This window comes from Ochrobactrum sp. A-1 (genome assembly GCF_022488005.1).
Lineage (GTDB): Bacteria > Pseudomonadota > Alphaproteobacteria > Rhizobiales > Rhizobiaceae > Brucella.
The window spans coordinates 1,216,794-1,273,309 of the sequence record NZ_JAKVQC010000004.1; the positions used below are offsets into that span (position 1 = coordinate 1,216,794).

A 56,516-nucleotide genomic window follows, 5' to 3' on the forward strand; every position below is an offset into this window, starting at 1 on the left:
TGCCTGGCTTCATCCATGTCTTCAAGCATGGCATCAGCGCGATCTCCAATCATCCCGGTCCGCTCCTATCAATGAAGGAGCTTATCTCGCGGCATCATTCACAAAAGAAAAGGTGGGATGTTCGTCGCGCTCACAAATAAAGCACTATCGAAAAGGCCCGAAATATCGGGCCTTCTTCGCTGTCAGCCAGTCTGGTGACCTGTTGCACTGTCGATATCGATACGGAAGAAGACCGGATCAAGTTTGCGTTCTTTCCCGTCTTTCGCAATCGTCTTTATGTATGCTGGCTCCCACCACGTCGGTTCCGACGCCATAAGTGCGACGATCGAGTTCTTCTCGTCCTCACGTTCGATCTCCCGATAGCGACCGTTCAATACAACGGTACGCCAATTGGTCCGGGATTCGATATGATCGAAAAGAATGCAAACCGCATCGTTCTTACGCAGAGCTTCGGTCTTCTGCCCATCGGTAGTAAAGGAATAGAGTGAACCACCGCTGAACCGGAAACTGAGTGGTATAATAAACGGACGATTATCGAGAACATAAGCCAGCCGCCCTAGATGGGTATGCTGTATCATGTCCCGTATATCGTATTCCGACATTTCCCTGATCATCATAGCTCGCCTCGCAGTTTGCTTATCTATCAATAAACTAACATAGGGCAGCGTTGCGGCTTTGACCGTAATCAAAACACAAGCAGGGCTAATTTATCAAACGAACAAACGCCCTTCTGCGATCTTGACCGCCGTGCCTCCAATCCGAGCTCCTGTGAGCTGTTGCTTGGCAACGTCCAGTTCGAGACGAATCCGCGAGGACCGCCCCATCTCCATTCCCTGCTCGATCCACCATTGTGAACTACCGTCAACAGGCTTGTCGTTCTTCTGGATCATGCCTGCAAAGGCTGCAGCAGCCGAACCCGTAGCTGGATCTTCATAGACATTGGCACCGGTCACAAACATACGCGCATGGAAATTGCTGTCGAACAAAATCGTTTCGCGGCAATAAACGTAAATTGGTAGAGGTCGGCCATCGACGTGCGGCAAGCTTTCGTTGACATATACCGGGTCGATAGACACTTTCGCTGCGGCAATCAGGTTATGAACCGGCACGAGCAGATAGGGCGTACCGGCGCTCCAAACGGCAGGTACATGGTTCTCAAATCCGATCTCATGTGTGCCGAGACCGATCGCGGCAGCGGCCTCCTCTTTCTCGACCTTGACGTCAACTCTCTCAGGCAGGCGGGGCAGATCGAATTCGGCAAAGGCGCTATTCTCGCCAAGTATCACGCCACAGCGAACGATACCGACCTTCTCTTCCAGAGCCACCAGCCTATCGGTCTCATCACCCGTTTTGCGACTGCGAGCGAGCGACACAGCAGCGCCAACTGTCGGATGCCCGGCAAAGGGAAGTTCGTAGTCGGGCGTGAAGATGCGAACAGCCGCTTCATGCGCAGGATTGCTCGGCGGAAAAATGAACACCGTTTCGGAAAGATTAAACTCGCGCGCTATGGCCTGCATACGCGTATCGTTCAAACCTTCGCTATCATGGACGACAGCCAGCGGATTTCCAGCCAGAGCCTTGTCGGCGAAAACGTCGAAAACCTCATAGAATCTGCCGGAAACGGCGGCGTCACTCATCCTTCATTCTCCCCTCGACCTGCTTGCAAAACCGACTGTAAGGCCGATTTCACTCCAATGTCTCATGCTTCGCATTAATTGCGAGCATAGCCAATTTCGCGTCGCTGTCATCTGCAAGTCCGACCAAGTTTTAGAGATTGTTGAAATGCCAGTCGGCAAATGCTCGCACATAAGATGGTGTGGCCTCTCCCATGACGCCCGCTGCCTTCACCGTTATGATCTCTGATAGTTCCGGCTCCTCCTCTGCAGACAGGTGTTGCTCAATCCGCAATACTAGTTCCTTTGACGGCACATCGAAATAATAACGACGGAAAAGCGCAATACTGCGGTTTCCGGTCACAAGATTGACCTGTTGCTCTGCACGCGCATCAAGAAGATCAAGACCCGTTTCCTCGCGAACCTCCCGTAGCCGATTGGCGTCATAATCGACATATCCGTCGACAATGTCATTATCATCCACTGAGCCTGCCGGAAAATAGACCCTTCCCGCACCCGCATTTTGTGCGCTCATACGCCCGGCAATTAGATGTCCGTCGCTCGAGACAATCACGCCGACGCCGAAAATATGCCACGGACGTTCCTGCGACTCGTCATGCCGCCAATGCATCAGCGTCGCAAAGCTCGTGCGCTTGAAACCGGCCTGAAAAGCACTACCCGTTAATTCGGCTTGTGGTGCCAGATAAAACTCGCCGTCGAACAAAGTTGGATTCGCGACCTGCTCACGTGTCCAGTTTGACGCGATCGCGTCGCTGTTTTCCACGGCATATAGCAAAGGACCGGACAGCACCCGAACATCGGCACTACCGATAATGTGGACAGTGTTTTCCCGTACCTGCTTCATCACTCAAACCATATTCAGGGTTACGGCTACCGGACAATGATCGCTCGCCTTTGGGCGATCCCATCCGGTTCGGGGATAACGATCGACCTGTTGGTCAGGCGGAAAGATTGTGCGCCAGGGCTGACCGCGCCGGATTATATTCGGAACCGCCTTCTCATTCTTCTCGGCGAATGATGGAGAAGCCATGATGTAATCGAGCTGGCAAAGATGACGCTCTTGTGGACCACGCGTGTGATAAAGCGTCCAGCGGTCCATAACAGGGCGACGCTCGACCAGATTGATCGCGAAGCCATCCCCTAAAAGCACGTCGAGCGCGCTTTCTTCTTCAACTATCGGCGTGAATTGATAGCCATTCCATTCGTCACCACCAATAATGATCCGCTCACGGTAATCATTGAAATCACCGCAGATCAGCCAGCGGCGATTTGCAACATTAGACGGTCCGAATTTATCCTCGACGATACGGCGAATGGCCCGCGCTTCTGCGCGTCGTACCGGCAGAGACGCTGTCCGTCCGTCAAATCCGTTGCGCGCACCCGTCATCGACTTCAGATGAGTCACAAAAAGCGATATGGGCTTACCTGCAATGCGAATATCCACATTCAGGCAATCCCGCTTGAAAATACGGTCATGGGGTTCAAGCCCGAGTTCGCCAAGGACAGGTTCATAAAGACCGAAATCATTATAAGTTACGTAGGCATAGCTCGAGACTTCATCGACCTCGATAGGCTGTCCATCCCGTGTCGTGTCGCGCATCATAACGGCAACATCAATGCCACGACTGTCATTGCCATCTATGAGATATTTATGCCGGAAGCCATGGCCTATCATCTTGAAAAGATAGCCATATTCAAAGGCATTGAGCGCAGCGAGATTATCCACTTCCTGCAGGCAAAGAATATCAGCCCTTGTTTCGGCAATAGCGAGCGCCGTCATCTGGCGCGTATCATCCGCGTGCGCCACAGCACGCGCTTGCTCGAGAAGGCGATACTGCGCCTCATCGTTGATTTCGAACAATTGCAAGGTGCGATCCTGATGCAATTCATTGCGAAAACCGGAAAAATCGAACCGGCGCATCAGATTTTCGACATTGAAAGTAGCTATGGTAAACATGTCTTCGCAATCTCTCTGCTTGCCGTGCGATTGGCAAGAGGATGATTTCCGAAACCAATAAATTTCTGCCGAAGCAGTGACTTGGATATAGAATATACCCATATATCGGGAGAACGTTGATAGAAGCGAGCCGAAACGATGCGAAAAACTCTGTGCCTGACGATACTGACAGGACTGTTCGTTGCGGGCATTGCAAGTGCGGGTTCAGCCGTCGAACTGCGTAACAGCCAGTATCTTCCCTCGTTGAAACCGAGCGGTCCATTGATTATCGGCGGTCAGGCAGGCGCCAATCGGACAGATCCGAGCGCTCGCAACTGCTACGGTTCAACACTTTGCCGGGAAAGTGGGACTTATATTACTGAACACGGCGTATTGAACTACAAGAACGGCGATGCTCTGCAATATCGACGCACGATGCAACCGCCAACCGCCGGTGCGCGGCCAAGCAGCAATCATATTCAGTGGTGTTCAAACCGCTATCGCAGCTATCGGACATCCGACAATACGTTCCAGCCATTGGCCGGTCCGAGAACAGGCTGCAATTCGCCATTCCAGTAAGAAAAGAGCCGGGTCAAAACCCGGCTTTTTTATTTCCACCAACTCAGGCAGCAGCGGATTTCGTATGAGTCCGTATCAAACGGCCAAGACGCTTGATGCCTTCATCAATCATCTCATCATTGGCGCATGAATAGCTGAGGCGCAGCGTATTGGCACCAGTCCCATCGGCAAAGAATGCCCTACCGGGGACGAACGCCACTTTTTCACTATCGATAGATGCAGCCAGTAGCGCGGCACCATCCATACCTTCAGGCAGCGTAACCCAGATGAACATGCCACCTTCGGGCTTCGTCCAACTTGTGGTCTCCGGCATATATTTCGCCAGCGCTTCGAGCATCTTGTCGCGGCGGTGCTTATAAACCTTGTGAAGCTTCGCCACCTGAACGCCAAAGCCGTTGCTCGCAACGCGCTGAATGGCGATCTGGTTGATCGTGGACGAATGAAGGTCCGCAGCCTGCTTCATCAGAACAAGCTTGCGAATAACCGGCTTCGACGCACCCACATAGCCAACGCGTAAACCCGGAGCCAGCGTCTTTGAGAACGAACCACAATAGATGGTGCGGGTTTTCTCGATGTCACCACCGTTTCGAGCAATGTCGAGCGCCAGGATCGGCGAGATCGCATCACCATTGTAGCGAAGATACTGATAGGCCGCATCTTCGATCACCGGAATGTCGAGTTCATCCGCCTGAGCGAGCAGTTTCTCGCGACCGGCAAGATCGACCGTTTCACCGGTCGGGTTACTGAAATCGGCAGACAGATAAGCAAACTTCACCTGACCGCCAGCTTTCTTGGCAGCTTCAACGTAGGATGCTGGGGTACGATTGCCGTTGATTGCCAGCGTATCGTAGTTCGGCTCATAAGCGTTGAAAGCCTGCAGCGCGCCGAGATAGGTCGGCGCGGTCACAAGTGCTGTGTCGGCAGGCGACAAAAACAGCTTGCCCAGATAATCGAGAGCCTGCTGCGAACCCGACGTGATAAACACATTGTCTTCCGTGCAGGGAATGCCGATCTTGGCAAGCTCACCCACCAGCCAGGTGCGCAGAGGCTTGTAGCCTTCCGAAACAGAATATTGCAGCGCGGCATTGGCTTCAGGGCCAGTAAGAATATCCTTATAGGCTGCCTGGAATTCTTCGTGCGGGAAAAGAGCCGGATCAGGAATTCCACCCGCAAACGAAATAATATCTGGACGTTCCAGAAGCTTCAGCAGTTCGCGGATTTCCGATGCGCGCATACGTTTCGAGCGCGTTGCAAATACATTTTCCCAGTCCAACACGGGAAATCTCCTCAATTAGACTATCCGTACATTTTACGGAACTTGTAATAGCTAAGTCTCCTCAAAACTTGGCTATTGGATGTGAAGCTCTAGCGCACTTTTCAGCAGACGAGAACAGCTTTTCCCATGCTTCTATGGAATAAAGATATTCGGAATTGTTTTGGCCTTCAAAGTGCACGAAACGAAAAAACTGGCGCAGAATTTGGGTTATTTTCGTTCGCCATATACTCACGATCACCCCTGTTACAACGAACCATGTATGAAGGGGCGCCAAGAAACGCCCCCTCTTTTCATGTTTCATCAAATTCCGAAATCAGATGATATTCCGGCTCTGGCGTTTGCATCATTTGCAGACAACCAGAGCCTGAATCACGCTGTTTTTAGTTGCGCGCCTTGTCGACGAGCTTGTTTGCTGCGATCCACGGCATCATGCCGCGGAGCTTTTCGCCGACTTCTTCGATCTGGTGGCTGTCGTTGTTGCGACGGATGCCCTTGAAGCGCGCGGCACCTGCACGATATTCCTGCATCCAATCGGAAGTGAACTTGCCGGTCTGAATGTCCTTCAGAACGCGCTTCATTTCTTCCTTGGTTTCAGCAGTGATGATGCGCGGACCGGTGACATATTCGCCCCACTCTGCAGTGTTCGAGATCGAGTAGTTCATGTTGGCGATGCCGCCTTCGTAAATCAGGTCCACGATCAGCTTCATTTCGTGCAGGCACTCGAAGTAAGCCATTTCCGGCGCATAGCCAGCTTCAACCAGAACTTCAAAACCGGTGCGGATCAGTTCGACCACGCCGCCGCAAAGAACAGCCTGCTCACCGAACAGGTCGGTTTCGCACTCTTCCTTGAAGGTGGTTTCGATGACGCCCGAACGACCGCCGCCAACGCCCGAAGCGTAGGAGAGAGCCAGATCGTGAGCATTGCCCGAGGCGTCGTGATGAATGGCGATGAGGCAAGGAACGCCGCCGCCCTTCTGGTATTCGCCGCGAACCGTATGGCCTGGGCCCTTCGGTGCGATCATGACGACGTCAATCGACTTCTTCGGTTCGATGAGGCCGAAATGCACATTGAGACCGTGGGCGAAAGCGATTGCCGCGCCATCACGAAGATTGTCGTGAATGTGTTCCTTGTAGATGTCAGCCTGCAACTCGTCAGGGGTTGCCATCATCATGAGATCGGCCCACTTGGCGGCATCGGCGACGTTCATCACTTCAAAGCCATCAGCCTGTGCCTTCTTCGCGGTTGCAGAACCTTCACGAAGGGCAACACGCACGTTGGCGGCACCGGAATCCTTGAGGTTCAGCGCATGGGCGCGGCCCTGGCTGCCATAACCGACGATAACCACCTTCTTCGACTTGATCAGGTTAACGTCTGCATCCCGATCGTAGTAAACGCGCATTTCCTTATTCCCTTCGTTCAGATTGTTCTTCGGCTTTCTTGCGGCCACCGATGTGATTAGGCCCCATAAAGGGCAAAAAACTGCTTGGTGGCGCGCCGGGCGTCCCGGATGACCACGTCGTCAGTCAGTTCCAGATGGTCGCCAAGCAGCAACCGTATTTGCATGTCCCGGACGACAAGCCCGAAAAACGTGCGAAATGCCTCATCGATATCGTCGAAGGCCAGCAAACGTGCCTCCTGCCCCATATGGAGAATGGGTTTGAGGCGCTTGGCCATAGCCACTGGGCCGTTAGCCAGGACGATATCACCCAATGTCGATTTGCCAGACGCTGCATGGCTGACCGCCAGCCGATTCAGTGCAATCGATGTTTTTCCCGATAGCACCAGCAGCCAGTCGCGTGCAAAATGCTCCAGGCTCGAGAAAAGAGATTCCGCATCCAGCTTCTCGCGGGTCAGCGGCACCACGCGGACCTTCGATGCTTGCCAGCGAACCATCGCCGTCAGCAGGCCATCGCGATCGCCAAACCATTTGTAGAGGCTTTCTTTCGAGCAGTTGGCGGCACGTGCAATGCTTGCCGTCGTCAAAGCGCGATCCCCGCCTTCCACTAGAAGACGCAACGCCTGCTCCAGAACGTCGTTCTGACGCGGCGAGAGAGCCTGCTGCTTTTGAGCCTGCAATTCGTCGCTGGTATCAGTCACGGGTCTTTTCCTCCACCTTGTACCGTACGGTACGGTTCCCAATTCATAATTATTGTTTCGTCAGCGGTCAAGCATGTTTTCTAAAATTGCAGCTGCCTAATACGGGAATATTTTCCATCGACATCAAATGCAAAAAGCGCCTTCCCGAAACCGGGAAAGCGCCCTTTAAAACTATCGATTCAGATGGATTTACAGATTCACCTGCGTTCCAATTTCCACCACACGACCGGTTGGAATCTGGAAATATTCTGTCGCGTCAGACGCGGTTCGAGCGAGCAGAATAAACAGCTTGTCCTGCCAGAGCGGCAAGCCGGAATGGGCCGATGCCTTGAGCGATCGACGCGACAGGAAGAACGACGTCGTCATGATGTCGAATTTCCAGCCAAGCTTGCGGCATATGCCAAGCGCGCGCGGAATATTCGGCTGCTGCATATAGCCGAAAGTGAGCGTCACCTGCATGAAACGCTCGTTATACTGGGATACGCGCGCGCGATCAGCACTGGAAACCCATGGTCTCGACGCGGTCACGACCGTCAATATGACATTGTTTTCGTGCAGAACCTTGTAGTGTTTCAGGCTGTGCATGAGCGCGGTCGGAGCGCTTTTGGGATCGCCTGTCAGAAAAACGGCAGTACCCGGCACAATGGTCGGCGGGCGTTTGGTCATCTGCTGGACGATAAGATCAAGCGGAACTTCAGCCTTGCGAGTCTTGTGAAAGAGATGCCGCGTTCCGCGAACCCAGGTCCACATGATGAGAACGAGCACGACGGCAATACCGATCGAAGCCCAGCCGCCCTCATGAACCTTGATGATATTCGCACTGAAGAACATGATATCGATGATAAGGAAGCCGAGAATAATCGGCAGGGCGCGGCTCACGCGCCAGTTCCAGATACGGGTCATCACGATATAAAGAAGCACCGTGGTGACGAGCATGTTGCCAGTGACGGCAATGCCATAGGCTGCAGCCAGATTGCTGGACTTCTCAAATCCGAGCACCAGAATGACCACTGCCAATCCCAACAACAGATTGACCCGCGGAATATAAATCTGGCCATGCAGTTTTTCCGAAGTGTGCTGAATTTCAAGGCGCGGCAGAATGTTGAGCTGAACAGCCTGACGCGCCACCGAATAGGCACCTGTAATCACTGCCTGGCTGGCAATCACGGTTGCCGCCGTTGCCAGCAGAACCATCGGCCAAAGCGCGAAACTCGGCATCATCTGGAAGAACGGCAATGCTGCGGCTTCACCATGCGAGAGGATGAATGCGGCTTGCCCGAAATAATTAAGCAGCAGGCATGGGAACACGACCCACAACCATGCACGTACGATCGGTTTGCGTCCGAAATGCCCCAGATCGGCGTAAAGAGCTTCAGCGCCGGTCATCGCAAGGAACACGGCACCAACCGTAATGAACGCCACACCAGGACTGACCGTCAGAAAGCGCACCGCATAATAGGGATTGAGCGCCACCATAACCGTGGGATCATCGAAAATATGCCATAAACCCGACGCACCCAGCGCCAGAAACCACAATGCCATGATCGGCCCGAAGACGATGGCGACCTTTCCCGTGCCCAGTTTTTGCACTGAAAACAGCGTCACCAGAATAACGACTGTTATAGGCACCACGAATGGCGTTAAGTCTGGAGCGACGATCTCAAGACCTTCCATTGCCGAGAGAACCGAGATTGCGGGCGTAATGACTGCGTCACCAAAAAACAACGCGGCACCGCAGATACCGACACCCAGGATCAGGTCAGGTCTGCCTTTCAGTGCGCCTCTGACGAGAGCCATCAGCGAAAGAATACCGCCCTCGCCGTTATTGTCCGCACGCAAAACGAACAGCACGTATTTGATAGTTACAACAAGCGTCAGTGCCCAGAAGATCAGCGAAACAACACCCAAAATGTCGCTACGGGCGAGAATACCGTCACTCGCCGCCGCATGGAGGGCTTCACGAAAGGCATAGATAGGGCTCGTGCCGATGTCACCATAAACGACGCCCAGCGCGCCAAGCACCAGCGTCTTCATACTCTCGTTGTGCTGCTCGGCATCTTCAGCAAATGCGACGCTCTCTGGAACGCCAACAGCAGGCATAGCGGCCTCTGTCGGCGTGTCATTGCCATTTAGATCGCCGCTCATGTGCAGGCACCTCGCAACTTCCTGAAACGGTTCTGGCTGGAGTTACTGGGGATAGAATTGGAATAATGAGTGTATTCGCAAAAAGTTGCGAATTGCAGCATAGCTGCCGCACCTTTGCCCAAATCAGTTTTAATCATGGACATTGCGTCGATTGAGCGTAGCAATCTGCCCGAATGCAACAGATATTGAATTGCCTCGGCGCGGAAAGCGGACGTCGGAAAACTGCTTCAATGCGTCCCTCATACGATCCTGCGCGCCCCCAACGCGTATAATTAGTGGCGGACGCCTAAAGCTTGTCTCGCCCGAATGCAAATGCACTTTTTGCACAGCTCCAATCTGAGCCATGCATTGAGCGCATCGACTGATGCATTACGCCAGTGCGGCGATGTAACGACTAACCGTTACTGGCATCCCGTACATCAGTGCATCGGCTGTCAATCCATGTCCAATGGAAACTTCGTTCAACTGCGGAATACGTTTCACCAGCGCAGGCAGATTTGCTACTGTCAAATCATGTCCCGCATTGAGGTCCAATCCCAACGCTGTAGCCGTGCTTGCCGCCTTTTCCAGTCGATCCAGTTCACGCACTGCAGCAGCCGGATCGTCATGTGTCGCGCCATAGGGACCGGTGTAGAGCTCTACACGATCCGCGCCGATAGCTTTGGCACGTTCGTAGCCCGCCGGATCAGGGTCAGCGAACAATGAGACACGCATTCTGCCAGCTTTAAGGCGGGCCACGACCCGAGCCAGAAAATCAGCTTTCGACACGAAGTCCCAGCCATGATCCGACGTCGCCTGCGTTGGATCATCAGGCACGAGCGTCACCTGTTCCGGCTGATGCTTCTCCACGAGATCAAGGAACGCCTCGCTTGGGAAACCTTCAATATTGAACTCTGCCTGCGGAAATTCATCATCGATCAAAGCGCGTATATCGCCGAGATCGGAAAACCGGATATGACGCTGATCGGGACGCGGATGTACCGTCAATCCGGCAGCTCCGGCGGCAAGAGCAGCGCGGCCCAGATCGGTAACGCTTGGCCACGGCAAATCACGCCGGTTTCGCAGCATCGCAACAGCGTTGAGATTGACCGATAATTTCGCAGGCATTGAAGACTCCCGGATGAATATTCCGCTTTATAACGCCTGCTACGGAAAAATGTGAGTGTTTTGCCGTCGCACCGCAGCCGCAATCCCCAATCATGAAATCTGCTTGTAACAAATTGGGTTTGCAGGGTTTTCAAGCCCACATCAATTTACAGGGCAATCGCAACCTTTGTCCCTGCATCGGCGTTTAAAATAGATCAATTACGGAGGTCTACAATGCGAAATGAGGACATACCCGTCATTCGCCGAATTCCAACAAATCGGGACGACGTTTTCGCCTTTGCAATCGAAGGCCATCTCGATGATGCGTCATTGGAGAATCTCTACGGGCTTCTCGACGCAGCTTACGAAACGCATGAAGAAATCGATCTACTGATCCGCCTAACCGGCTATGAAGGGGTCGATTGGACGGCTGCGTTCTCAGAAAGCATGCTCTCCATGCGTTCAAAGTCTCTCAAAAAGCTTCGTCACTATGCAATCGTCGGCGGCCCCTTGTGGATACAGGCCAGCATAACACTCATGCAGCCTTTTCTGTCCATAGAGCTTCGCGCTTTCGAAGCAGACGAAGAAAACGAAGCCTGGGAGTGGCTCAGCGCCCGACCGACAGACGAATAATTATTTTACAATGGTCAAACGTTCGGCTGCACGCGTGATCGCCGTGTAAAGCCACCGCTCACGTGTATCGCGAAACGCGAAACTTTCGTCAAAGAGCACGACTTCATCCCACTGAGAACCCTGCGCTTTGTGTACCGTCAATGCATAACCATAATCAAAATCGTCGTAGCGCTTTTTAGTCTGCCAGGGAATTTCACTGTCGGGATCTTCAAACTGCGCCTTGAGCAGCTTGATCTTCGCCACACCACGATCATCGTCCTCAGGTGTAACCAGAAGATTGATGCCGGGCTTCACCGTTTCCTTGGATGAAGTCATCACCTTCCAAAGTGAACCGTTGAGAAGTCCCTTGGCAGGGTCGTTACGCAGGCAGACCAGCTTGTCGCCAGCCTGTGGGTAATCCGCAGTAAAGCCTTTTAGCTCCCGAAGGCGCTGGTTATAGCGGCGGCGCGTTCGATTGGTGCCGACAAGCACCTGATCGGCAGACAGCACCATTTCCTGATTGACGTCGCCTTTTCCGATAACTCTTGCAGCGCCATGGTCGCCATAGGGAAGCTCACGCCCTTCCCGCACATCGAGCGCCATACGGATGATTGGATTGTCCTGTGCCTGACGATGAATCTCGGTCAGGAGATAATCTGGGTCGTGTTCCGTGAAAAAGCCACCTCCGGAAATAGGAGGCAACTGTCCAGGATCGCCAAGAACGAGGATCGGAGTGCCGAAACTCATCAGATCGCGTCCCAGCGCCTCATCGACCATGGAACATTCGTCCACGACGATCATCGCCGCTTTGGCGACAGGGCTTTGCCGGTTAAGCGAAAAGGTCGGCGCGATGGAAGTCTTGCCGGTCGTTTCGTCCTCAATCGCTTCTTCGCCACGTGGGCGGTAGATGAGCGAATGGAGCGTGCGGGCATTGCTGGCGCCTTTCGAGCGCAGCACCTGTGCCGCCTTGCCGGTAAAGGCTGCAAACTGCACATCGCCATCCACATGCTCGGCGAAATAGCGGGCGAGCGTCGTCTTGCCCGTACCCGCATAGCCGAACAATCTGAAAATGGGACTGCGGCCGTCTTTAAGCCATTGCCCGACGGCCTTCAGCGCCTGATCCTGTTCCGGTGAAAACTGCATGATCCTTTCAGACAGGATTCGCCGCCTGAAAACAAGATCAAACCGTGATCAAACGTTTTTGCTCACCAGCGCTGCAAATCGGTCGAGATCGACATTGCCACCGCTGACGATTACGCCCACCCGCTTGCCTTGCAGCTTCGACGCTATCTGTCGTGCGCCAGCAAAGGCGAGACACCCCGTAGGCTCGACCACCATTTTCATCCGACTGGCGAAGAATTTCATACCTTCAACCAGTTCATCGTCGCTGACAGCCAGAATATCGCGAACAGTTTCGCGGATAATGGCAAAAGTCATGTCGCCAAGAGCTTGCGTCTGGGCACCGTCCGCCAACGTCTTCGGCACGTCGATGTGAACTATCTTGCCAGAGCGAAAGGATTGCTGACCGTCGTTCCCCGCCTCCGGCTCCACGCCATAGACGTCACAGCCCGGCGACAAGGCTTTCGCGGCCAATGCCGAACCTGCAAGCAGACCACCGCCGCCAAGACAAACGAACAGGGCATCAAGCGGACCCGTTTCCTCGATCAACTCCTTGGCCGCAGTTCCCTGTCCGGCGATGATATCAGGATGATTGAACGGTGGAATGAGGGTCAGTCCCCCCTCTTCTGCCAGACGCTTCGAGATCACATCGCGATCTTCTTCATAGCGGTTATAGGTGACAACCTTCGCGCCATAGCCCCGCGTTGCGTCAAGCTTCGCGCGCGGCGCATCCTCAGGCATAATGATGGTCGCGCCAATGCCGAGCAATTTTGCTGCGAGCGCAATTGCCTGCGCGTGATTGCCGGATGAAAAAGCCAACACACCTCGCGCCTTCTGCTCATCTGTAAATCGGGACAGGGCATTGAAGGCGCCACGAAACTTGAAGGCACCTATCCGCTGGAAATTTTCGCATTTGAAAAAGAACTGGGCACCAGTTTCGTGATCGATGGTGGACGATGTGAATACCGGTGTCTGGTGAGCATAGCCTTCGATCTGCTTTGCAGCCGAAACCACGTCATCATAAGTTGGAAGCTTATTCATCATTTGCCCTTCACCTTTATTTCAGCATCGGCCACAAGCTCAAAATGAGCAGTAAAGCCATGATAAAATTGAAACATTTCAACCGAAAGGGATCGGAAAGCCAACTGCGCAGCAATGTGCCAAATCCTGCCCATACTGACACGCTTGGCAAATTCACAATCGCAAAGGCGACGCTGACCAGAAACACCGCGACATAATAGTTGTCGTGGTTGGCATAGGTGGCAATTCCTGTAATCCCCATCACCCATGCTTTTGGATTGACCCATTGGAATGCTGCCGCCTGTAAGAAAGTCATTGGCTCGCTTTTATCCCGATGCTTGGCATCGCCAATGGAGCGCGACATCGCAATTTTCCAGGCGAGATAGAGCATATAGGCACCACCGGCAAACTTCAGCGCCACATAGAATGACGGCACCATCTCGATCAAAGCGCCGAGACCGAAACCAACCGCCAGCAGCAATACGAAGAAGCCCATGCCGATCCCCAACATATGCGGAATGGTGCGGCGGAAACCGAAGTTTACGCCCGAAGCTAGGAGCATCAGATTGTTTGGTCCCGGTGTAACGGACGAGACGAAGGCGAAGACAAGAAGCGCCAAAAAAACTTCAACGGACATAGGACGGCCTCGATTTATGGGGACAAATTAGCTCATTAAAAAACCGGCACAATCGAAACATTGTGCCGGTTTTCAACGATATTGTATCGGTTTTGATTGAAGGCTGTTACATACCTTCCGGCCCGCGATTCATGGCCGCGACGCCCGTACGGCAGGTCTCAACCAGACCAAGCGGCTTCATGATCGAAATAAACTGATCAATCTTCGCGGTTTTCCCGGTAATCTCCAGAATGAAGTGATCAGTCGTCGCATCAACCACCTTGGCCTTGAAAGCATCGGCAAGGCGAAGCGTTTCAGCCCTTGCCTCACCTTTGCCGGCGACCTTCACCAGCGCCAGTTCACGCTCGACAGGACGATCATGGCCGAGTTCAAAGGCGCGGTGGCTGAGATCGACAACACGATGAACCGGAACAATGCGGGCCAACTGGTGGCGGATCTGGTCCAGCACGTGCGGCGTGCCGCGCGTCACGATTGTAATGCGCGACAGGTGTTTTTCATGCTCGGTTTCCGAAACCGTCAGGCTTTCAATATTATAGCCACGACCAGAGAAAAGGCCGATCACACGAGCTAGGACGCCCGGTTCGTTGTCAACGAGTACGGCAAGCGTATGCGTTTCCGGCGTTTGCGTTTCGGCTGCAATGAAATAGGCCGATCCGGAAGCTAGGTTCTGTGCATTCATGATTTCTTTCCTCCGGATCAGACGAGCGCGCGGCCCTTGGCATCGATGGCGTTGGCAACCGCCTCATCTGTTGCTTCATCCGGCAACAGCATTTCGTTATGCGCCTTGCCCGACGGGATCATTGGGAAGCAGTTGGCGAGATTTGCCACGCGGCAATCGAAGATAACCGGCTTGTCGATGTCGATCATTTCCTGAATAGCAGCATCGAGATTACCCGGCTTGTCACAGCGAATACCATGCGCGCCGTAGGCTTCGGCCAGCTTGACGAAATCCGGCATCGCTTCGGTATAGGAGTGCGATAGGCGGTTGCCATGCAGGAGCTGCTGCCATTGGCGCACCATGCCCATATACTGGTTATTCAGGATGAAGATCTTGATCGGCGCATTATGCTGGATGGCAGCCGACATTTCCTGAATGCACATCTGGATCGAGGCATCGCCTGCAATGTCGATAACCAGCGCATCAGGGTGTGCGATCTGTACCCCGAGAGCGGCCGGCAGGCCGTAACCCATGGTGCCGAGACCGCCAGAGGTCAACCAGCGGTTCGGTTCCTCGAAGCCATAGAACTGTGCAGCCCACATCTGGTGCTGCCCAACTTCTGTGGTGATGTAGGTCTTCCGATCCTTGGTCAGTTCATAAAGCCGCTCAATTGCATATTGCGGCATGATGACGTCCTTGTTCGGCGCATAGGCGAGCGAATTACGGGCACGCCAGCGATTGATCTGCTCCCACCAGGCGCCGATTGTCTGCTTTTCGGGCTTCTTGTCAGAGGCACGGAACTGCCGAACGATATCTTCCAGAACATGCGCGACATCGCCAATGATCGGCACGTCGACACGCACGCTCTTGTTAATCGACGACGGGTCGATATCGATATGGATTTTCTTCGAGTTCGGAGAAAATGCGTTCAGACGTCCGGTGATGCGGTCATCGAAACGGGCACCGATGCACAGCATGACATCACAATCATGCATGGTCATGTTGGCTTCGTATGTGCCGTGCATACCAAGCATGCCGAGCCAGTTCTTGCCGGAGGCTGGATAAGCGCCGAGCCCCATCAGCGTGGATGTGATCGGGAAATTGCTGATCTCGACCAACTCGCGCAGCAGACGGGATGCTGCCGGGCCGGAATTGATCACGCCGCCGCCGGAATAGATGACGGGCTTCTTTGCATTAAGGAGCAGACGAACGGCATCCGAAATTGCCTGAGCATTGCCGTCGAGGACCGGACGGTAGCTGGTGCGCGGCGCAGTTTCCGGCGGCGTATATATGCCCTTGGCGAACTGGATATCCTTCGGAATGTCGACCACAACGGGACCGGGACGACCGGTGGAAGCGACATGAAAGGCTTCGTGCAGGATGCGCGCCAGATCGTTGACGTCCTTCACCAGCCAGTTGTGCTTGGTGCAGGGGCGCGTGATACCGATCGTATCGCATTCCTGAAACGCATCGGAGCCAATCAGCGTTGTCGGAACCTGACCGGAAATGCAAACGAGCGGAATGGAGTCCATCAGAGCATCCTGCAGCGGCGTAACTGCATTGGTTGCACCCGGACCGGACGTAACAAGCATCACACCGACTTTGCCGGTCGAACGTGCATAGCCCTCCGCCGCGTGTCCTGCACCCTGCTCATGCCGGACCAGAACGTGCTGAACTTTGTCCTGCTGGAACAACTCGTCATAGATCGGAAGCACGGCGCCGCCGGGATAACCGAAGATGCTCTCCACACCCTGATCGATCAAAGCCTGAATGACCATTTCAGCGCCGGTCATTTCGCGTGGATTGCTCGCTTCTTGCGTTTCTGCGGCGTTTGCGTCCGCCTCACGTTTACCTGCAGTCATTGTTCTCTTCCCGTCGTCTGCATTTTATTTCTGATTTGGATAATAAAAAAGGCCCCCGAGGGAGCCTGTCTTTCGCGCATGGGAGCTTTCGCCGGATGGTTACACCATCCTGCCCATGCGCGCCCGTACCACAAGAATAATAATCATGTTCATGGTGGCGGACACTAATAGCCGGATTTGGCGTCGTCAACGCATAAATACATTGCCTGCGATATTTTCTTAGGCTCACCCGTCCCAAACGATAACTTTATTTCAACGGAAGATTCTTATCCTGACGCGAAACCTCCTGTTGAGGGCTGGGGCGGAGTGGGCAGCATGAGCGAAATCGGGGACAGTTCCAACGCGCGAGAACAAGGCGAATATGTACAGCGCAATCGTACGGAAGGCCATGTCATCCAATGCGACGGCGAGAGCGCAATCGTCTCGGCATTGTCAGGTCCCTCTTCGGCAGCATCTGACGATTATTGGGCCGTAGGCCAGCTTATATCCATTCAGACCGGCAATAATCGCGTTGTAGGTCTCATCCGCAACGTGCTTGTTCCCGGAGATGTCTGGATACGCGGCGGTGACAATACGCTCCATATCCATGTCGAGTTTCTGGGCGAGGTTCGCGTGCAGCCGAACGGACAGACCTCATTCAATGGTGGCATTTCGCAGTTCCCCCACCCCGGCGCTATTGCCCATCGCATCCGTGCCGCCGATCTTGCTGCGATTTATGCACAAACCGCTCACAACAGCGTTTCGATCGGTACACTCACGCAGGATGCAACCGTTCCCGCCTACATATCTGTCGATGATCTTATCTCCCGGCATTTTGCTATCGTCGGCACAACGGGCGTCGGCAAATCGAGCGCCGTCATGCTGCTCCTACGCCGGATCGTCGCCGAAAAGCCCAATCTGCGCGTACTCATCCTCGATCCACACAATGAGTTCGCGAGCGCATTTCCCGATCTGGCCGTGGCGGTCGATCAGACGAATATCGAATTGCCATTCTGGATGCTGCGGCTGGATGAATTTGCAGATGTGATCTTTCGCGGGCGCGCGCCGAACCCGATGGAACTCGATATATTGCGCGATCTGGTCCTGCTTGCCCGCGAAAAAATGCAGGGCACTGAACTGTCAGCCACGAAAACATTGCGACGACAGCTTGCCGACCGCCAGAGCGTCAGCGCCGACACGCCTATCGCCTATCGTCTGCTTGACCTGATAGCCCTTATCGATGAGCGGATGGGACTTCTCGACAGCAAGGCAGAACGTCCCTATCTGCGCAGCCTCAAAGTTCGGCTGGAATCGATCTCTGCCGATCCCCGCTTCCGTTTCATGTTCGCCGTAACCGGTGGCCCGGAAACAATGCGGCAGGCCATTGGCCGGATTTTCCGCATACCGCAAAACGAAAAGCCCATCTGCACATTTCAGCTTGCAGGATTGCCGTCCGAAGTCGTCAATGCCGTTGCTTCCGTCTTGTGCCGTCTGGCATTCGATATCGCTCTTTCAAGCGAGGGCAGCCTGCAGACGCTCATGATCTGTGAAGAAGCCCACCGTTATATTCCCGCCGACCGCGACGCCGGGTTCTGGCCGACAAGACAAGCCATAGCGCGTATTGCCAAAGAAGGCCGAAAATACGGCTCCTATCTCGGAGTGATAAGCCAGCGTCCTGGCGAGCTTGATCCAACAATCCTCTCACAGTGCAATTCGATTTTTGCGATGCGGCTCGGTAATGAGCGTGATCAGGAAATCATCAGAGGGGCTATTCGTGGCGGCGCGCAAAGCATGGCTGGCTTTCTGTCATCAATCGCTAACCGCGAAGCGATAGCCTTTGGCGAAGCATTCTCGACACCGATGCGCCTGACATTCGAAACCATCCCGCCGCATCAGCTTCCCGGACGCAGCAAAAGCGAAAGCGCTCTTTCAAGCTGGCGCAGTGATGGCAAAATATCGCTCGACCGTATCGTTGAAAAATTGCGTGCTTTTGAGAACAGTTCGCAGGCTGAACCGGTGGACCCGATCGGAGACGAGGATAATCTGTGGGGCAGCCCGGTCTCCACCAGTCGCCGTGACCCAACGCCTATGGACGAAGCCTACCATCGTTCTTCTTCGTCAAAGCCGCAAACATCACTCAGCCTCGACACAAAACAGAGCATTGAGAAGATGGGCGAACTGGTGCGCAGCTTTCGCAAGGACCGCGAGCGTTAGGCGCAGACGCGGTTACGGCCCATGTTCTTCGCGGCATAGAGCATCTTGTCGGCGCGACGATAGAGGTCCTTCGAGTTCTCGCGCCGGTCCCATATGGCAAGGCCAATACTAACGGTGACGCCAAGCTTCTCATCGCCCAGATCGATTTCAAGCGTCGATATGGCTTTGCGGATACGATTGGCAAGCTTGATCATCAATTCCGCGTCCATGTTCGGCGCAAGAACTGCGAACTCCTCGCCGCCAAGCCGTGCAACGACATCATGATACCGCGTATAGTCCTTCAGACACCGCGCCACTTCTTGCAGCACGATATCACCAATGTCATGCCCATAAGTATCATTCACTGTCTTGAAATGATCGAGATCGATAATCATCAACCCGACAGGCCGCTGAATCCGGTCGAACTGGACCAGATATTCCTTCAGCGCCTCATCGAAATACCGCCTGTTCTGCATGCCGGTCAGGCTATCCGTCAGCGCGGCATGTTCGAGGGTCTGCGACCGTTCGGAAAGATCCTGCGTGATGACCTGCAGCTTGCCGCGGTCCTGCGCATCGGTACGGATTTGCGGATAGATCAGGAAAAGCCCGCAAGCGATAGTCGCAATCAGCACCCAGATTGTGACGTAACTCAACTGATCGAGCCTCGAAACCAGTTCCGACGCACTCACATCAAGTGGCAAGGTCTGCAATTGTCCGATGTCGACACGAGCCTGGTAAAGCAACAGCCCAATACCGAACATCAAAACAATCAGAATAAAAAATGCCCGCTCCGATTTATGAAATCGCATAGTCCGCGCCCGCCTCTCCTGCTTCAGAGAGTGCCAGCGAGTTATTTCGTTGTCGTTAATTGAGCGAAGGCCTCATCAGAATTTGCATTCACACACCAGCTCTCATCAAGCTGATTCCGAAACCAGGTCGACTGACGCTTTGCATATTGCCGGGTGGCGATAACCGAACGTTCAATTGCTTCTTCCCGCGACATCGAGCCTTGCAGAAATGCCGTGATCTCACGCACACCGATGGCCTTTATTGAGGGCAATGCCGGGTCGAGATCAAGCGTCAGCAACGCTTTGACTTCATCAATCGCGCCATTGTCCCACATCAGGGCAAATCGCCGGGCAATACGCTCTGAAAGCCATGCCCGATCCGGCAGCAATACGATCTTGCGCGCTCTCTCATCGTCTATCAGTGCCTGCCCTTTCGTCTGCTGCCAAGCAAGAAGCGACTTTCCGGTGCCTTCAAAAACTTCCAGCGCCCGAACGATGCGCTGGCTGTCGAAGGGTTGAAGGGTTGCGGCCATATCCGGGTCGCGTTCGCTGAGAAGCTGGTGAAGAAGTTCCGGACCATTCGCCTCCATACGTCCCCGCCAATAGGCCCGAACATCACTCGACACCTCTGGCATCTGCGACAGTCCACCGAGCAGCGCTTTGAAATAAAGCCCCGTGCCACCAACAAAGATTGGGGTCCTGTGCTTCATGGCAGGTTGAGATAGCAGGCCAGCCACATCATCCAGCCATCGTCCGGTCGAATAGGATATCGACGGCGCGATGTGTCCGTAGAGATGATGTTCTGCCGAAGCGAGATCGGCTTTGCCGGGTCTGGCAGTCAGAAGATCAAGAACATCATAAACCTGCATGGAATCGGTGTTTACAATGAAGCCGCCGGTCTCATGAGCCATGCGAATGGCAAGTGCCGACTTGCCGCTGGCCGTTGGGCCAGCTATCAGGATTGCATTCGTGACCGCGTCCTCACTCATCGCCGGAATTGTTCTCCATGTCCCAACAGGTTTCTCTCGTCGCCACTTTGATTGCCAACCCGGCCAAAGCATCGCTTGCATCAGCGCTTGGGATTAAAGCCTCAGCAGCGGTGAATGCAACCGGACTCTATTGGCTGGCCGACAACATCGCCTGCGACATTGCCCTGCCATCAGGCATCGGCATCGAAGAAGCCGAAACCCTGTTGCGCCATTCGCTTGATGGCGCGCCGATCGATGTGGTGGTGCAGGAACAGGAGCTCCGGCGCAAGAAAATTCTGATTGCCGACATGGATTCCACGATGATCCAGCAAGAGTGCATCGACGAACTGGCAGAGGAAGCCGGACTGCGCGAGCATGTGGCGGCAATCACCGCACGCGCCATGAATGGTGAAATCGCTTTCGAACCTGCCTTGCGCGAGCGGGTGGCCTTGTTGAAAGGCCTGCCGCTCAATGTCATCGACAAGGTCATTTCAACCCGCATCACACTGATGCCCGGCGGGCCGGAACTCGTGCGTACCATGCGGAAACATGGTGCTTACACGGCGCTTGTGTCCGGCGGTTTTACCTCATTTACCCAGCGTATCGCCGAAATGATCGGCTTCAATGAAGACCGTGCTAACAGGCTGATCGACGATGGCATGTATTTGACCGGCCTTGTCACAGAGCCAATTCTCGGTCGTGAAGCCAAGGTCGAGAAACTCGTGGAAATCGCCGAGCGCCTCGGTCTCACACCGGATGACGCAATTGCGGTGGGTGACGGAGCGAACGATCTCGGCATGATCCAGCTTGCAGGCACTGGTGTCGCACTTCACGCGAAGCCGACTGTGGCAGCGCAGGCTCGAATGCGGGTTGACCATGGCGACCTGACCGCCCTCCTCTATATTCAGGGCTATAGAAAGGCGGATTTCGTTCAATGATCATTCTGGAAACGCCGCGCCTCATCATCCGGAACTGGGGGGATCACGACCGCGACCTGTTCCATGTCATCAATTCCGATGAAGAGGTAATGCGTTTCTTTCCCTTTCGCAGGAACCGCTCGCAATCGGATGAACTGTTCGACTACCTCCAGAAGATGATTTCTGAAACGGGTCTCGGTTTCTATGCCCTGGAAGAAAAAGAAGGCGGTCAGTGCATCGGCTTCGCCGGTCTCGCCCGCACCAGCCTCGAACCTTATTTCCCGGACGGTACTGTTGAAATTGGCTGGCGGCTGGCCACTCCATTTTGGGGCAAGGGCTATGTAACCGAAGCGGGCAAAGCGCTGATCGAATATGCTTTCGGCACCCTTGGCCTCTCGGAAGTCGTTTCCTTCGCCGTCCATAATAACAAGCGGTCCACAGCCGTTATGCAGCGCATCGGCATGACCCGTGATCCGTCGAGCGATTTCGACCATCCCCGTGTGCCGGATGAAACTCCACATTTGAAGCTTCATTCCGTCTATCGCATTCAGGCAGACTGACCGGCCACCCATCCCGAAGACCACGCCCACTGGAAATTATAGCCGCCGAGCCACCCCGTAACATCGACCACCTCGCCGATGAAAAACAGGCCGGGAACGGATTTGGCTTCCATGGTCTTGGAGTCGAGATCGCGCGTGTCGACCCCTCCAAGCGTAACTTCAGCTGTACGGTAGCCTTCCGAACCGGCAGGTTTGATGCGCCAGTCGTTTATCGCTGCCTCGACACGGCGGAACGTCTTGTCGGACATATCTGCCAGATGGCCAGTCGCACTGATATCTTCGGCTATGGTCTGTGCAAGTTTCCTCGGAAGATAAAGCGCCAGCGCGGTCTGCAAGGCCTGCTTGCCATTCTGTTTGCGTTGCTCGCGCAGTGCTTCGAAAATATCCGTTTCCGGCAGCATCGCAATGCGGATTTCTTCACCTTCCCGCCAGTAGGAAGAAATCTGCAAGATCGAAGGGCCACTGATACCGCGATGCGTAAAAAGCATTGCCTCGGCAAATTTCGTTTTGCCGCAGGCGACAACGGCATCGACGGCAACACCGGCCAGCGGCTTCAGCCGTTCCAGTGTGTTGGGTTCAAATGTCAGCGGAACCAGCGCCGGTCGTGTTTCGACAATTCGCAATCCAAATTGTGTCGCGATATCGTAGCCGAAGCCTGTAGCTCCCATCTTCGGAATCGACTTTCCTCCACACGCCACCACCAGTGATCGACAGCGCACTGGACCATCCGACAACTGGAGAGAAAAGCCCTGTGCTGATTTCTCGACGGAACTGACACTGCAGCCAAGCTTCAGTCGCGCGCCATGGCGCTTCATTTCCCCCAGCAACATTTCGATTATCTGCAACGCAGAGCCATCACAGAAGAGTTGGCCAAGCGTCTTCTCGTGATAAGCGATGCGGTGACGCTCCACGAGCGCGATGAAGTCGCGCTGCGTGTAGCGACTCATAGCCGAGATACAGAAATGCTGGTTCTGCGAGAGGTAGTTCTTCGGGCTTGCATAAAAATTGGTGAAATTGCAGCGACCACCGCCCGATATGCGGATTTTCTCACCGGCTGCCTTGGCGTGATCCACGACCAGTACGGAACGCCCGCGTTTGGCCGCCTCGATGGCACACATCATGCCTGCCGCGCCAGCGCCTATGACCACAATATCGACTGTTTCCAACTCACCCTACTCCGAATGGCGCCGGTCCATAGCACACCGGAGGCGAATGAAACAGAAGGCCCTGCAATTTTGAACGACGAATGAGGAGCACTCGAATCTCTTCGTGCGGTTCCGACGCCAAGTGTTTCAAACCGCAAAACAAAACGGCATTGCAGTTTTCCCTGCAATGCCGTTTCAGCAGTACACTCAATTCAGGATCAATTGATCCGGACAGTCACAAAACGCAGTTCTCCCGAACGTGAGGCCAGCATCATAAGCGCGTTCTTGCGTCCTTCGCGGCGCAGCGCATCAATACGCTTCTTCACGTCCTCGGGCGTCTTCACATTCACCTGTCCGATATCGACGATAACATCGCCGGTTTCGATACGTTTCTCACCTGCGGCTGAGCCTGGGGAAACATACAGGACCGCAACACCTTCCACATCTTCCGCAATGCCAAATTCTCCGCGAACATCGTCATTCAGTTCGCTGAGCTTCATTCCAAGCACGCTCGGGGCAGCATCGCTTTTCTGCTCCTTTTTCGGCATATCCGGCGTTACCGTGCCTTCATCACCGCCCTCACCTTCCGGCAGCGGAGCCTGATCTTCCGTCGCAGCTTCGGTGCTCTTGTCGTCCTCAACCAGACGTCCCAGCTTGACTTTCAGCGTCTTTTCCTCGCCTTGGCGAACCACGACGATCTCGACTTCCTTGCCGACCGGAGTTTCTGCAACTAAGCGCGGCAGATCGCGGGCGGTATCGACCGGCTTGCCTTCGTAGCGGATCACGACATCGCCGGCTTCAATGGCCTCGTTGTCAACTCCGGAATTTTCGATCAGCCCGGCAATCAGCGCACCCTTGGCTTCCTTCAGACCGAGGCTCTGGGCTATATCTTCAGTTACAGGCTGGATACGCACACCAAGCCAGCCACGGCGAACTTCGCCAAACTCCTTAAGCTGGTCGATAACACCCACAGCCATCTCGGCCGGGATAGCAAAGCCGATACCGATAGAGCCGCCCGATGGTGAGATGATCGCCGTGTTGATGCCGATCACCTTGCCATCCATGTCAAACAGCGGGCCGCCCGAATTGCCTCGGTTGATGGCCGCGTCAGTCTGGATGAAGTCATCATAGGGGCCAGAATTAATGTCGCGCTTGCGAGCCGAAATGATGCCCGCTGTTACCGTTCCACCGAGACCGAATGGGTTGCCAATTGCAAGAACCCAATCACCGATACGCGCTTTTTCCGAATTACCGAACTGCACGGCCTTCAGCTTGTGCTTGGACGGATCAACCTTGAGAATTGCCAAATCGGTCTTGATGTCTTTTCCAACCAGTTCCGCTTTCAGCTTGGAACCATCGTTGAAATTGACTTCGATTTCGTCCGCATCGGCGATGACGTGATTGTTGGTGACGATGAAGCCCTTGTCGGAATCGATGACGAAGCCGGAACCAAGCGACTGGACCTTGCGCGATTCGTCTCCCTGCACACCGCCCTTGTCACCAAAAAAATCCTTGAAATACTCCTGGAATGGAGAGCCTTCCGGCACCTGCGGCATCGGAACCGCACCGTCACTTTCGCCGTCTTCTTTGACGGTCTGCGAGGTCGAGATATTCACGACCGCATCCAGCAGTCCTTCGGCCAGATCGGCGACGGAAGCTGGCCCCTGAGCCGCGATTGCCGGAGGCGTTCCTATCGAAAGAGTGCCAGCGACGGTCATCGCCCCCAATGCCACGGTTGCGAAAAGGGTGCGAACAAATCCCACCTTTGGTGCAATTGCCATGAAGCCCTGCTCCGTTCCTGTCTGCTTGCAGTCATTTGATTAGCAATAAGTCGCTGCAAAATACGGCCTGTTTACGGCCCCGCATAGACTACAGACGATAAATAACGGAAGGAAAGCGGCTTATCCCCTGACAAGCCAGACAATGCCGACGCCGATTGCAAGGGCTGCAATCCCGGCAATGCGCAACATATTCTCCGGCGTCTCGCTCGCTTCACGAGCGAGCTTCTTCGCCAAAAAAGGAAAGCCGCCGTAGAGTAGCCCTTCGAGAACGAAGAGAAGACCTACGGCGGCTAGAAAATCGCTCATGAGCGTTTGACCGGTTTTACTGGGCAGGCGTTGCCAGCTTGCCGCCAGCATCACGGAAGAACTTGAAGAACTCCGAGTCCGGCGAAAGAACCAGCGTTGTATCCGGTGTTTCAAGCGCTTCACGATAAGCGGACATCGAACGATAGAAGGCGAAGAAGCCAGGGTCCCTGCCTGCAGAACGTGCGAAGATTTCACTGCGCTGCGCATCGCCTTCACCGCGAAGGATTTCTGATTCCTTGCGTGCTTCCGCAATTGTTTCGACGACCTGGCGATCTGCAACAGCGCGGATACGCTGGGCAGCTTCACGGCCACGGGCACGCAGGCGCTCGGCTTCGGCAAGACGCTCCGCCTTCATGCGGTCATAGGTCTGCTGCGAGACTTCAGCCGTCAGATCGGTACGACGGATGCGCACATCGGCGATGGTCAGGCCAAGCGACGTTGCATCGGGACGAAGCTGGTCACGCACTTCGCGCATCATGTCGCCACGTTCTTCCGAAAGTGCCGCTTCGAAACCACGCTGGCCGTAAACACTACGCAATGCAGCATCGAGACGGGTGCGAAGACGCTGTTCAGCAAGCAGCGTGCTACCGGAAACGGTTTCACGGAACTTGCGCGCATCGGTGATGCGGTAGACGAGGAACGCGTCGACATCATAGAACTTGCCGCCCGAAACCTGAACGCGGATATCGTCCAGATCGAAGCGCAACAGACGATCATCGATCAGCTGCACGGTATCTGCATCGAGGAAACCGAAAGGCAGTTTGAAATAGATGCCCGGTTCCGTCTTCACATCAACGATCTGACCGAAACGAAGCACGATGGCCTGCTGACGCTCAGATACGATAAAAGTAGCGGAGTAGATCAGGAAAGCGACGACGGCGATTATACCGCCAATGATTGGGAGCCTGTTCTGGGCCATTACTGGTTACCTCCGCTCGGGGTCGTCGTGGTCGCATTCACGCCGGGACGTGGCTGCTGGCGCATGAGTTCGTTCAGCGGCAGATAAGGCACGACATCCTTTCCAGGTTCGACAATAACTTTCTTGGTGCTCTTCAGCACCTGTTCCATGGTTTCGAGGAACAGACGGTTGCGCGTCACTTCCGGCGCCTTCTGGTATTCACCCAGAACGGAGCTGAAACGCTGCGCCTCACCTTCCGCGTCCTGAACGACACGGTTCTTGTAAGCGGCTGCCTCTTCGCGAAGCTGTGCTGCTTCACCGCGAGCCTGACCGAGCTTCTGGTTCGAATACTGGTTCGATTCTTCTACGAAACGATCTTCGTCCTGTTCAGCACGCTGCACTTCATCAAAGGCATCAGCCACTTCACGCGGCGGCGCTGCATCTTCGATGGAAACGGCATTGATCTGGATACCGGCCTTGTAAGTATCGAGCGTCTGCTGAACGATATCGCGAACGCTGGATGCGATTGCAGAACGGTTATCACGGAAAACGTCTTGAGCGGGACGACGACCGACGATTTCGCGGATCGCGCTTTCAGAAACCTGCTGCACCATCGCATCCGGATTATCGACGTTAAACAGATATGCCTGCGGATCGGAAACGCGGTAGAGAACCGAGAACTGAACGTTGACGATGTTCTGGTCGCCCGTCAGCATCAAGCCCTGCGTGGCACTCCGGTTGCCCTGCCCGCCAATATTGATCTGCTTTTCGACGATCTGCGCCTTTTCATAGGTTTCGATTGGCCACCAATGGAAATGCAGGCCCGGCTCGGACACTTCTTCCTTCGGCTTGCCAAAGCGCAGTTCAACGGCAAGTTCGTCCGGCTGCACGGTATAGATCGACTGGAAGAGCCAGAAGCCGACGACTGCCGCGCCAATAAGGAAAAGAACGCCGCGATTGCTGCCGCCCTTGCCACCACCACCGGGGAAGACCTGCTTCAGACGATCTTGTCCTTTACGCAGAATGTCTTCGAGATCAGGTGGTGTGTTCGGGCCGCCGCCGCGTGGGCCCTTCGGTCCTTGTCCCCAGGGGCCGCCATTATTGTTGTTATTGTTATTATCGCCGCCGCCGCCCCATGGGCCGCCGCCACCATTCTGATTACTCCAGGGCATCCTCACCTCTCGTCCAGGCGACGGGAAAGCGAGCTGCCCACTCCCGTCATCAACTAATGTTTCCGTTTTATAGGCATCGGGAGGTCCGCTTTCAACGCGAAGACGACAAAATTCGTGAACTATGCTTTACACAGCACGTTTTTCGTACACGAAATAGCGCGTTGGGTGACTATCCTTGTCACCGGCGGGCACATCCTCCTGCGAAATGACGCACCAGATTTGCGGATCGATTTCTGGAAAATGCGTATCTCCGTCGATCTCGGCCAGAACCCGAGTCAGATGAATGCGATCGGCAAGCGGCAAGGCCTCCGCATAAATCTTTCCGCCACCTATGATGCAAACCTCTCTGAGGCCCAGATCAAAAGCCAGCTTTTGTCCGAGCGCAATTGCCTCTTCGAGAGAACCGACAATGCTCGCGCCTTCAGCCCGAAATTCCTTGTCCCTCGTCACCACGATATTGGGTCGCCCCGGCAAGGGACGTCCGATGGATTCCCAGGTCCTCCGCCCCATGATAACCGGCTTGCCGAGTGTCAGGGCCTTGAAACGCTTGAGATCAGTCGACAGACGCCATGGCATATCGTTGTCACGCCCGATGACACCGTTTTCGGCGGCAGCAACAATGATCGAAACTATCGGCCGACTAGAGGACATAGTGCACCTCAGACCGCAATCGGGGCTTTGATCGTCGGATCGGCCTCATAGCCCTCAAGCTGGAAATCCTCGAAACGGAAGGCAAATAGGTCCGTCACTTCTGGATTGATCCACATGGTCGGCAATTTCTTTGGCGTCCGGGTAAGCTGCAGACGCGCCTGCTCGAAATGATTGGCGTAAATATGCGCATCACCCAGCGTATGAATAAACTCGCCCGGCTTCAGCCCGGCGACCTGCGCGATCATCATCGTCAACAACGCATAAGAAGCGATGTTGAACGGTTTTCCGACATCATTGTTTATTTTCATAGCATGGTACCATTTCAAATAGCCTTCGATCCACCGATCTAGCCCATTGATCCGCACTTACAACGAATCGTTGCTTCTATTCCAAACTAGTATGTATCCGCCGCTAGGCGGATTCCGTTTAAAATTAGAAAGACTGAACGGCGGTGGATCAATGCTAAAGCCGATTCAGTCTTTCTAATCAAACAAAGCGACGGCCCTCGGGCCGTCTCGATTCGGCGTCAAGCCGAAAACGGACCCGGCGCAGCCGGGCTTTGAAAGCATGCATCAGCACAGCAACCCTTTTATCCAGGCCATAACACACGGCTAAATTGATTGCTAATCGTTGCTCTTACTAAGCTTGAATAAATGATGGAACATGGCGTCCTGTTTGCGTGATCGAATCGGAGGGGGCATGACCGGGTATTGGCAAAAAAAGACGGGTATGGCCGAGTATTTACGTCTGTACATGCGCGAAGACAAATGGCTCGCTTGGGAAGACCAACCTGCCGATCCTAACGATCCAAGTAGCAGGACAATTCCCGGAGCGAAGAACAAGGTCGGAGAGACGCTTCGCAATGCCTTCAATTCTACAAATGTCATATTTCTCTTAGGGTCCGGTGCATCGTTCTCTGCTGTGAATTCGAGCGGCGGGGGGCAAGCTCCTGGCATGGCAACACTCTGGAAGGCTGTCCGCGATAAAATTGACAAGGAAACACTTAAAAACGGCCAAAGCTTCGACGACATTGCCGAAGAGTTACTTGGCATGTCGCCACCTAAACCGGAAGAGACAAGTGCAGGCAATATCGAAAAGCTGCTCAGTCTCTGTAAAATGAAGCTGGAGTTGCTAAGCGTCAGGGCCACTGACGAACAATTTGAGCAGCTTGATTCCGAAGTCTCGGTACTAACAGATTTCATTTCGAAGGCCGAAACCGCTATTCTGAGCGAGGTTGGTTTCGTAGATGAGAAAACATCCCTGCCCGCCCATTCGAATTTGCTGAGAAAGTTTTCGAAGCGAAGTGCTGAGAAACCGCGCGTAAAGCTCTTTACCACCAACTATGATCTTTGTCTGGAAGAAGCTGGAGCGCGACTAGGCATTGTTTTTATTGACGGATTTTCGCACAGCGCCGAACAACGTTTCAATAGAGATTACTTTCAAACCGATATCGTACGAAGGTCATCGTCTGGGACAAAGTCGGATTACATCGACAGCGTTTTTCATTTGTACAAGATGCATGGCTCCGTCGACTGGAGGCGACGATCAGATGGTGCAGTTATTCGGCGCGCCAAAGGTGAAGGAAATGACCTAACTCCTGTTCTGATCTATCCAAGGTCTACAAAGTATCAGGAAGCGTTCGAGACGCCTTATTTAGATATGTTTGCCGCGTTTCAATCTGCGTTAAGAGAACCAGATACCACTATTTTCGTTGCAGGCTTTGGGTTCGCAGACGATCATATAAGCTCACCTATCTGGTCTGCCGTAGAATCCAACCTTTCCTTAAAACTAGTACTTGTTGATCCAGGCTTTATTGAAGAACAGAAGCTAGACGCTATCCAACCTGATCACGCTTTGAAAGCAGAGGAATTTCTGCCCAATAAATATCAATTGAAACTGATGCGCTTGATCCAGCAAGGGGACACCAGACTAACGGTCCTTAACGGGCGCTTTGAAGATCTGGTTGACGCGATTCCTTCTGTGTCCGGCGAAACCGACCGCCAGAGGCTTCTAATGCGTTTGGAAGATCTGGGTGGCGTGTAATGACTGCAACAAGCGATTATGCGTTGATTGATCCTGATAAGCGCGTGGGTACCGTAACCCGGGTGGGAGCCTCGTCTGTTGAACTGACGGTTCCGCTAGGTCTAGCCATTTCCGGACAACGGGGGCTCGCCAGAGGTACTACAGGTGACTTTCTTTTTATTGATTGCGATGCAGCAATAGTTCTTGGTCGTTTGACAGAAGTCATCGTTCCGGAGCGTCAACGTTCGGCGTTGGAGCGTCAACTGGAGCAGGAAATCGTCACCGATCCACAGGGCCGGGCTCAGTTGTTGGCAACAATTGATAAAACAACGAAAGAAGTGTCTCGTGGCATTAATACCAAGCCCAGAATTGGAGACAGCATTTATTTGGCCGAAGGGCAAGCGCTCGCGTCAGCGATCCAGTCTGCTCTTCGAGGTGAAACGAAATCGGAAAAAGGGGCCCAACATCTAATCGAGTTGGGACGGCTTTCCGGACTAAATGACGCTCAGATTATGGTTCCGCCAGAAAAAATCTTCGGCAGGCACTGCGGCATATTTGGAGCAACGGGTGGAGGTAAAAGCTGGACGGTATCCAAGCTTATTAACGAAGTGGTCCGTCTCAAAGGCAAATGCATATTGTTCGATCCGACTGGAGAGTTTGAAGGGAAAATCACGGGGGCAAAAGAATACCGTTTCTCAAGTGGCGATGCAGAACATCCACTCGTGAGATTCCCGTACAAACACCTGTCGGAAACCGATTTGTATGGTCTGTTGACGCCATCAACTCAAATGCAGGGTCCCAATTTACGAAGCGCAATTAAAAGCCTGAGGCTATCTGCGTTTTTGCGATCTGACCCAAAAGAATTTCCTCCCGCCAAACAAGAAGACGGAAGTCACCTATACTTCGTAAGCAATAAGCACTTTATCGAAGTAATGGAAAACGGAGTGATTAAAAAAGCTGAAAGAAGTCGAAATTGGATTAGCAGAGCGCTCATCAAGTTTGCACCACATCTAGACTCGCAATTTTGCGACTTCGATGTCCGATTACTTTCAACTCAGATTCGTGAAGAATGCGTCAAACAGCATAACAATTTTCAAGATGGTTTTTATGGGAAAGTGGATGATTATGCGCTCGGACTCTGTAACTCTCTAAATGTTAGAATTGAAAACTATCTTTCATCATCTGAAATGAAGTGTATTTTTTCCGATGAAGGAAAAGATGTATGCGAAATCATCAAAGATTTTATTAAAGACCCAAACCAAAACGCACTTTTGTTATCGTTTGAACACGTCAGCTTCAAATATAATACGCGCGAGATATTACTCAATACAATCGGTAGATACCTTCTAAGTTTGGCGCGAGAACAAACGTTCAAAGAATGCCCATTGATTTGTTTCCTGGACGAGGCTCATCAATTTGTGGGCCGTTCAATAGGCGACGAGACTAATCGTGTGTCACTGGATGCTTTTGGTTTGATTGCAAAAGAAGGCAGAAAATACGGCCTAACGGCTGCAATTGCTACGCAGCGGCCGAGAGACGTTCCGACCGACGTTCTGAGCCAGTTGGGAACTCTTTTCGTACATCGTCTCACCAATGATCAAGACCGAGTGACCATTGAACGAGCATGCGGCGATCTTGATCGGGATGCGGCTGCGTTCATTCCGTCGTTGGCTCAAGGTGAGGCAATCATTGTCGGGCCCGATCTTCCTGCACCGTTACCAGTGATTATAACTCACCCCGAAAAGGCTCAGCAGCCAGAATCAAAGGGCCCAGATTATCAAAAACACTGGGGATGATCGCCAAAATAGCCAGAGTTGGGGAATTCTGCAACGCATTTTGCGATTAGAATCTCTGAAAGAATCTGGGAGTCCTATGTCTCGTACATGACGCGACCCATGTCGCTGACGTCATACCCGCCAATGCTTTTGAACTCGTTCTGGAACTTCTCGGATTTCAGGATCTCGAACATGGCCCTGATTTCGTGGCGGTCGATATGCTCGGTCTTTACGACCAAATCGTACCGCTCTCTCTTTAAGGGAACAAAGTCGACGTTATCGACTTGCCTTGCAATCTTTTCGGTTCCCACAGCCAGATCCGCATCACCACGACCCACGGCACTGGCGACGGCTAGATGCGATTGATTTTCATCTTCGTAACCAGCGATGCGACTTCCATAAATACCGAGCAATTTCAGATTTTCATCGAGTAAAACCCGCGAACCAGCACCTTTTTCTCGGTTAATTATTTGAATATCGTCCCGGGCAAGGTCCTGCCAGGAAACAATCCCTTTGGGATTTCCCTTAGCGACATAAAACCCTTGTGTACGATAGGTGATATTGACAATGGTGCAACGGATACCTGGAAGCAGAGCGCGGACGTGGGAAATGTTATAATCGTCTGTAGAACTATCCCATAAATGGGCGGACGCTACGCTGATCCGATCATGATAAAGCGACACAAGACTATCGTAGCTGCCGATATATGCACGCAACGCTGCGATCCCGTGCAAGCGAAGAAAGTTCGACAGAATGTCCAGGATGAGGTCCTGGCCACATATGATGAAACCGCCGTTTTCTGGACGATTGATCGAGAGATCGAAGTAGCGCTTTTCGTCCAGTGCTACTGACGTTAATTTCTCCTTTTCACGAGCTTTGTGCTCGAAGCGGCCGACATAGTCCCGGATCTGGGCCTCGGTGAAACGGATTTTGCGTCCCACCTTATAGAATCCGATGCCCTCATTCTTGATCAGAGTGTAAACCCCGCTCTTGCTGATATTCAGAAGGTTGGCGACATCTTCAACAGTCAACGCGTCACGGGCTGGCATAGCTTCCCCTGTCAGTTCATGCATTTTCATATCTATTCATTTAGTTACGCACATTTTTCTAATAGAACAATCTCATTTCGTTCATTTTGACTTTACTTGCTGTTATGTGCGACCTCTATATGCGGCTGGCCGTCCTGCTATTACGGAGCTTCTGGATGTTTCAACCCTTCACTCATCGCACACATCTAACAGCCGTTGTCGCGTTCAGTTTGGCAACCGGTTCTTCGGAAGCAGGTACGATACTGAAGTTATCACTGCTGCCTCGGACATGAAATTTGCGAGGGAAGTGATCACTACCGCCTTTAAGGTCGACACAAGCCATGAGGCGAAGCTGTCACTGGGCTCAACTGACAACTTCGCCACACGGATATTGCGAAAGCGCACCATTCCATATGTTCATGGCGGCAAATCAGAAGTTTACTTCCCCAGCCTCATGTCGAGGGCCTGAAACATGCGCCTGGAGACGACATATATGTCTCTTCAATACTACCTCTGTCGCTCAGCGCCATATCACGTTCGCACTAAAGAAAGGACGCGACAATGTCTGATCTCATAGCAGCGCCGTCGCCTCGCAAGCTTCCGAGCGCCTTCGCAGGAGGGGCAATCATCGGCACGCTCGGCGGTCTAATCGGTCTTGGAGGAGCCGAGTTTAGATTGCCTCTTCTCATCGGATTGTTCCGGTTTGCCGCGCTGGAGGCCGTCATTCTGAATAAAGCCATGAGCCTGGTCGTGGTGGCGACCGCTTTACCATTCCGGGCTGGAACTGTACCTTTTACACAGATCGCCGCACACTGGCCTATCGTGGTGAACCTATTGGCGGGAAGCCTTGCAGGGGCATGGTTCGGGGCAGGATGGGCCACCCGACTGAAATCGGAAACGCTCTACAAGTTGATTGCCAGCCTGCTCGTCGTGATCGCAGTCGTTCTCCTGTTCGGCCACGATGCCTCTGTGTCGGGTCAATTGTTGAGCGGTACTGCTCAGTTGGTGGCGGGAGTTATCGCTGGGTTCGGAATTGGTGTCGTGGCCTCGTTGATGGGAGTGGCGGGAGGAGAGCTTCTGATCCCTACGCTCGTGCTACTCTTCGGTGCGGATATCAAGCTCGCCGGATCTCTTTCACTCGCGGTCAGCTTGCCTACGATGCTGGTCGGCTTTGCTCGGTACAGTCGCGATCAAAGCTTTTCCGTTCTCGGACGAAACAAACAGTTCCTCGTTGTCATGGCAGCTGGCTCGATTGTGGGAACCTTCATTGGCGGGTTTCTGTTAGGCATCCTCCCAAGCGGTGTTCTGCTTCCAGCATTAGCGCTCATCCTATTGATCTCAGCTGTAAAGGTGTGGCGACATGAATAAGCCAGGTTGCAAGTGGTGCGTTCAAAACAACATGTTTGGAGGAAAGCCGCTTGTGCAAAACCGCTCGCATTTCTTGATGGCAAAAGATCATCCGACTAATCCGGCCGCCATGATTATCCCATATCGCCATGTGGAAACGCCGTTTGAATTCTCGTTAGAGGAATGGACCGACCTGGGGCTTATACTCAGCAATGCGAAAAATCATCTGGCCGAATACAAGCCTGACGGTTTCACCTTAGGGTGGAACGTTGGAGCAGCAGGTGGGCAGCATGTCTTTCACGCCCATATGCATGTCATCTGCCGTTTCGAATACGATCCGACTGCTGGCAATGGGTTGCGAGACCTCATCCAAACAGCCGAATGAGAATTCGGTTCGCAAAATCCCGAAACTGCGTCAGCTGCTTTCTGACGATATTATGTTGAAATCGTTGGGAAACACAACGAGCTCAGCTTTGAACAACTTAGCAGCTCAAACAGTAAAGCAACTTGTCGACCGATTTTAAGTCGGACTTGAAACCTGTAAATCATCAGAGCAGGTTGACAACGGCTATATATCCGCTATTCTGGATATATGGAAAACGAAGACGCAATTGCGGCACTGGCTGCCCTCGCTCAGTTAACACGGCTCGAAACATTCCGCCTGCTGGTAAAGCACGAACCTGACGGTATTCCGGCAGGGGAACTGGCACGCATTCTGGATGTTCCGCAGAACACAATGTCCGCGCATCTTGCGACGTTGTCGCGTGCAGGTCTTGTGAGGGGCGAACGTCACAGCCGTTCGATCATCTATCGTGCTGATCTTGACCGATTTCGGGAACTGACGCTTTTCATGATCAACGACTGTTGTGGTGGCAATGCGAAACTTTGTGCGCCTTTAATTGAAAGCCTGACACCGTGCTGCGAACCAAAAGCGGCAACGCAATGAACTATTCTCGATGATTTTGGCCCTCGTCTAACGGACTAATCAAATGACTGACCATGTATACAACGTGCTCTTCTTGTGCACGGGCAATTCCGCACGCTCAATTTTGGGCGAAGCAATTCTGAACAAGGACGGTGAAGGGCGTTTTCACGCCTATTCGGCTGGTAGTCAGCCAAAAGGCGACGTTCATCCTCTCGCAATCAAGGAGCTGGACGCTCTCGGCTATTCTACGGAGAACCTGAGTTCAAAAAGCTGGGACGTGTTTTCAGGTGCCGACGCCCCTCAGATGGATTTCATTTTCACGGTCTGTGACAACGCTGCCGGAGAAGCCTGCCCTGTCTGGATCGGACATCCGATGACAGCCCACTGGGGCATCGAAGACCCTGCCGCTGCCGAAGGAAATGACGCAGAAAAACAGCGCGCCTTTGCACAGGCGGCCCGCTTTCTGAAGAACCGGATATCGGCTTTCCTGAGCCTTCCCCACGCCACGATAGACCGCATGGCGCTGCAAAATCATCTGAAAGAAATCGGCACCATGGAAGGTAGCACACAGACAAATGTGGAGAATAACTGATGTCCACTTTCGAACGTTATCTGACTGTCTGGGTGGCGCTTTGCATAGTCGCCGGTGTCGCATTGGGGCATATATTCCCAGCATTCTTTCATCTGCTTGGCTCTGCCGAGGTCGCAAACGTCAATATCCCAGTCGCTGTGCTGATCTGGCTTATGATTATTCCGATGCTTCTGAAAATCGATTTCGGGGCGCTTAAGCAAGTCACAGAACATTGGCGCGGTATCGGTGTCACGCTATTTATCAACTGGGCCGTCAAACCATTCTCTATGGCGCTTCTCGGTTGGCTATTTATTGGCTGGCTGTTTCGCCCTCATCTGCCTGCAGACCAGATCGATTCCTACATTGCTGGGCTGATTATTCTGGCAGCGGCCCCTTGTACGGCAATGGTGTTCGTCTGGTCGAATTTGACGAAAGGCGAGCCGCATTTCACGCTGTCACAGGTCGCACTGAACGATGCGATCATGGTCATCGCATTTGCACCGATTGTTGGACTGCTTCTAGGTTTGTCTGCAATCACCGTGCCGTGGGATACGCTCGTAATTTCTGTCGTTCTTTACATTGTGATCCCCGTTATAATTGCGCAAGTCCTGCGCAGTGGCCTTCTTAAGGGCGGTGGACAGCAGTCCCTGACGCGCCTTCTGAATGCTCTCCAACCTATTTCTCTCCTAGCCCTTCTCGCTACCCTGATTTTGCTTTTCGGGTTTCAAGGAGAGCAGATCATCGCACAGCCCATGATCATTGCGATGCTGGCCGTCCCTATCCTCATCCAGGTCTATTTCAACTCTGGCCTCGCCTATCTGTTGAATCGCATTTCAGGCGAGCAACATTGCGTCGCCGGTCCCTCAGCGTTGATTGGCGCATCCAACTTCTTCGAGCTGGCAGTAGCAGCCGCAATCAGCCTTTTTGGCTTCTCATCTGGCGCGGCGCTCGCAACAGTGGTTGGCGTTCTTGTTGAAGTGCCCGTCATGCTCTCGGTCGTCTGGATCGTGAACCGCTCCAAGGGCTGGTACGAACGCGGTGCCAATCAAAAGCCAGTCACCGAAACAGGAAAACTCTGATGTCAGTTATGATCTATCACAATCCGAACTGTGGCACGTCTCGCAACACATTGGCCTTGATCCGTGCCAGCGGCGAAGAGCCTGTCGTCATCGAATATGTGCAAAATCCGCCTTCGCGAGAACGACTGGTCGAATTGCTTCAAGCAATGCAGATGACGCCTCGCCAACTCCTTCGCGAGAAAGGCACACCATATGCCGAACTGGGATTGTCCGATCCCAACTGGACCGATGATGAACTGGTCGACTTCATGATGGCGCATCCTATCCTGATCAATCGTCCAATCGTGGAAACGCCGCTTGGCACCAGACTATGCCGTCCGTCAGAACTGGTTCTCGATATTCTGGAAAACCCGGTGTCGTCATTCACCAAAGAGGACGGAGAAGTCATCACCCATGAAAGAAAGTCGCGCTGACATGGACCTGCCGAACCTCGATCAGAATTCCTTCGCATTGCCCGACCTGGATGCACTACGCGTCGACTTTCCAAAGCATAAGCCTCGTATCCTTTTGCTCTATGGCTCGCTTCGTGATCGTTCCTACAGTCGGTTTCTGACGCTGGAGGCGCAGCGCCTTCTCGATGCAATGGGCGCTGAAACGCGTGTCTTTCATGCCAATGGTCTTCCCTTGCCAGACGACGGTTCGGCAGAGCATCCGAAGGTTCAGGAATTGCGTGAGGCAATGCTTTGGTCAGAAGGGCAAGTCTGGACCAGTCCAGAACGTCATGGAGCCATGAGCGCCGTCATGAAATCGCAGATCGACTGGATTCCTTTGCCGGGTGGAGCAATTCGTCCGACGCAGGGCCGAACTCTGGCATTGATGCAAGTTTCAGGCGGATCGCAGAGCTTCAACGCCGTCAATCAGATGCGCATTCTGGGGCGCTGGATGCGAATGATCACCATTCCAAACCAGTCATCCGTCGCAAAGGCCTGGCAGGAATTTGACGACGCTGGACGGATGAAACCCTCATCATTCTATGATCGCGTGGTCGATGTGATGGAAGAACTGATGAAGTTTACACTTCTGACGCGTGGCATCTCGGATCATCTCACAGACCGATATAGCGAGCGCAAGGAAGAAGCGGCCAAACTCGAAAAGCGTGTTTCGTTGAAATCAATATGAATTCAGAAAAAGATTGAGCGTCTCGCAAGACATCCTGTTGCGCGAGCGCTCAATATGCCAGCCATTTTGAAACAAATGGGTCTGCTTCAGCGAAGTGACCCAGCTTCCGTTTCCTGCCCGGACGTACAGCAGCCATCTGGTTCCTCCACAGTCGCCTTAATGATCTGATCGCCCGCGCAACAGTCCTCCATCAGAAATTTGATGAGATCGGCCATGGATTGATAATTGGCGACATAGATGAGCGAGCGTGACTCACGCCGTTGCGATATCAATCCCGCCCTTTCCAGTTCTTTCAAATGAAAACTGACATTTGACGGAGATACGCCCATGCGTTCCGCAATTGCTCCTGCGGCCAGTCCCTCTCGTCCAGCAACGACCAATGTCCTGATAATGCCAAGACGCGTTTCCTGTGAGAGTGCTGCAAATGATAAAAGAGCTTGACGGTCATCCATATTTCAACAATCCTTGAATTATTGAATCGAGGATACCGAACATGAACGTAATCGACAAGAGCGTATCGCCTGAAATCAGCCTCGACGATCTCCTCAATGGATTGCAAGAAGCACCAGAGGCACCGTTGGTGTTCTTCTATGAGGGGCATCCAACGAAACCCGGCTATCATGTTACCGAAGTCAAGGCAGGTCAGTTCTCTGCTCTGGATTGTGGCGCTAATCCGGAAGCATGGTCAGAGATGTTTGTTCAGCTCTGGGACATAGATGAAGATGACAGAAGCCATATGCCAGCGGCGAAATTCGCGGCAATCATTCACAAAGTATCGAAGCACGTCCAGTTGGAACCCGGTGCCAGGCTCACATTTGAAGTCAGCGATGGAAAGCGGCCCATGGCACTTTATTACGCAACTGCACCGCTTCTGACCAAGGGTACCTTTGAAGTGGCTTTAACGGCACGTCCTTCCAGCTGCAAACCCAGAGATCGGTGGCTGGCAGAGCAAATAAAAGGAGCCAGTTCCTGCTGTGACCCAACTAACTCGCAATGTTGTGCATGATGCAGGTTTAGTTCTTTGACGCCGTTAAACTGTAAAACTATGGCGATAAAATCATCATGAGCGTCCAACGGCTTCCTATCGCCGCCATTGTCGGTCTAGGACTGACCCAGAATATTGGCTACGGCACATTATATTATTCCTTCAGCATTCTTGCGCCATCTATGGCGCAAGATTTCTCTGTTTCGAATGAATGGATATTCGGAGCGTTGTCGGTCGCTCTCCTGACGGGGGGCTTCCTGGCACCCTGGATGGGACGTCTCATTGATCGCCTCGGTGCAGGTCGCGTGATGACCGTTGGCTCAATAATAGCGGCCACTGCGTTGGTCGCCAGTGCCTTTTCACCCAATGCGGTCACATTCGCAGCAACCCTGACGCTTATCGAAGTGGCCGCGAACCTCGTGCAGTACGGCGCGGCCTTTGTTCTTCTGGTGCAACTTGCACCAACGGTTGCACAGCGCAGCATCACTTACCTGACTTTGATTGCAGGATTTGCCTCGACAATCTTTTGGCCGATCACCACCTCTCTTCAGCAATGGCTGACATGGCAGCAAATTTATCTGCTGTTCGCATGTCTTCACTTCGTTCTTTGTATGCCAGTTCACTTTTGGCTAGCGCGAAATCTCGCGTCGAAAGCACGTACAAGTTCGGCGAATGGATCGCGCACGATAACTGAAGGGACGCTGCCAAGGCTTTTTCGTCGGCGAGGTTTCATGTACCTGCTAATCGGTCTTTCGTTTCAATCGTTGATCGCAGCAGCTATCCTCGTTCATATGATTCCGATGTTGAAAGGCCTTGGTCTTGCAGGATCGGCAGCCTTGATAGGGGCGATGTTTGGTCCATCCCAGGTGACCAGCCGTCTGATAAACATGATCGGCGGCAAGAACCTTGCTCCGATCAAACTCGCGATCATTTCTTCCTCACTAATGGCGCTTGCAGTCACCTGCCTGATGCTCGGCGCTCCATTCATAGCTGCGGCGTTAATATTTGCCTGTCTGTTCGGCTTTGGTAACGGCCTCTTCAGTATAGTGTCAGGGACGCTGCCTCTTTCGCTGTTCGGAAGCGAAGGATATGGCGCAATGCAGGGTAAAATAATGTCGGCACGGCTTATTGTGTCAGCAATGGCTCCATTTGCGATGGCATTCGCAATGGGGCATTTGGGTGTAAAGGCGGCGCTCGCAATCGTTATTGCTTGTAGCGTATCCTCGCTCATTGCCTTCGGGTTATTGGTCCGACTGGAAAATGAGGCTGAAAAAGCCCGTTTAGCCAAGGTGGCGTTATAAGCCGTTTTGCAATTGATTGTCTTTGTAATGGTACATTGGCGGGGATAGGTAGCGTGACAATAAATCTGAATACTCCGGTACCCATGGATAGCCCGAAAATCGATCACGATGTGATCATAATCGGTGGAGGTCAAACCGGGCTTGCGGCTGCGTACTATCTCCGCCGTGCTGAGGTAGAATTCACTATCCTGGATGACGGCAATGAACCAGGCGGGGCATGGGTGCATGGATGGGATTCTCTGCGCCTTTTTTCGCCTGCCAGTTTCAGTTCGCTCCCTGGCTGGCTGATGCCTCCCAGTCGGGAATCAGATGGTTATCCTACGCGCGATGAAGTGATCAGCTACCTTCAGCGTTATGAGGAACGCTATAAGCTTCCTGTCGAACGCCCACACAAGGTAGAATCTGTCACCCGTGAAAATGATATTCTTCGGGCTACATTGGCGGATGGATCGAGCCGAACCTGTCGTGCGGTTATCAGTGCCACTGGGACATGGTCGAAACCGTTTGTCCCCGACTACCCCGGCAAGGACCTGTTCTCAGGCGTTCAAATTCATTCTGCACATTATGAAACTGCCGATGATTTTGCTGGCCAGCGTGTGCTTATTGTTGGCGGAGGCAATTCAGGGGCACAAATTCTCGCTGATTTAAGTACCGTCGCAGAAACAATTTGGGTGACACTGACGCCGCCAGTGTTTCTGCCTGACGAAATTGACGGCCGAGTGCTTTTTGAAAACGCCAGTGCACGCGTACGGGGAGATGTCGACGCCAATACGACAATTGGGGACATTATTATGGTCTCTCCGGTAAAAGCCGCGCGCGACCGAGGCGTATTGAACGCCGTACGCCCCTTTAAGCAATTTACAGAAGATGGTGTCGTTTGGGCTGACCAAACAGAGACCAAAATCGACGCGGTAATCTGGTGCACAGGATTTCGTCCTGCAACGAATCACCTGAAACCCCTCGGCGTTGTTGAACCGGACGGACGGGTTCAAGTCATTGAACAACGATCCATTAAAGAACCTGGTTTGTGGCTTGCTGGTTATGGCAACTGGACTGGTGCGGCATCTGCGACATTAATCGGTGCAGGTCGGACAGCTCGCGAATTTGTACCGCGATTGGTCGCAGATCTAATTGGTTCGTCGGGATAGTCCTTTATCTGAGTTCCTGTTTTGTTCTATACCTAGTGCATGACAAGCACGATTAAAACACTTGGACAGGCTTCACGGCATCGATTGTTCGTAAAGGCCGAGTGCCGTACCTGCAAACGGAGTGCCCGGTTTCTGGCCAGCGATCTCGCATCGATCTTTGGCCACGGAAGCAACCCCTATACCCTCAAGTTTAAATGCACGACCTGCGACTCCACCAATTGTAATTCGACATTGGAATGGCCAGATTTTGAACGTACTCACGAGCATTACGTTTGGCGGCCCATAAAAATTAAGGGCGGCGATTTTTTATGAAAAAGCTAAAATAAATTAAAGTTTATGAAGGCCAGCTTTTCGGCATTATTAAACCGAAGCCCTTGGATTTATCTCTATAAATAAAGGTTACACCTTTTCGTTCCAGAGCTGATTGGATTTTCCGCTGAGTTTCAATTTTTACGCCTGCATTTCTTTCAAAGCTTCCGATAGTCCGCACGCTTACCCCCGCTTCTGCGGCGAGCTCTTCTCGACTTAAATCGAGTGCGAGTCTTGCGGCTCGCAAAAGTGCAATCGGTATATCCATCCTTTTCTTTTAATTCAGGGAGTATGCAACTGCTACACCCCCTAATTTGCCTTAAATCGGTATTTATTTGCCATATTTAGGAATTTAATTGCCTATTTCTGGCAATTCTGACATAAGCTGGATTATCGCTCACACAGACACCGAATCAGTGAGTTAAAGATTTGATGATTAGGCGGATTGCCCCTTTTTGTCCGTCGATGACGTCATCGTTTAAACTGGTTTCACATCGAATTTGGCGCATGTAGCCCATGTGCCGGACAGGAGAACTTATGCCTGAAAACTCCCCAATCGGTCATGTTATTCTTATGAAAAATGAAGTTCCACGACGGCATCCAGGACGTGGATTGAATGCGGCATTGCAGCTAAGTGAACTTCACAATCGCATTAACAAGCAAGAACGCGATCCTCAGAGTACGGAGCGTGTCGACGAATATTTTCGTTACGCAATCTGGAGCGAAGGAGAAAAAATCATTGGTTACCTTGAGAGTATAATTTCGGTCGCTGATGAAAGAACTTCCACGACAACGTCAGGAATTCCAATATCATCCAGTAGCATGAGAAAATTGGTGGGCGCTCTTTCGGAAGAAGCCGAGGGCATTATGCACTATCAGCCTTCTCTGACGCCGACTTATTTATCAGGCGGCTTTGCATTCGATCTCATCGTTTACGATTTGCAACAAAAATGCTTGCGTTATATTCATATCGCCTACGGTATTGGCGCTGAACGAATTGCGCTAATTCAGTACGAAGAAGACAAGGCGAGGCTCGCAGGCTTTTTGCCTCGCTTGGCGGCACAGTACTTTGGCGTTGAGATAGAACGAACAGAGTTCGTCATTATAGATCCGTTACTCAGCGAGACAAAATATCTGGAAGGCGTTTGGGCGCTTCACGATTTAGACCAGCTAACTGGTAGACCGGGTACCGCACAACACGCGCTGGAAATTCAGAGACAGCAACGGCACATGCTGAGCTTTTGGTTTAGTAACAGCATTTCCACTGATGAGACGGAACAACATCGAAAGATCGATTCGATCATCAATCGGCTGGCGCTTGAAGAACTGACACGAGCGAAACCATTGCAATTCCACACACTCGTTCCAGATCAAGCCCAGTAAGCGGGGCTCCTGAGCCATTCTCCGACTGTTGCATGTTCCACGCTGAACGGTTCAGCATTTGCTCGCAACATTAATCAAACACGTTGAACAAGAAACGCCATTCCACGGGCGCGTTGTAGCGCGCCCGAATGGCCCCTCATTTCTTCATTCTTCAGGATCTTATTATGGCTGTCATAATCAAAAACGGAAAATACAATCGCGAACAACTGGAAATCGAAATCGATATGCTGAAGGCCTTGGTCACGGATCTTGAACGCATATTCAACGGTGAACATCCAGATGAGCGCCAACTTTCAAATTCTCCAGCAATAACTTGCTGGAAGCTCAGCGCACGCCGCGCAACTTGCTTAGAGGGTGTATTATTCGAACATCCTCGGCTCGGACAAATCGTGCCTAATGGCATCACTTCAGAACTTTGGCTTCTCGATCTCGACAGAAACTACGCTCGCACATTCAGCCGCTTTTACCGACTGGGCCAAAAAGACATCGGTAATTGAGAAAAACGTACATCGTGCTGCACGTCATCAACTGAATTCGCAGTTTGAATTTTTCTGCGGGTCAGTCGAGGAACGTGAGCGCCTGTCATAGACAGGTTTGGCATGAAAACTGTCGGCAATTGCGGACAACAAAGGGGATAAGGGAATGAAACTTTGGATCTGGTCTGACGTCCACCATGAACTGCAAGAAGTCGACTATCCGTCGCGTGAGAACGCGCCAGAATGCGATTTGATAATAATCGCTGGCGATCTCAACGCAGCGCCTGATCTTCACATCACGTTAGAATTCTTGATCAGACGCTTTGAAAAGCCGATTATTTATGTGCCTGGAAATCATGAATTCTACCAAAACAAGTGGCTCATAAATGATCGAGAACGCTCGCTTGAAAGCGACAGGCAGACCATCAAGGCAATCGAAACCCTTTCTCTGCAATGGCCGCAGCGGTTTTACTGCCTTGATCAAGACGAGGTGATTATCGACAACATTCGATTTATTGGCGCGAGCCTATGGGTCGATTTTCAGATGAACCTCTCTAAGAAGTCTGATCTGGCGCAGCGTATGCAAGAAGCGCGGGCAATACTGAATGACTTCCGTGCCATCCATATGGGAAATGGGAGGCCATTCACGCCAGAGGATATGCTCGATCTACACCTTTCAGATGCCGCTTACATTCGACAAAAGCTAGCAGAACCATTTGATGGCAGCACAGTAGTTCTGACACATCACATGCCACACTCCGATTGCACACCACCAGTCTATACACACTCAATCGGCAACTATTTGTTTGCGTGCGGATCAGATGCCTTCGATGACATCCTTCACTCCGAACGAGCACCTGCGCTGTGGATTTGCGGGCATACACATCATGCATTCGACGTGCAGATTGGCCGAAGTCGGATTATTTGCAATCCATTTGGCTATAGATGGGAACAGGGGCTGAACGGATTTTGGTGGGGTTTGGTGATCAGTACAGAATGAGCAGTATATTATGAGCACAAACTACGCCACATTTTGAAGCAGACTATTCGCCATGGAAAGTTAGTCATCTAAGGATTCAAACGCACTTGCAAGCGAACGAAGCGATTCTGCCGCCGCCTTTTTCTCGCCTTGCCTAATTAAACTGGCAATGCGAGATAACTCAGTGTCGCTTTTGAGTAAGCGTGTTTCCTGAACACCTAGCAAGCGCCTTTCGCGCTGAGCGCCGTTTTCCTTGTTCTTCTGATATGTTGGTGAGAGATCCACACGGCGCTTCAACAGTACCTGCAAATATGGTCTTAAAGATTCAATTGAACTATGCCCCATCATTTCTTGCGCCATGGTAAGAGCAGTCTCATGCCAGTTTGATGTTCCGCCAACCGCTATCCCGGCATCTTGAAGTGCGTCCAGCGCTGCCTCGACCATATTCTGCGCGAACTTTGCTCTCAGTCGATGGATGTTTGCATTCTCGACGCCTGCCGCTCTAAAAATCTTTCCTACGATCCTAGTAACACTATCAGTTGAAAGCACCCGTCCTTTTTCCGAGAGAAACACGTATTTACAATCACCACGCTGTCTCCCGCAGATTTGAGCCGCTAGCTCCGCACGTTCTGTTTTTATATATACGATGGTACGGCGGATCAGATCCGATGAGGGCCGCAAAACTCCTCTTTTTTCTTTACCTCCCTTGCGTTTGACCGATATCGGCCAGAAATCCATCTCGTGCATCCTTCGCAACTCATCATCAGTCTGAGGGAGGTCCGATAAGCGGAGCTGCAGTATCTCGTGATTGCGGCCTCCTGTATCAAGGGCCCACGAAAGCAACAATGAGTTGCGGGCCCCATGTCGGAGATCATCAATCGCTATATCAAAAATACTGTCAATCTGATCGGCGGTCGGCGTGTGCCTTTTATTATGACTGGAGGTGACACCGGTCGTAAAAACTGACGTCCGCCAAGTAGTCGTGATCAAACCGTTTCTTCGTTGTTGAACTCTTCTACTGGAGATCGGAAACTTAAAGCTTTTCAAATGGTCGGGGAGAAATTGTCGTTCAACGATCTCCACATGATCCTTGAGCCTACCAGTTTCCTCCGCCCACCTATAGAAATCATATACTGTATTGATAGAACTATTAATGCGCCGTGCTCCCAGCCCATCTAATTTCATTTCAGCAAGCCAAGCACGTAGAGTATCGTCGTTCACGTCATCCCAACGATGATTATTTCGATCTCTAAAATTAACAAACTTGCGATATACTTTTGCGTATTCTTCTACGGTACTGAAAGGTCTATTGCGCTTTATTGCAATGTTGCGCAGCCAATCTGAAGCGATAGCATCGATGCCGGATGGCCAGACCAGCGTAGGAATGCGATACTCGATTCCATCGAACTTCACTATTGAAGCAATTATTCGTCCCGTTTGTACAGTCTTTCTAAAAGATAGGATTTTGCTATCCGTTGCTTCGCAATAACCATCTTTCTCATAATCGCGTTCACGTACAGCGGCATCCCGCGAGTCATCTAGATTGGCGAGGTAATCATATTCAAAACGGCTCATTCGTTCTTGTAGCGATGACATTCGGCTAAGCTTGCTTTCGCTGATCCCCAGCGCCTTTGCAAGACTCGCTCGATGAAGCTTACCATTGAACTTAGGCGCGTGCCCGCGAAGCAAGTAGGTTTCAAGGATTCCTTCCAGCAGACCGAGATTATCCGACATCATTTGGTCTCAGAAGACGAATTGAACCGTCGCGACTTGCCAATTCTCTACGCGCCTCGGAAAGCTGGACTTCTAGCGCCGAATTTTTATCCGCCAATAATCGATTACTCAACTCCAGATGTTCAATTTTTGCACTGGCTTTTCGCAATGCTTCCCGCTCTTCGTGCCATTGCGAAGTGACCTTAGCCAACAAGATCTCGTTTTCACGAAGCTTGGTTTGGGCAAGGACGCGTCTGCTTGACTCAGATCGATAGTGAGGTGTTCTGTTAGACCTCTGAGGTTTCAACGACTTGAGAAGCTCGTCGATTTCTTTCACGTCGTCGCCCCACAAGCGATGTGTCTTCGTAAAGTCACGCTTGGAACCGATTTTCTCAATACCAAGATCAGGTTTTTCCCACTCTCTGATTTTGTTTAAGCTTGTTGGCAACTTAACGTCCGACGGAAATCCTGTTCTCGACCACTCCTGCAACAGATACTTAATCCGGAGTATTCGGTTATGAACAGATGTTTTCGCGTCTCTATTCATATAAGAACCTAACTTGGCCGCTTTGCTCGAAAAGCTTGTAAAGAGGCGAGATTAGCTGTTTGTAGTTCGCCAAATAGCGTGATGGATTCGTTCGGCTCGCTCACTGATAATTCATCAATCACTCGTTTGATGTAATCTCTATTATGGGGTGTCGTGAGTTCCCAGGGGCATCCGCCGCAAACGGTCGGACCTGCGTTTGCGAATCTTGGGCCAAAGTGACTAGCTGGCGCAGAATCCATCCGTCTGCAGGAAGCTTTCGACGCCCCTTTTTCTGTGTTTGGACACGCACAAATCACCCATGGCTTCGGTGTAAAAATATAATGCTGGCGGTCCATGATGCGAAGCGTCATTTCTATGATCTCCTCCTCAACAACAACCAAAGAACCGTAAAACTTCTCAACCAGTTTCTTAGCCGTTTTCTTCAAGCGGTCACCAACCGCACCAGAATAAGAAGTGTCACCGGTTGCAATTGCGGTTGCAAGTTTCTTCTTAAACCCCCATTCTTCATTCAGCCATATTGCACTCAATTCAGGATCGAGAGTCAGATACGACCGCGTCATTTCCAAGTTAAAATGCCGTAAATGATGGGACAGTGCCTCAATACTGCCCTGATATCTGTAAAGAAATAGAACCGCGAAGAATCTGCGAAACTGCCTTGTTTGCCAATGCCATTCACGCGAAGTTTCTTCAGAGTCTAAGTATGAACAAGCATTCACCGAACTTGCAAAGTTATCAAGAGTCAAATGGATGTGAAAATGCGATACTCTATTTAGTATCGGATCAAAAAATCTGAACAACGGATCGGTGGGCGCTAGATTACATTGAAAATCCAGATTTTGCATAGACTTGACTGCCTTAGCAACAATATTGGGAACCGGTATCCAAGTCTTTTTCTTATGGTTTTTAACGATAAAAACCTTCATCCACCAGCCGAATTGGTCATTACCAGCAAGGCAATCTCGCTCAATTAGCCGAATCTCTTCTGTCCGCCGAGCCGTGAATGCAGCTATTAGAACATAACATGCTGATGCAAATTTTATTAACTGCTTTCTCGCGGCAATGGCTTCGAAATGCTTATAGTTACCGTTCAGACGACCCAATACCGACGTCTTGTAATCAGAAAGGGCAATATCGGCCGTGCCCGTTATTACAATGACACTTTCTTCCAGCAGTTTCAGAACCAGATTTATTGGTGCAATGGGCACCTTTGTGGCTGATCTGCCGAGCGTTTTTGCTGCTGCATCAACGCCATTTGGAAAAGGTTTAAAAAGAAGACCTTCGGCTCGCATGAACTGTCGGAAAACAAATAATGCTTCAATAACTGTAAAATAAGATCTTAAGCGAGTCTCTGTTAACATCTCGTCAAAATACTGCGGGCGTTGCGGAAGTTTGTTTCCGTTTAGCCTTTCAGCTGCATATTCGAACTCAAAATTTAGCTTCGGAGTTCTCCATTTCGGCAGATTACACGCAGCAATCACAGCATCTCGCTCGAACTCTCTGCCTTTACGAAATTTGTTCGGAATACTTTCCCACGTATCATAGCGGGATAAGAACGTGCGGACTTTCTTCGATGCTCCATAAACGCGATCAGCCCCAAAGGCCGCCGCACCCATCATCTCTTCGATATCGAGAGCGCTCAGTTCTGCAAAAGATGATCGTTGACGTTCGACCACCCAATAGCAAAGTTGAACGACTATTGAAAAATAATTGCGATGCGTAAATACATCTGTAAAACTAGTGTAGATATCTTCACGTAACCAGAACACCAATTCCTTTGCCGTTTGATATAGCCGTGTATGTTCAGAAAGCAGCTTTCCATCGGCCATAGGCACTGCAAAGTCCAACTCTCGCGTCTTATTTTGACCACCTGAATCATGGACTTTCCAGCAATCACATTCATAAGGTGTACCTGCATCTAACCACGCCCGAATACGATCTGACCCTAGTAAATGCTGATGAAGTGTGTTTGGAGAAGTACCTGACATTTCACCACGGTTTCTTAGGAAGAAAATCAGGGGAATTCATAATCTTGTCCGCTAAGCGGCCTGCATCTCGCCAAATTCTCCGAAATTTGAATTTCATTCTCGCTTCGACGGCGTCAACGAAACAGAGCCAAGGAAGCCAAACTGCCTCCCAGCGCTCTGGATGGTCTCTTAACCAGTCTCCTTCAACGTCTCTAAGAGTCAATTGCCAGATTCGAAGAAGTGCTATTTCTTCCACTTTTGCCAAGAGAATAAGTTGCGGACAATCATAACAATCGAGCGTCGTACAACGCAATCCCTGAGCTCCGGGCTTACCAGCCGGATCGCGGCACAATGTACCCAACCCTGTCCTGGCGATGGAGTCGAGAACCTTGGCAAACTCTTGAGCTTCAACGCCTAGTATAATGTGGGCGCTCTCTATGTTCTGTACCGCCAAGGTCTCATAGAATCGGTTGAAAAGCGCAATTTCACTGTCATGCATCAACAGGAGTGGGTATCGACCTGTGTAACGTTGATTAACGTGCTCACCGTGTTGTCCTAACGTAACGCTTGTTCTCACCCGTCCGTCTTCTTCCAAAGCCGCCAACAAAAGAACAGTTGGCCTCAACATACCCGGGGTGATGCGAAGGTCATGAAGTTCAGGTACCGTGGAAATGAGCTTTTTGAAGAACACACGAAACCATTCGTCGGGCATAAGCTGAAAAGTAGTGTTCGTGCGTAGCACGTGGAACATGCCAGCATTTTCCGGGGAAATAGGTATTTTATGATTTCGGCGGACGTCTGCCAGCCAAAGTAAAGCCTTTGCAGCAGGACAATTTGCTGGGATCTCTGAGTATATTGGTTTTCCACCAGCTTTGATCTTGGAAGAATTCAAGCTGATGTAACCGGCCTCTGGGCTGGGCCTAATGGTGTCGGCAGGCATTACTCGACCGACCACAGGGTTCGCACCTGTTTGAATTAGATAAAGCACCAATGCGGCACCAAACGCTTCAGGTGAAGGCCACAATGACGCCTGCAAGTCAACGAACCCGTCGTTCTCCAATGCTCGCTTCTTTAAGAATGAATATTCAGGTTCGGTAACAGTTTTGCTTGTCGGGACGAGACAATCAAATCTAACTTCCAAAAGTTTCAGCAGGTTCGCCTTTGCTTGATCAGGTGCATCAAGAGGAAACCATTTTCGAAGCCTCTTCCTGTACGCAGCTTTTCCTTCGCGGACCATGGTTAGCATCCGCCAATCCTTAGAACAGTCGCGCCCAACAGAGATGTGCTGCTGTCCTCTCTCATAAGTATCCTTGTAGAATTCAAACTTTTGCAGTGCTGCAGTCTCAATTAACTCCAGTCTGCGACGCATCAAATTTCTTATTATTTCTGCCGGATTATTTCCACGCTCGATGTCTCTTTTGCCAAGTTCCGATCTGAGACTATGAACAAAGGCGCTTTGTTCACGGGCATCAACCTCGATGCCTTTGGCAGCGCCAGCTTGACTAAGCATTTCCGTAGCAAAAAGTAGGTAGTCGTCCGCACTCGTCTCGTTATTCCGATTTACGGAAGCTAGTTTGTTTTTGGCTTCAGCCAATGTTGGATAATGCCCGGATGCTTTTGGACGTCTGGATCTGAATGAAATTGGTATGTGCGCTACCAATCCCTCGGTTGCCATTGCCTGAAGAAGATTTTGCACGTGAAATACATTTTTGCAGGAAGGAGTTCCAAGGAGCCATGAATTGTAAGATAGAAGTGCTTCTAGCCAGTCGGATTGGCTTGAGTGTACACCATCGTTCACATTCTTAAATACTCTACGGACTACCTCAGTTTTTGTTTCTGCAAACCAACTGAGAAATTGAACGGTCGCTAAGTATGCCTCCTCAACACTAGTTTTTGGTCTTTCGCAAAATGTATTCTGAAAAACTTGTACAATTCTTTGGAGGAGGCCACCGTTCCACCCCTTATCAACCAAATTGCTAAACAGAAATACTCTCCCATGAAAAAATCCGGTGAGACCTTCCGCTCGCAATTCTTTCTCGTATTTTGCTTCTGCTTCACTGATTAAATCGACAAGGGGTGGTTGTCTTAATCTATGTTTTGAAATCCCTATCGCCTTGCCAATCTTCGCGCAATCGAAGGAAAGACCGTTCTTGTGAATTTCCTTGTTCCCATCAGCCAGAAAAGCCTTAAGCCGTTCTAAGGAAGCCACAACATCTCGACGTTTGTAGTCAATAGCTTTAACATGGGCATCAGCAGTTCGATAAAAATCGATCAGCTGCGGAAATCGATCCATAATGGACGTTACTGCCTTGATACCAGCTAGATCGCCAATCTGTTTTCGGTCAACCTTTCCGTTACGGACATTTAAAGTACCGCCCTCAATAAGTTTTTGGACGACGGCTTCCATACGTGGAATGGCAGCATCGATGGGATGTAAAATTCCGATCTTATTCTCGTAAGTTTCGAGAATATCTCTATGTGGTGTCAGATATGAACCATGTACTCCCAGCATGCGGGCAAGCTGATTTCGCGCGATTTTTCCATATCTGTTTCGTGGAATGGTGCCTTGGCAATAAAGTTGCGACAGCAACGTTTCCAATCTGTCACGTAAAGACATGCCTCACCTGTTGTCCCGGCATCACTCTCCTGACTGTGCGTGAGTCAATTCTGCGAATGATCACAGTCAGGTTGAGCGCTAAACTAAACCGCGACTGGAGCTTGGATTGCCGGATGAGGATCATAGCCAGTTACGATGAAGTCACTGATTTTATAGTCGTCAATACTATCGGGTTTACGAGCAAATTCGAGCTTAGGGAACGGCTTTGGTTGCCTAGATATGATTGTTTCGGCTAGATGAATGTGGTCAAGGTATAGGTGGACGTCTCCGCCAGTCCAAATCAACTCTCCAGGCAACATGTCAACTTGTTGAGCCACCATTGCGAGTAATGCCGCCTGTTGCGCGACATTAAATGGATTGCCCAAGCCCATGTCACTTGAACGCTGAGTTACCATCAACGAAAGCCGCGCCGGAGCCATACCATCAATACCAGAGGCAAAAAATTGATAAGTCATATGGCACGGAGATAATGCCATCTGTTTCAATTCAGGCACGTTCCATGCATGAAACAACATTCGACGACTCGCTGGATCTTTTCTCAGCAGCTCAATAACCTCAGCAAGCTGGTCATACTCTGTCCCGTCCGCTGCTCGCCAACGACGCCATTGCTTTCCGTATACCGGTCCCAAATCCCCCCACTCATTGGCGAAGTCTTCATCCAAAAGAATTTTGGTCTCGAACTCTTCTTGAGATAATGAAGAACCCGTAGCTTTTCGATACTTCGCCAAAGGCCAATCTGACCAAATCCGAACATTCTCCTGTAACAATGTGCGAATATTGGTTTGCCCCGACAGAAACCATAGCATCTCTTTAACAGCAGTCTTCCAATATACGCGCTTAGTCGTGTAGACGGGAAAACTGCCGTCAGACATGTCGAAACGCATCATCGAACCGAACACTGCCAATGTCCCGGTACCTGTCCTGTCCATACGCCTGTCACCGTGCTGTAATAACTGGCGAAGGATATTGATATACTGGAACTCGGGATGATTGCTCATTTTTTCCGTCTTCTGTTATTTGATCCGATTGTGCTTAACGAGGCCGATAAGTGCAATACCGCTCAGTCGCGCAAAAAATAATTTGAATGTCGTTTTCGTTTCCTGTTGCGGTACCGGTACCATACGATCCGCGAAGAAAACCTTTTTCTTTCAAGCCGCTTGGGCGAAAGGTACCGCCTCGATGTCGGAAAATCTCGGCACACCCAGAAAAATATCCGCCGAGCGTTGATAAAGCTGGCAGGAGAGCTTTCCGTCCGCGACATAAAACTGGAAAAGACAGTGACATGGCGGCAGGGCCATTTCATCGACCAACGCCGGGTTCCACGCCGATACGATCAGACGCCGCGAATTGGGATTTCCATGCAGCATCTTCAGGAGATTCGCGATCTGATCGATGTGCCGGCCGTCTGGCGCTGGCCAAGAGCGCCACTGATAACCATAAACCGGCCCGAGGTCGCCATTCTCGTCTGCCCATTCATCCCAGATCGATACGCCATTTTCTTTCAGATAGGCGATATTCGTGTCGCCTTTCAGGAACCACAGCAGCTCATGGATAATCGAGCGGAGATGCAGCTTCTTGGTCGTAAGAACCGGGAAGCCTTCTTCAAGATTGAAGCGCATCTGATAGCCGAAAACCGACCGCGTGCCGGTGCCTGTGCGGTCGCCACGGTCCACGCCGTTATCCAGCACATGTTGAAGAAGATCGAGATAGGTGCGCATGAGGATTATCCGGAACCGATTCGTTTTGAAACCACTATAAAGAAAAAACCCCGGCGTGAGACACCGGGGCTTTGGATTCACGAGATCGCTGTGGATCAAAGGTCGCCGAGTTTTCCGAGCTGCTTTGCAACCAGATAATAGAAGGTGACGCGATTTTTGTTGCGGTCGCCCTTCATAACTTCTGCAACATGCGCAACCACTTCATCGCCCTTGGCTTCATCATCGACGCCGAGTTTCTTCGCAACCCAGTTGGTGCGGACGCGCTTCATCTCTTCCGGGTCCGTTGCCGAAACGAGCGAGGAATCGCGATTGCGCAACGCAATACCCAGATGCTTGACGATCTTGTCGACTACAGCTTCATCGGCACCGGCATCGTAGCGACGGACATCCGCGAGATATTCACTCATATATCCACTCTCCTTCGAATGGGGTACACTACCCCGTTTCAGCCACGGAATCCGGCTATATAAAAATTCACTTGCCGACCCCGATATGTTGCGAGGATTGACCAGCAAATGCAGGCTGTCAATGAAAAATGAACGCAAGGGCTAGTTGTCGAGGTTCGCAGGCAAACCCCGTTAAAAACTGCGCCCCCTCTTCCAATCACGATCAACCGCGCCTATATACGGCGTGTCGGCGCAAGCCGACTATGGTGATAAACGGACGGTGTAATAAACCCATTGGACCCGGGGGCGGTACCCGGCGCCTCCACCAGAATACAGATCAGCCTATCGGTTTGTACTGTGGCGGGGGCGAAATAGGATCGACAAGGGTGTAAAGATCGCTCTTTTACTCGGCATGATACCACCGTTATCGGGTCAATTGAGTAGTTGCAAATGACAACAAAGCTCAGGGTTATGCTCTCGCTGCCTAATGGCGGTGCGGGAAACCCACTCTAAAGTCCTTAGGGTTAGCCCCTTAAGGCGGGGTTCGGAGGCACCTGGCAACAGAAGCCTCCACTTCGTTTCCTTACTGATAACCGATTGATTTTTGGTCATTTTCGTTTTCCAGTTTTCAACTGTTTTACAGTTTCGTTCTGTTTCCGTTTCTGGAAGTCCATCAGAATGGCTTTTCCGCCCATCTTACGATCCGCGTAACGGCTATACCGCTCGACCATTTGCGGACTCATTCCAACCGCGTCACAAATCTGCGGAACGCTGAAACCGGCTTGCCGTAGCCTGATAACCGCATTGGCGCGCAGACCATGCCAGACAACATCCTCAATGACTGGCCGGTCTTCTCTGGCTTCCTTGAGCCATTTCCACATAAGATTTGTGGTGAAGGGCTTGCCGTTGTCCTGATACAGAAATGGACCGGGCCTTTTTTCCCATTTCGCCATTTCCGCCTCGAGCTCTGGAAAGATCGGACACCAAGGCCGAACGCCGGTCTTTTTCTGTGGAAGGCTGAAACCGCCATCGTCAATATCAGTCCAGCTGAGCCTGACAACATCACTTATTCGCTGCCCGGTATATCGCGCCAGCACATAGGCGCGCCGTAGCATCCCTGTGAAATTCTCGTCAGCGAAAGCCAGTTGATCTGGCGTCCAAGGCTTATGGCCCTCGCCTTGCTGGAAGTGCGCAACTCCTTGCGTGGGATCCCGGCTCAACAATTCACGTGGCCCGCTCGCCCAACGGCACATGGCGCGCAGTGCATCGAGAAGATTATTCGCTGCACCCGGTGTCTTTGCACCGATCTTTTCCATCAAAGCCTGCACATGTGACGGCCTGAGAGCGTCCGCCTGTAGCTCGCCCCATACTTTCCGTACCACGCGTAGTTGCCGCCGATATTGTTCTGTAGTGCTGTCAGCCAGCTTTCGCGGCAGGCCCGGCCATGCCTCCTGATAAGCATCAATTAATGCGCCTATGGTGCCATCGACTATCGGCCCACAAACGCCTTGTGCCTGCCGGACAGCCTGCCAGAACTCAGGCGAATGGGGATCGTTCGGGAGCTTTATGCGTTCACCAACATGATTCGTGCCGCGCCCTGTCTGGTAATAAAAATACTCTCTTCCGCGTGACACCACACGGTGAACACCTTTTGGCAGCGAAACGGTAGCTGGCCTACGTTGTTTGCGAGACATTGTTCAACCCTGCCAAGAATGGATCATCGGATTGCCCGCTACCAGAGTGCGCCTCAAGCAGAGCTTGAACCTGCGTCCAGCTCCAGCGTACGGAGCCGCCGAGCCTGACAGGCTTCGGAAGCAACCCGCGCCGTACATAATCATCAACAGTTGTTTCGCTAATATCGAGTTCCGTAGCGAGACGTGCTTTACCCAGGTATGAAGGGGGACGATCCCCCAACAATATTCGTGGAAATTCCTCCGCGTTTTTCATAAGTACAGAACGCTTAGCCATGGCTTAGCCCTCCAATTTGCCCGAAATAGCCCGATAAGCAGGCAGAACAAGATTTATTGCAGCCTCATGGAATGGGCTGTCATGCCGCCACCTGACGGCCTTGCGGTCATCTTTACTAAGTGGCGGCCAAACGCGATATTCACCGTCTCTCGATACCAGAGCCGCACCACGAATGGTGAGACCTCCGGCAACGCTAAGATCGGCATAGGCCAGCAAATCAAAGTCAGGCTTTGCCGCACCGTTATAAAGCCGCATTCCAAGAAGCTGCATATCCATTACCGCCCCCTTATCGAGCCAATCGCACAGCAACAGAAACCGCAGCCGCAGCCGCTGTTTCAACCGCATGGCCGATCAATGTATTTCCAGTGTCACTGGCAGTGACTTTCTTGGCAGTCGCGTCCCAAAAAGCTTTCTGCCCCTCGACCAGCCCCGCACCCGTGGCCTTTGGAAGATTGAAAACGCCTTCCAGATAGGTCGATACTTTCTGTCCTGCACCGGCATTCGTGGCGGCAACGCCGAATAGATCACCAGTCAAAAAACCTTCACCCGACAGAACCCCGGCAAGCGGCGCGGTGAGATCAACAATATTTCCATGCTGCACATAGTTTCGCATATCAGTAGCCCTTAGAAACTCTAGGATAAATCAACCGGCGCGACGGCTTTAAAGCCGCCGCAATCCGGGTTTCGAGATCAGCAATGGCAGCGGCCAATTCAGCGTCACTGCGATATTCGGTTTCATCATCCCCAAAGCGGGTCTTGCGAACACCTTCCGCCCGTAAAGCTCGAAGGTTTGCAAGTTGCTGCTGCATCTCGGTTACGTTCATGGCTTATTCCGCCTTGTGATCAAGGCGCGTCCAGCTGCGCCACTCAAGCCAGCCAAGGCCGAACGGGTGGCGTATCTTGAACTGCACTGCATCCGTATTGAAATCGATACGGCTGTCAGTGAAAGGCGCTTCCTGTCCTTGCAGATAAACGCGAACAGCGCCGTCCATCTTCGACGGTGCTGCAACCAGCCAAGACGCATCAGGATCAGTTAGACGCGGTTCAACGACCACTTGCAGCTTACCTGCCAGCGGGTTCACGTCAGCGATTGCAGAAGCCTGAATGCTGGCGAGAAGGCGAAGCGCTGTTTCCTC

Annotated in this window: 58 protein-coding genes, 1 other RNA gene and 2 pseudogenes (2 of these 61 cut by a window edge); 21 read left to right on the forward strand and 40 right to left on the reverse strand. The window is 52.0% G+C overall.

Annotation, left to right across the window (positions count from 1 at the left end; genetic code table 11):
• The 5 genes from tnpA to MKS82_RS15405 form a co-directional block, all read right to left on the reverse strand.
• Positions 1–53, reverse strand: the 5' portion of a protein-coding gene (tnpA, locus tag MKS82_RS15385; RefSeq protein WP_168436537.1) for an IS66-like element accessory protein TnpA. The gene continues 406 nt to the left of window position 1, outside the view; 53 of the gene's 459 nt are visible here — the first part of the coding sequence; its start codon is at positions 51–53; the stop codon falls past the left edge of the window.
• Positions 54–182: 129 nt separating this feature from the next.
• Positions 183–617: a pyridoxamine 5'-phosphate oxidase family protein gene (locus tag MKS82_RS15390; protein WP_240578980.1), complete on the reverse strand. Its 435-nt coding sequence runs from the start codon at positions 615–617 to the stop codon at positions 183–185.
• 93 nt (positions 618–710) lie between these two features.
• Positions 711–1,637, reverse strand: a complete 927-nt coding sequence (locus MKS82_RS15395; protein WP_109989088.1) for a PhzF family phenazine biosynthesis protein — start codon at positions 1,635–1,637, stop codon at positions 711–713.
• A gap of 130 nt (positions 1,638–1,767) precedes the next feature.
• A complete protein-coding gene (locus tag MKS82_RS15400; RefSeq protein ID WP_109989087.1) occupies positions 1,768–2,478 on the reverse strand; it encodes an NUDIX domain-containing protein in 711 nt (236 codons plus the stop codon).
• A 3-nt stretch (positions 2,479–2,481) separates the two neighbouring features.
• Complete coding sequence (locus MKS82_RS15405; RefSeq protein WP_109989086.1) at positions 2,482–3,591, reverse strand: endonuclease/exonuclease/phosphatase family protein; 1,110 nt, start codon at positions 3,589–3,591, stop codon at positions 2,482–2,484.
• Positions 3,592–3,729: 138 nt separating this feature from the next.
• Here MKS82_RS15405 and MKS82_RS15410 point away from each other — a divergent pair, with 138 nt between their 5' ends.
• Positions 3,730–4,149 carry a BA14K family protein gene (locus MKS82_RS15410; protein WP_109989085.1) on the forward strand — a complete coding sequence of 140 codons (420 nt, stop codon included), beginning with the start codon at positions 3,730–3,732 and terminating at the stop codon, positions 4,147–4,149.
• Positions 4,150–4,192: 43 nt separating this feature from the next.
• Here MKS82_RS15410 and MKS82_RS15415 read toward each other — a convergent pair whose 3' ends face one another.
• The 5 genes from MKS82_RS15415 to MKS82_RS15435 form a co-directional block, all read right to left on the reverse strand.
• Positions 4,193–5,425: an aminotransferase-like domain-containing protein gene (locus MKS82_RS15415; RefSeq protein ID WP_109989084.1), complete on the reverse strand. Its 1,233-nt coding sequence runs from the start codon at positions 5,423–5,425 to the stop codon at positions 4,193–4,195.
• 380 nt (positions 5,426–5,805) lie between these two features.
• A complete protein-coding gene (gene ilvC / locus MKS82_RS15420) occupies positions 5,806–6,825 on the reverse strand; it encodes a ketol-acid reductoisomerase (RefSeq protein WP_061346051.1) in 1,020 nt (339 codons plus the stop codon).
• Between the two features lie 56 nt (positions 6,826–6,881).
• On the reverse strand, positions 6,882–7,523 hold the full coding sequence (locus MKS82_RS15425; protein ID WP_109989083.1) for a TetR/AcrR family transcriptional regulator: 642 nt from the start codon (positions 7,521–7,523) through the stop codon (positions 6,882–6,884).
• Between the two features lie 189 nt (positions 7,524–7,712).
• Positions 7,713–9,668, reverse strand: coding sequence for a potassium transporter Kup (locus MKS82_RS15430; protein ID WP_109989082.1), 1,956 nt, complete (start codon positions 9,666–9,668; stop codon positions 7,713–7,715).
• Between the two features lie 369 nt (positions 9,669–10,037).
• Entirely contained in the window at positions 10,038–10,775 is a 738-nt protein-coding gene (locus MKS82_RS15435) for a pyridoxine 5'-phosphate synthase (RefSeq protein WP_109989081.1), read from the reverse strand.
• 213 nt (positions 10,776–10,988) lie between these two features.
• On the opposite strand from MKS82_RS15435, the gene MKS82_RS15440 reads away from it, so the two are divergent.
• A complete protein-coding gene (locus MKS82_RS15440) occupies positions 10,989–11,387 on the forward strand; it encodes a SpoIIAA family protein (protein ID WP_109989080.1) in 399 nt (132 codons plus the stop codon).
• Here MKS82_RS15440 and MKS82_RS15445 read toward each other — a convergent pair whose 3' ends face one another.
• The 5 genes from MKS82_RS15445 to MKS82_RS15465 form a co-directional block, all read right to left on the reverse strand.
• Positions 11,388–12,509 carry an ATP-dependent DNA helicase gene (locus MKS82_RS15445; RefSeq protein ID WP_109989079.1) on the reverse strand — a complete coding sequence of 374 codons (1,122 nt, stop codon included), beginning with the start codon at positions 12,507–12,509 and terminating at the stop codon, positions 11,388–11,390.
• Between the two features lie 48 nt (positions 12,510–12,557).
• Entirely contained in the window at positions 12,558–13,526 is a 969-nt protein-coding gene (locus MKS82_RS15450) for a threo-3-hydroxy-L-aspartate ammonia-lyase (protein ID WP_109989116.1), read from the reverse strand.
• A 16-nt stretch (positions 13,527–13,542) separates the two neighbouring features.
• A complete protein-coding gene (locus tag MKS82_RS15455) occupies positions 13,543–14,142 on the reverse strand; it encodes a LysE family translocator (protein ID WP_240578981.1) in 600 nt (199 codons plus the stop codon).
• Between the two features lie 106 nt (positions 14,143–14,248).
• Positions 14,249–14,821, reverse strand: coding sequence for an acetolactate synthase small subunit (gene ilvN / locus MKS82_RS15460; protein ID WP_061346045.1), 573 nt, complete (start codon positions 14,819–14,821; stop codon positions 14,249–14,251).
• 17 nt (positions 14,822–14,838) lie between these two features.
• Positions 14,839–16,662: an acetolactate synthase 3 large subunit gene (locus MKS82_RS15465; protein WP_109989077.1), complete on the reverse strand. Its 1,824-nt coding sequence runs from the start codon at positions 16,660–16,662 to the stop codon at positions 14,839–14,841.
• Positions 16,663–16,977: 315 nt separating this feature from the next.
• On the opposite strand from MKS82_RS15465, the gene MKS82_RS15470 reads away from it, so the two are divergent.
• On the forward strand, positions 16,978–18,855 hold the full coding sequence (locus MKS82_RS15470; RefSeq protein WP_109989076.1) for an ATP-binding protein: 1,878 nt from the start codon (positions 16,978–16,980) through the stop codon (positions 18,853–18,855).
• On the opposite strand, the gene MKS82_RS15475 is transcribed toward MKS82_RS15470, so the two are convergent.
• Positions 18,852–19,643 carry a GGDEF domain-containing protein gene (locus MKS82_RS15475; RefSeq protein WP_104755936.1) on the reverse strand — a complete coding sequence of 264 codons (792 nt, stop codon included), beginning with the start codon at positions 19,641–19,643 and terminating at the stop codon, positions 18,852–18,854. The two genes, MKS82_RS15470 and MKS82_RS15475, sit on opposite strands and share 4 nt — an antisense overlap.
• Positions 19,644–19,684: 41 nt before the next feature.
• Positions 19,685–20,611 (reverse strand): tRNA (adenosine(37)-N6)-dimethylallyltransferase MiaA, encoded by a 927-nt coding sequence (miaA, locus tag MKS82_RS15480; RefSeq protein ID WP_109989075.1) that lies wholly within the window; start codon positions 20,609–20,611, stop codon positions 19,685–19,687.
• 17 nt (positions 20,612–20,628) lie between these two features.
• Here miaA and serB point away from each other — a divergent pair, with 17 nt between their 5' ends.
• Together serB and MKS82_RS15490 are read left to right on the forward strand one after the other, a co-directional pair.
• Entirely contained in the window at positions 20,629–21,528 is a 900-nt protein-coding gene (gene serB, locus MKS82_RS15485) for a phosphoserine phosphatase SerB (protein WP_109989074.1), read from the forward strand.
• On the forward strand, positions 21,525–22,067 hold the full coding sequence (locus MKS82_RS15490; RefSeq protein ID WP_109989073.1) for a GNAT family N-acetyltransferase: 543 nt from the start codon (positions 21,525–21,527) through the stop codon (positions 22,065–22,067). Before serB ends, MKS82_RS15490 begins: the two co-directional genes overlap by 4 nt.
• Here MKS82_RS15490 and MKS82_RS15495 read toward each other — a convergent pair.
• The 7 genes and pseudogenes from MKS82_RS15495 to thyA (MKS82_RS15525) all read right to left on the reverse strand — a co-directional run.
• Entirely contained in the window at positions 22,055–23,233 is a 1,179-nt protein-coding gene (locus tag MKS82_RS15495) for a BaiN/RdsA family NAD(P)/FAD-dependent oxidoreductase (RefSeq protein ID WP_109989072.1), read from the reverse strand. The two genes, MKS82_RS15490 and MKS82_RS15495, sit on opposite strands and share 13 nt — an antisense overlap.
• Positions 23,234–23,430: 197 nt before the next feature.
• Positions 23,431–24,993, reverse strand: a complete 1,563-nt coding sequence (locus MKS82_RS15500; RefSeq protein ID WP_109989071.1) for a Do family serine endopeptidase — start codon at positions 24,991–24,993, stop codon at positions 23,431–23,433.
• 120 nt (positions 24,994–25,113) lie between these two features.
• Complete coding sequence (locus MKS82_RS15505; protein WP_105542215.1) at positions 25,114–25,299, reverse strand: DUF2065 domain-containing protein; 186 nt, start codon at positions 25,297–25,299, stop codon at positions 25,114–25,116.
• Positions 25,300–25,315: 16 nt separating this feature from the next.
• Positions 25,316–26,218, reverse strand: a complete 903-nt coding sequence (hflC, locus tag MKS82_RS15510) for a protease modulator HflC (protein WP_109989070.1) — start codon at positions 26,216–26,218, stop codon at positions 25,316–25,318.
• Entirely contained in the window at positions 26,218–27,369 is a 1,152-nt protein-coding gene (gene hflK / locus MKS82_RS15515; protein WP_061346037.1) for an FtsH protease activity modulator HflK, read from the reverse strand. The genes hflC and hflK overlap by 1 nt, the downstream gene beginning before the upstream one ends.
• Before the next feature lie 126 nt (positions 27,370–27,495).
• The gene (locus MKS82_RS15520) at positions 27,496–28,020 is read right to left on the reverse strand and encodes a dihydrofolate reductase (protein ID WP_109989069.1); all 525 of its coding nucleotides are present in this window, start codon (positions 28,018–28,020) and stop codon (positions 27,496–27,498) included.
• An 8-nt stretch (positions 28,021–28,028) separates the two neighbouring features.
• Positions 28,029–28,310: pseudogene (gene thyA, locus MKS82_RS15525) on the reverse strand (thymidylate synthase); the annotation flags it as partial.
• 409 nt (positions 28,311–28,719) lie between these two features.
• Here thyA (MKS82_RS15525) and MKS82_RS15530 point away from each other — a divergent pair.
• Together MKS82_RS15530 and MKS82_RS15535 are read left to right on the forward strand one after the other, a co-directional pair.
• Positions 28,720–30,063 (forward strand): SIR2 family protein, encoded by a 1,344-nt coding sequence (locus MKS82_RS15530; RefSeq protein ID WP_024897560.1) that lies wholly within the window; start codon positions 28,720–28,722, stop codon positions 30,061–30,063.
• On the forward strand, positions 30,063–31,838 hold the full coding sequence (locus MKS82_RS15535) for an ATP-binding protein (protein WP_211692517.1): 1,776 nt from the start codon (positions 30,063–30,065) through the stop codon (positions 31,836–31,838). Before MKS82_RS15530 ends, MKS82_RS15535 begins: the two co-directional genes overlap by 1 nt.
• A 74-nt stretch (positions 31,839–31,912) precedes the next feature.
• On the opposite strand, the gene MKS82_RS15540 is transcribed toward MKS82_RS15535, so the two are convergent.
• Complete coding sequence (locus MKS82_RS15540) at positions 31,913–32,890, reverse strand: substrate-binding domain-containing protein (RefSeq protein WP_240578982.1); 978 nt, start codon at positions 32,888–32,890, stop codon at positions 31,913–31,915.
• A gap of 516 nt (positions 32,891–33,406) precedes the next feature.
• Between MKS82_RS15540 and MKS82_RS15545 the strand changes: the two genes are divergently transcribed.
• The 7 genes from MKS82_RS15545 to arsH all read left to right on the forward strand — a co-directional run bounded on the left by MKS82_RS15545 (position 33,407) and on the right by arsH (position 37,886).
• The gene (locus MKS82_RS15545) at positions 33,407–34,213 is read left to right on the forward strand and encodes a sulfite exporter TauE/SafE family protein (RefSeq protein ID WP_024897564.1); all 807 of its coding nucleotides are present in this window, start codon (positions 33,407–33,409) and stop codon (positions 34,211–34,213) included.
• Positions 34,206–34,577, forward strand: coding sequence for an HIT family protein (locus MKS82_RS15550; RefSeq protein WP_211692519.1), 372 nt, complete (start codon positions 34,206–34,208; stop codon positions 34,575–34,577). The genes MKS82_RS15545 and MKS82_RS15550 overlap by 8 nt, the downstream gene beginning before the upstream one ends.
• A gap of 207 nt (positions 34,578–34,784) precedes the next feature.
• The gene (locus tag MKS82_RS15555; RefSeq protein WP_024897565.1) at positions 34,785–35,138 is read left to right on the forward strand and encodes an ArsR/SmtB family transcription factor; all 354 of its coding nucleotides are present in this window, start codon (positions 34,785–34,787) and stop codon (positions 35,136–35,138) included.
• Positions 35,139–35,181: 43 nt separating this feature from the next.
• Positions 35,182–35,709: an arsenate reductase ArsC gene (locus MKS82_RS15560; protein WP_024897566.1), complete on the forward strand. Its 528-nt coding sequence runs from the start codon at positions 35,182–35,184 to the stop codon at positions 35,707–35,709.
• On the forward strand, positions 35,709–36,767 hold the full coding sequence (gene arsB, locus MKS82_RS15565; protein ID WP_024897567.1) for an ACR3 family arsenite efflux transporter: 1,059 nt from the start codon (positions 35,709–35,711) through the stop codon (positions 36,765–36,767). Before MKS82_RS15560 ends, arsB begins: the two co-directional genes overlap by 1 nt.
• Positions 36,767–37,180: an arsenate reductase (glutaredoxin) gene (arsC, locus tag MKS82_RS15570; protein WP_024897568.1), complete on the forward strand. Its 414-nt coding sequence runs from the start codon at positions 36,767–36,769 to the stop codon at positions 37,178–37,180. The genes arsB and arsC overlap by 1 nt, the downstream gene beginning before the upstream one ends.
• Positions 37,161–37,886 carry an arsenical resistance protein ArsH gene (arsH, locus tag MKS82_RS15575; RefSeq protein ID WP_024897569.1) on the forward strand — a complete coding sequence of 242 codons (726 nt, stop codon included), beginning with the start codon at positions 37,161–37,163 and terminating at the stop codon, positions 37,884–37,886. Before arsC ends, arsH begins: the two co-directional genes overlap by 20 nt.
• Positions 37,887–37,972: 86 nt before the next feature.
• On the opposite strand, the gene MKS82_RS15580 is transcribed toward arsH, so the two are convergent.
• Positions 37,973–38,338 (reverse strand): ArsR/SmtB family transcription factor, encoded by a 366-nt coding sequence (locus tag MKS82_RS15580; protein WP_024897570.1) that lies wholly within the window; start codon positions 38,336–38,338, stop codon positions 37,973–37,975.
• Positions 38,339–38,379: 41 nt separating this feature from the next.
• On the opposite strand from MKS82_RS15580, the gene MKS82_RS15585 reads away from it, so the two are divergent.
• Genes MKS82_RS15585 through MKS82_RS15595 form a run of 3 tightly spaced genes read left to right on the forward strand, consistent with a single transcriptional unit; the run spans position 38,380 to position 41,320 of the window.
• Entirely contained in the window at positions 38,380–38,892 is a 513-nt protein-coding gene (locus tag MKS82_RS15585; RefSeq protein ID WP_024897571.1) for a DUF6428 family protein, read from the forward strand.
• A gap of 56 nt (positions 38,893–38,948) precedes the next feature.
• Positions 38,949–40,172, forward strand: coding sequence for an arsenite efflux MFS transporter ArsK (arsK, locus tag MKS82_RS15590; RefSeq protein WP_024897572.1), 1,224 nt, complete (start codon positions 38,949–38,951; stop codon positions 40,170–40,172).
• A 53-nt stretch (positions 40,173–40,225) separates the two neighbouring features.
• Positions 40,226–41,320: an ArsO family NAD(P)H-dependent flavin-containing monooxygenase gene (locus tag MKS82_RS15595; RefSeq protein WP_240578983.1), complete on the forward strand. Its 1,095-nt coding sequence runs from the start codon at positions 40,226–40,228 to the stop codon at positions 41,318–41,320.
• A 334-nt stretch (positions 41,321–41,654) separates the two neighbouring features.
• On the opposite strand, the gene MKS82_RS15600 is transcribed toward MKS82_RS15595, so the two are convergent.
• Entirely contained in the window at positions 41,655–41,897 is a 243-nt protein-coding gene (locus MKS82_RS15600; protein WP_084486796.1) for a helix-turn-helix domain-containing protein, read from the reverse strand.
• A gap of 269 nt (positions 41,898–42,166) precedes the next feature.
• On the opposite strand from MKS82_RS15600, the gene MKS82_RS15605 reads away from it, so the two are divergent.
• The 3 genes from MKS82_RS15605 (at position 42,167) to MKS82_RS15615 (ending at position 44,488) form a co-directional block, all read left to right on the forward strand.
• The gene (locus MKS82_RS15605; protein WP_024897574.1) at positions 42,167–43,012 is read left to right on the forward strand and encodes a hypothetical protein; all 846 of its coding nucleotides are present in this window, start codon (positions 42,167–42,169) and stop codon (positions 43,010–43,012) included.
• 164 nt (positions 43,013–43,176) lie between these two features.
• Complete coding sequence (locus MKS82_RS15610) at positions 43,177–43,509, forward strand: hypothetical protein (RefSeq protein ID WP_235909067.1); 333 nt, start codon at positions 43,177–43,179, stop codon at positions 43,507–43,509.
• Between the two features lie 145 nt (positions 43,510–43,654).
• Entirely contained in the window at positions 43,655–44,488 is an 834-nt protein-coding gene (locus tag MKS82_RS15615) for a metallophosphoesterase (RefSeq protein ID WP_024897577.1), read from the forward strand.
• Between the two features lie 60 nt (positions 44,489–44,548).
• Here the strand turns inward: MKS82_RS15615 and MKS82_RS15620 are convergent, their stop codons facing one another.
• The 7 genes and pseudogenes from MKS82_RS15620 to MKS82_RS15650 all read right to left on the reverse strand — a co-directional run bounded on the left by MKS82_RS15620 (position 44,549) and on the right by MKS82_RS15650 (position 53,433).
• On the reverse strand, positions 44,549–46,204 hold the full coding sequence (locus MKS82_RS15620) for a tyrosine-type recombinase/integrase (RefSeq protein WP_211692521.1): 1,656 nt from the start codon (positions 46,202–46,204) through the stop codon (positions 44,549–44,551).
• Complete coding sequence (locus tag MKS82_RS15625; RefSeq protein ID WP_024899685.1) at positions 46,191–46,727, reverse strand: hypothetical protein; 537 nt, start codon at positions 46,725–46,727, stop codon at positions 46,191–46,193. The genes MKS82_RS15620 and MKS82_RS15625 overlap by 14 nt, the downstream gene beginning before the upstream one ends.
• Positions 46,728–46,735: 8 nt before the next feature.
• The gene (locus MKS82_RS15630; RefSeq protein WP_211692523.1) at positions 46,736–48,712 is read right to left on the reverse strand and encodes a site-specific integrase; all 1,977 of its coding nucleotides are present in this window, start codon (positions 48,710–48,712) and stop codon (positions 46,736–46,738) included.
• Position 48,713: 1 nt separating this feature from the next.
• Positions 48,714–51,308: a hypothetical protein gene (locus MKS82_RS15635; protein ID WP_240578984.1), complete on the reverse strand. Its 2,595-nt coding sequence runs from the start codon at positions 51,306–51,308 to the stop codon at positions 48,714–48,716.
• Positions 51,309–51,391: 83 nt separating this feature from the next.
• Complete coding sequence (gene thyA, locus MKS82_RS15640; RefSeq protein ID WP_024899621.1) at positions 51,392–52,306, reverse strand: thymidylate synthase; 915 nt, start codon at positions 52,304–52,306, stop codon at positions 51,392–51,394.
• Between the two features lie 195 nt (positions 52,307–52,501).
• Positions 52,502–53,026: pseudogene (locus MKS82_RS15645) on the reverse strand (thymidylate synthase); the annotation flags it as partial.
• A gap of 95 nt (positions 53,027–53,121) precedes the next feature.
• A complete protein-coding gene (locus tag MKS82_RS15650) occupies positions 53,122–53,433 on the reverse strand; it encodes a DUF2853 family protein (protein ID WP_109989067.1) in 312 nt (103 codons plus the stop codon).
• A gap of 186 nt (positions 53,434–53,619) precedes the next feature.
• Between MKS82_RS15650 and ssrA the strand changes: the two genes are divergently transcribed.
• Positions 53,620–53,987: a transfer-messenger RNA gene (ssrA, locus tag MKS82_RS15655) on the forward strand.
• Between the two features lie 33 nt (positions 53,988–54,020).
• Here the strand turns inward: ssrA and MKS82_RS15660 are convergent.
• The 6 genes in view from MKS82_RS15660 to MKS82_RS15685 are tightly spaced (at most 10 nt apart) and all read right to left on the reverse strand, a layout consistent with a single transcriptional unit that may run on beyond the window.
• On the reverse strand, positions 54,021–55,106 hold the full coding sequence (locus MKS82_RS15660; protein WP_240578985.1) for a tyrosine-type recombinase/integrase: 1,086 nt from the start codon (positions 55,104–55,106) through the stop codon (positions 54,021–54,023).
• On the reverse strand, positions 55,087–55,380 hold the full coding sequence (locus MKS82_RS15665) for a helix-turn-helix transcriptional regulator (protein ID WP_240578986.1): 294 nt from the start codon (positions 55,378–55,380) through the stop codon (positions 55,087–55,089). The genes MKS82_RS15660 and MKS82_RS15665 overlap by 20 nt, the downstream gene beginning before the upstream one ends.
• A 3-nt stretch (positions 55,381–55,383) precedes the next feature.
• Positions 55,384–55,656 carry a hypothetical protein gene (locus MKS82_RS15670; RefSeq protein WP_240578987.1) on the reverse strand — a complete coding sequence of 91 codons (273 nt, stop codon included), beginning with the start codon at positions 55,654–55,656 and terminating at the stop codon, positions 55,384–55,386.
• 10 nt (positions 55,657–55,666) lie between these two features.
• The gene (locus tag MKS82_RS15675; protein ID WP_240578988.1) at positions 55,667–55,993 is read right to left on the reverse strand and encodes a DUF2190 family protein; all 327 of its coding nucleotides are present in this window, start codon (positions 55,991–55,993) and stop codon (positions 55,667–55,669) included.
• Between the two features lies 1 nt (position 55,994).
• Positions 55,995–56,204, reverse strand: a complete 210-nt coding sequence (locus tag MKS82_RS15680; RefSeq protein WP_240578989.1) for a phage head-tail joining protein — start codon at positions 56,202–56,204, stop codon at positions 55,995–55,997.
• Between the two features lie 3 nt (positions 56,205–56,207).
• Positions 56,208–56,516, reverse strand: partial view of a Mu-like prophage major head subunit gpT family protein gene (locus MKS82_RS15685; RefSeq protein ID WP_240578990.1) — the 3' portion only. Its footprint extends 1,467 nt past the window's final position; 309 of the gene's 1,776 nt are visible here — the last part of the coding sequence; its start codon lies off the right edge, out of view; the stop codon is at positions 56,208–56,210.

Excerpts from the sequence above, each read along its gene's own strand:
- MKS82_RS15660 (WP_240578985.1), bottom strand. The coding sequence starts at position 55,106 with ATGTCTCGCAAACAACGTAGGCCAGCTACCGTTTCGCTGCCAAAAGGT.
- arsK (WP_024897572.1), top strand. The coding sequence starts at position 38,949 with ATGAGCGTCCAACGGCTTCCTATCGCCGCCATTGTCGGTCTAGGACTG.
- MKS82_RS15475 (WP_104755936.1), bottom strand. The coding sequence starts at position 19,643 with ATGCGATTTCATAAATCGGAGCGGGCATTTTTTATTCTGATTGTTTTG.
- MKS82_RS15405 (WP_109989086.1), bottom strand. The coding sequence starts at position 3,591 with ATGTTTACCATAGCTACTTTCAATGTCGAAAATCTGATGCGCCGGTTC.
- MKS82_RS15400 (WP_109989087.1), bottom strand. The coding sequence starts at position 2,478 with ATGAAGCAGGTACGGGAAAACACTGTCCACATTATCGGTAGTGCCGAT.
- MKS82_RS15500 (WP_109989071.1), bottom strand. The coding sequence starts at position 24,993 with ATGGCAATTGCACCAAAGGTGGGATTTGTTCGCACCCTTTTCGCAACC.
- MKS82_RS15540 (WP_240578982.1), bottom strand. The coding sequence starts at position 32,890 with ATGCATGAACTGACAGGGGAAGCTATGCCAGCCCGTGACGCGTTGACT.
- MKS82_RS15470 (WP_109989076.1), top strand. The coding sequence starts at position 16,978 with ATGAGCGAAATCGGGGACAGTTCCAACGCGCGAGAACAAGGCGAATAT.
- MKS82_RS15445 (WP_109989079.1), bottom strand. The coding sequence starts at position 12,509 with ATGCAGTTTTCACCGGAACAGGATCAGGCGCTGAAGGCCGTCGGGCAA.
- MKS82_RS15610 (WP_235909067.1), top strand. The coding sequence starts at position 43,177 with ATGGCTGTCATAATCAAAAACGGAAAATACAATCGCGAACAACTGGAA.
- MKS82_RS15625 (WP_024899685.1), bottom strand. The coding sequence starts at position 46,727 with ATGAATAGAGACGCGAAAACATCTGTTCATAACCGAATACTCCGGATT.
- MKS82_RS15465 (WP_109989077.1), bottom strand. The coding sequence starts at position 16,662 with ATGACTGCAGGTAAACGTGAGGCGGACGCAAACGCCGCAGAAACGCAA.
- thyA (WP_024899621.1), bottom strand. The coding sequence starts at position 52,306 with ATGAGCAATCATCCCGAGTTCCAGTATATCAATATCCTTCGCCAGTTA.
- hflC (WP_109989070.1), bottom strand. The coding sequence starts at position 26,218 with ATGGCCCAGAACAGGCTCCCAATCATTGGCGGTATAATCGCCGTCGTC.
- hflK (WP_061346037.1), bottom strand. The coding sequence starts at position 27,369 with ATGCCCTGGAGTAATCAGAATGGTGGCGGCGGCCCATGGGGCGGCGGC.
- ilvN (WP_061346045.1), bottom strand. The coding sequence starts at position 14,821 with ATGAATGCACAGAACCTAGCTTCCGGATCGGCCTATTTCATTGCAGCC.
- miaA (WP_109989075.1), bottom strand. The coding sequence starts at position 20,611 with ATGAGTGAGGACGCGGTCACGAATGCAATCCTGATAGCTGGCCCAACG.
- MKS82_RS15675 (WP_240578988.1), bottom strand. The coding sequence starts at position 55,993 with ATGCGAAACTATGTGCAGCATGGAAATATTGTTGATCTCACCGCGCCG.
- MKS82_RS15430 (WP_109989082.1), bottom strand. The coding sequence starts at position 9,668 with ATGAGCGGCGATCTAAATGGCAATGACACGCCGACAGAGGCCGCTATG.
- arsC (WP_024897568.1), top strand. The coding sequence starts at position 36,767 with ATGTCAGTTATGATCTATCACAATCCGAACTGTGGCACGTCTCGCAAC.
- MKS82_RS15410 (WP_109989085.1), top strand. The coding sequence starts at position 3,730 with ATGCGAAAAACTCTGTGCCTGACGATACTGACAGGACTGTTCGTTGCG.
- MKS82_RS15390 (WP_240578980.1), bottom strand. The coding sequence starts at position 617 with ATGATGATCAGGGAAATGTCGGAATACGATATACGGGACATGATACAG.
- MKS82_RS15440 (WP_109989080.1), top strand. The coding sequence starts at position 10,989 with ATGCGAAATGAGGACATACCCGTCATTCGCCGAATTCCAACAAATCGG.
- MKS82_RS15630 (WP_211692523.1), bottom strand. The coding sequence starts at position 48,712 with ATGTCAGGTACTTCTCCAAACACACTTCATCAGCATTTACTAGGGTCA.
- MKS82_RS15605 (WP_024897574.1), top strand. The coding sequence starts at position 42,167 with ATGCCTGAAAACTCCCCAATCGGTCATGTTATTCTTATGAAAAATGAA.
- MKS82_RS15455 (WP_240578981.1), bottom strand. The coding sequence starts at position 14,142 with ATGTCCGTTGAAGTTTTTTTGGCGCTTCTTGTCTTCGCCTTCGTCTCG.
- MKS82_RS15580 (WP_024897570.1), bottom strand. The coding sequence starts at position 38,338 with ATGGATGACCGTCAAGCTCTTTTATCATTTGCAGCACTCTCACAGGAA.
- MKS82_RS15535 (WP_211692517.1), top strand. The coding sequence starts at position 30,063 with ATGACTGCAACAAGCGATTATGCGTTGATTGATCCTGATAAGCGCGTG.
- MKS82_RS15395 (WP_109989088.1), bottom strand. The coding sequence starts at position 1,637 with ATGAGTGACGCCGCCGTTTCCGGCAGATTCTATGAGGTTTTCGACGTT.
- arsB (WP_024897567.1), top strand. The coding sequence starts at position 35,709 with ATGTCCACTTTCGAACGTTATCTGACTGTCTGGGTGGCGCTTTGCATA.
- MKS82_RS15665 (WP_240578986.1), bottom strand. The coding sequence starts at position 55,380 with ATGGCTAAGCGTTCTGTACTTATGAAAAACGCGGAGGAATTTCCACGA.
- MKS82_RS15435 (WP_109989081.1), bottom strand. The coding sequence starts at position 10,775 with ATGCCTGCGAAATTATCGGTCAATCTCAACGCTGTTGCGATGCTGCGA.
- MKS82_RS15670 (WP_240578987.1), bottom strand. The coding sequence starts at position 55,656 with ATGGATATGCAGCTTCTTGGAATGCGGCTTTATAACGGTGCGGCAAAG.
- MKS82_RS15450 (WP_109989116.1), bottom strand. The coding sequence starts at position 13,526 with ATGAATAAGCTTCCAACTTATGATGACGTGGTTTCGGCTGCAAAGCAG.
- MKS82_RS15635 (WP_240578984.1), bottom strand. The coding sequence starts at position 51,308 with ATGTCTTTACGTGACAGATTGGAAACGTTGCTGTCGCAACTTTATTGC.
- MKS82_RS15650 (WP_109989067.1), bottom strand. The coding sequence starts at position 53,433 with ATGAGTGAATATCTCGCGGATGTCCGTCGCTACGATGCCGGTGCCGAT.
- MKS82_RS15615 (WP_024897577.1), top strand. The coding sequence starts at position 43,655 with ATGAAACTTTGGATCTGGTCTGACGTCCACCATGAACTGCAAGAAGTC.
- MKS82_RS15530 (WP_024897560.1), top strand. The coding sequence starts at position 28,720 with ATGACCGGGTATTGGCAAAAAAAGACGGGTATGGCCGAGTATTTACGT.
- MKS82_RS15545 (WP_024897564.1), top strand. The coding sequence starts at position 33,407 with ATGTCTGATCTCATAGCAGCGCCGTCGCCTCGCAAGCTTCCGAGCGCC.
- MKS82_RS15600 (WP_084486796.1), bottom strand. The coding sequence starts at position 41,897 with ATGGATATACCGATTGCACTTTTGCGAGCCGCAAGACTCGCACTCGAT.
- MKS82_RS15585 (WP_024897571.1), top strand. The coding sequence starts at position 38,380 with ATGAACGTAATCGACAAGAGCGTATCGCCTGAAATCAGCCTCGACGAT.
- MKS82_RS15520 (WP_109989069.1), bottom strand. The coding sequence starts at position 28,020 with ATGTCCTCTAGTCGGCCGATAGTTTCGATCATTGTTGCTGCCGCCGAA.
- arsH (WP_024897569.1), top strand. The coding sequence starts at position 37,161 with ATGAAAGAAAGTCGCGCTGACATGGACCTGCCGAACCTCGATCAGAAT.
- ilvC (WP_061346051.1), bottom strand. The coding sequence starts at position 6,825 with ATGCGCGTTTACTACGATCGGGATGCAGACGTTAACCTGATCAAGTCG.
- MKS82_RS15620 (WP_211692521.1), bottom strand. The coding sequence starts at position 46,204 with ATGATGTCGGATAATCTCGGTCTGCTGGAAGGAATCCTTGAAACCTAC.
- MKS82_RS15490 (WP_109989073.1), top strand. The coding sequence starts at position 21,525 with ATGATCATTCTGGAAACGCCGCGCCTCATCATCCGGAACTGGGGGGAT.
- MKS82_RS15505 (WP_105542215.1), bottom strand. The coding sequence starts at position 25,299 with ATGAGCGATTTTCTAGCCGCCGTAGGTCTTCTCTTCGTTCTCGAAGGG.
- MKS82_RS15680 (WP_240578989.1), bottom strand. The coding sequence starts at position 56,204 with ATGAACGTAACCGAGATGCAGCAGCAACTTGCAAACCTTCGAGCTTTA.
- MKS82_RS15550 (WP_211692519.1), top strand. The coding sequence starts at position 34,206 with ATGAATAAGCCAGGTTGCAAGTGGTGCGTTCAAAACAACATGTTTGGA.
- MKS82_RS15560 (WP_024897566.1), top strand. The coding sequence starts at position 35,182 with ATGACTGACCATGTATACAACGTGCTCTTCTTGTGCACGGGCAATTCC.
- MKS82_RS15555 (WP_024897565.1), top strand. The coding sequence starts at position 34,785 with ATGGAAAACGAAGACGCAATTGCGGCACTGGCTGCCCTCGCTCAGTTA.
- serB (WP_109989074.1), top strand. The coding sequence starts at position 20,629 with ATGTCCCAACAGGTTTCTCTCGTCGCCACTTTGATTGCCAACCCGGCC.